53 protein-coding genes (2 of these 53 cut by a window edge) are annotated in these 55,438 nt (G+C 68.5%); 29 read left to right on the top strand and 24 right to left on the bottom strand.

Annotated features, from left to right (window positions below; all coding sequences use genetic code 11):
- A protein-coding gene (locus ACK41C_RS19760; RefSeq protein WP_409658127.1) for an HdeD family acid-resistance protein crosses the window boundary here: on the top strand, positions 1-113 show its 3' end. It extends 475 nt beyond the left edge of the window; only the last 113 of its 588 coding nucleotides appear in the window; the start codon falls outside the window, past its left edge; it ends in the stop codon at positions 111-113.
- Between the two features lie 3 nt (positions 114-116).
- Here the strand turns inward: ACK41C_RS19760 and ACK41C_RS19765 are convergent, their stop codons facing one another.
- The gene (locus tag ACK41C_RS19765) at positions 117-1,469 is read right to left on the bottom strand and encodes a lyase family protein (RefSeq protein ID WP_409658130.1); all 1,353 of its coding nucleotides are present in this window, start codon (positions 1,467-1,469) and stop codon (positions 117-119) included.
- A 160-nt stretch (positions 1,470-1,629) separates the two neighbouring features.
- On the opposite strand from ACK41C_RS19765, the gene ACK41C_RS19770 reads away from it, so the two are divergent.
- From ACK41C_RS19770 to ACK41C_RS19785, 4 genes are all read left to right on the top strand, one after another.
- On the top strand, positions 1,630-1,980 hold the full coding sequence (locus ACK41C_RS19770; RefSeq protein WP_409658133.1) for a DUF5335 domain-containing protein: 351 nt from the start codon (positions 1,630-1,632) through the stop codon (positions 1,978-1,980).
- A complete protein-coding gene (locus ACK41C_RS19775; RefSeq protein ID WP_409658136.1) occupies positions 1,977-2,624 on the top strand; it encodes an RNA polymerase sigma factor in 648 nt (215 codons plus the stop codon). Before ACK41C_RS19770 ends, ACK41C_RS19775 begins: the two co-directional genes overlap by 4 nt.
- Before the next feature lie 145 nt (positions 2,625-2,769).
- Positions 2,770-3,426 carry a hypothetical protein gene (locus ACK41C_RS19780; protein ID WP_409658139.1) on the top strand — a complete coding sequence of 219 codons (657 nt, stop codon included), beginning with the start codon at positions 2,770-2,772 and terminating at the stop codon, positions 3,424-3,426.
- Positions 3,427-3,436: 10 nt separating this feature from the next.
- Complete coding sequence (locus ACK41C_RS19785; protein WP_409658142.1) at positions 3,437-4,117, top strand: PIN domain-containing protein; 681 nt, start codon at positions 3,437-3,439, stop codon at positions 4,115-4,117.
- Here ACK41C_RS19785 and ACK41C_RS19790 read toward each other — a convergent pair.
- The 4 genes from ACK41C_RS19790 to ACK41C_RS19805 form a co-directional block, all read right to left on the bottom strand.
- Entirely contained in the window at positions 4,114-5,445 is a 1,332-nt protein-coding gene (locus ACK41C_RS19790) for an acetate/propionate family kinase (protein WP_409658146.1), read from the bottom strand. The genes ACK41C_RS19785 and ACK41C_RS19790 overlap by 4 nt on opposite strands.
- Positions 5,442-6,713: a bifunctional enoyl-CoA hydratase/phosphate acetyltransferase gene (locus ACK41C_RS19795; protein WP_409658148.1), complete on the bottom strand. Its 1,272-nt coding sequence runs from the start codon at positions 6,711-6,713 to the stop codon at positions 5,442-5,444. Before ACK41C_RS19795 ends, ACK41C_RS19790 begins: the two co-directional genes overlap by 4 nt.
- On the bottom strand, positions 6,710-6,979 hold the full coding sequence (locus ACK41C_RS19800) for a hypothetical protein (RefSeq protein ID WP_409658151.1): 270 nt from the start codon (positions 6,977-6,979) through the stop codon (positions 6,710-6,712). Before ACK41C_RS19800 ends, ACK41C_RS19795 begins: the two co-directional genes overlap by 4 nt.
- A gap of 74 nt (positions 6,980-7,053) precedes the next feature.
- Positions 7,054-7,593 carry an Hsp20 family protein gene (locus ACK41C_RS19805; RefSeq protein WP_409658154.1) on the bottom strand — a complete coding sequence of 180 codons (540 nt, stop codon included), beginning with the start codon at positions 7,591-7,593 and terminating at the stop codon, positions 7,054-7,056.
- Positions 7,594-7,907: 314 nt separating this feature from the next.
- On the opposite strand from ACK41C_RS19805, the gene ACK41C_RS19810 reads away from it, so the two are divergent.
- Positions 7,908-8,606 carry an HAD family hydrolase gene (locus ACK41C_RS19810; protein ID WP_409658156.1) on the top strand — a complete coding sequence of 233 codons (699 nt, stop codon included), beginning with the start codon at positions 7,908-7,910 and terminating at the stop codon, positions 8,604-8,606.
- 97 nt (positions 8,607-8,703) lie between these two features.
- Here ACK41C_RS19810 and ACK41C_RS19815 read toward each other — a convergent pair whose 3' ends face one another.
- Positions 8,704-9,156: a host attachment protein gene (locus tag ACK41C_RS19815; protein WP_409658159.1), complete on the bottom strand. Its 453-nt coding sequence runs from the start codon at positions 9,154-9,156 to the stop codon at positions 8,704-8,706.
- 58 nt (positions 9,157-9,214) lie between these two features.
- Positions 9,215-9,562, bottom strand: a complete 348-nt coding sequence (locus tag ACK41C_RS19820) for an RcnB family protein (RefSeq protein ID WP_409658163.1) — start codon at positions 9,560-9,562, stop codon at positions 9,215-9,217.
- 146 nt (positions 9,563-9,708) lie between these two features.
- Here ACK41C_RS19820 and ACK41C_RS19825 point away from each other — a divergent pair, with 146 nt between their 5' ends.
- From ACK41C_RS19825 to ftsH, 4 genes are all read left to right on the top strand, one after another.
- Positions 9,709-10,395, top strand: a complete 687-nt coding sequence (locus ACK41C_RS19825) for a 2-dehydro-3-deoxygalactonokinase (RefSeq protein ID WP_409658166.1) — start codon at positions 9,709-9,711, stop codon at positions 10,393-10,395.
- Between the two features lie 80 nt (positions 10,396-10,475).
- Positions 10,476-11,102 (top strand): hypothetical protein, encoded by a 627-nt coding sequence (locus ACK41C_RS19830; protein ID WP_409658169.1) that lies wholly within the window; start codon positions 10,476-10,478, stop codon positions 11,100-11,102.
- Positions 11,103-11,188: 86 nt separating this feature from the next.
- Entirely contained in the window at positions 11,189-11,575 is a 387-nt protein-coding gene (locus ACK41C_RS19835) for a DUF6491 family protein (RefSeq protein WP_409658172.1), read from the top strand.
- Positions 11,576-11,618: 43 nt separating this feature from the next.
- A complete protein-coding gene (gene ftsH / locus ACK41C_RS19840; RefSeq protein ID WP_409658175.1) occupies positions 11,619-13,460 on the top strand; it encodes an ATP-dependent zinc metalloprotease FtsH in 1,842 nt (613 codons plus the stop codon).
- 31 nt (positions 13,461-13,491) lie between these two features.
- On the opposite strand, the gene ACK41C_RS19845 is transcribed toward ftsH, so the two are convergent.
- A complete protein-coding gene (locus tag ACK41C_RS19845) occupies positions 13,492-13,701 on the bottom strand; it encodes a hypothetical protein (RefSeq protein WP_409658178.1) in 210 nt (69 codons plus the stop codon).
- 359 nt (positions 13,702-14,060) lie between these two features.
- Here ACK41C_RS19845 and ACK41C_RS19850 point away from each other — a divergent pair, with 359 nt between their 5' ends.
- The 8 genes from ACK41C_RS19850 to ACK41C_RS19885 all read left to right on the top strand — a co-directional run bounded on the left by ACK41C_RS19850 (position 14,061) and on the right by ACK41C_RS19885 (position 19,570).
- Positions 14,061-14,729: a Crp/Fnr family transcriptional regulator gene (locus ACK41C_RS19850; RefSeq protein ID WP_409658181.1), complete on the top strand. Its 669-nt coding sequence runs from the start codon at positions 14,061-14,063 to the stop codon at positions 14,727-14,729.
- Between the two features lie 109 nt (positions 14,730-14,838).
- Complete coding sequence (locus ACK41C_RS19855; protein WP_409658184.1) at positions 14,839-15,327, top strand: SRPBCC family protein; 489 nt, start codon at positions 14,839-14,841, stop codon at positions 15,325-15,327.
- Positions 15,328-15,431: 104 nt separating this feature from the next.
- Positions 15,432-15,653, top strand: coding sequence for a helix-turn-helix domain-containing protein (locus ACK41C_RS19860; RefSeq protein WP_293461970.1), 222 nt, complete (start codon positions 15,432-15,434; stop codon positions 15,651-15,653).
- A 207-nt stretch (positions 15,654-15,860) separates the two neighbouring features.
- Positions 15,861-16,349 carry an Hsp20 family protein gene (locus ACK41C_RS19865; protein ID WP_409658188.1) on the top strand — a complete coding sequence of 163 codons (489 nt, stop codon included), beginning with the start codon at positions 15,861-15,863 and terminating at the stop codon, positions 16,347-16,349.
- A gap of 78 nt (positions 16,350-16,427) precedes the next feature.
- A complete protein-coding gene (locus ACK41C_RS19870) occupies positions 16,428-16,946 on the top strand; it encodes an Hsp20/alpha crystallin family protein (protein WP_409658190.1) in 519 nt (172 codons plus the stop codon).
- A 61-nt stretch (positions 16,947-17,007) separates the two neighbouring features.
- The gene (locus tag ACK41C_RS19875) at positions 17,008-17,340 is read left to right on the top strand and encodes a hypothetical protein (RefSeq protein ID WP_409658193.1); all 333 of its coding nucleotides are present in this window, start codon (positions 17,008-17,010) and stop codon (positions 17,338-17,340) included.
- 13 nt (positions 17,341-17,353) lie between these two features.
- A complete protein-coding gene (locus ACK41C_RS19880) occupies positions 17,354-18,043 on the top strand; it encodes an NADH dehydrogenase ubiquinone Fe-S protein 4 (protein WP_409658197.1) in 690 nt (229 codons plus the stop codon).
- A 66-nt stretch (positions 18,044-18,109) separates the two neighbouring features.
- Positions 18,110-19,570 carry a Do family serine endopeptidase gene (locus ACK41C_RS19885; protein WP_409658200.1) on the top strand — a complete coding sequence of 487 codons (1,461 nt, stop codon included), beginning with the start codon at positions 18,110-18,112 and terminating at the stop codon, positions 19,568-19,570.
- A gap of 22 nt (positions 19,571-19,592) precedes the next feature.
- On the opposite strand, the gene ACK41C_RS19890 is transcribed toward ACK41C_RS19885, so the two are convergent.
- The 3 genes from ACK41C_RS19890 to ACK41C_RS19900 all read right to left on the bottom strand — a co-directional run bounded on the left by ACK41C_RS19890 (position 19,593) and on the right by ACK41C_RS19900 (position 23,386).
- A complete protein-coding gene (locus tag ACK41C_RS19890) occupies positions 19,593-21,344 on the bottom strand; it encodes a cation:proton antiporter (protein ID WP_409658203.1) in 1,752 nt (583 codons plus the stop codon).
- A 110-nt stretch (positions 21,345-21,454) separates the two neighbouring features.
- Positions 21,455-23,074 (bottom strand): chaperonin GroEL, encoded by a 1,620-nt coding sequence (groL, locus tag ACK41C_RS19895; protein WP_409658206.1) that lies wholly within the window; start codon positions 23,072-23,074, stop codon positions 21,455-21,457.
- Positions 23,075-23,092: 18 nt separating this feature from the next.
- Entirely contained in the window at positions 23,093-23,386 is a 294-nt protein-coding gene (locus tag ACK41C_RS19900; protein WP_409658209.1) for a co-chaperone GroES, read from the bottom strand.
- Positions 23,387-23,684: 298 nt separating this feature from the next.
- Here ACK41C_RS19900 and ACK41C_RS19905 point away from each other — a divergent pair, with 298 nt between their 5' ends.
- The gene (locus tag ACK41C_RS19905) at positions 23,685-24,539 is read left to right on the top strand and encodes an SDR family oxidoreductase (RefSeq protein WP_409658212.1); all 855 of its coding nucleotides are present in this window, start codon (positions 23,685-23,687) and stop codon (positions 24,537-24,539) included.
- Here the strand turns inward: ACK41C_RS19905 and ACK41C_RS19910 are convergent.
- Positions 24,514-25,896 carry a family 1 glycosylhydrolase gene (locus ACK41C_RS19910; protein WP_409658215.1) on the bottom strand — a complete coding sequence of 461 codons (1,383 nt, stop codon included), beginning with the start codon at positions 25,894-25,896 and terminating at the stop codon, positions 24,514-24,516. The genes ACK41C_RS19905 and ACK41C_RS19910 overlap by 26 nt on opposite strands.
- 80 nt (positions 25,897-25,976) lie before the next feature.
- On the opposite strand from ACK41C_RS19910, the gene ppc reads away from it, so the two are divergent.
- Positions 25,977-28,643, top strand: coding sequence for a phosphoenolpyruvate carboxylase (gene ppc, locus ACK41C_RS19915; RefSeq protein ID WP_409658218.1), 2,667 nt, complete (start codon positions 25,977-25,979; stop codon positions 28,641-28,643).
- A 46-nt stretch (positions 28,644-28,689) separates the two neighbouring features.
- Here ppc and ACK41C_RS19920 read toward each other — a convergent pair whose 3' ends face one another.
- The 4 genes from ACK41C_RS19920 to ACK41C_RS19935 all read right to left on the bottom strand — a co-directional run bounded on the left by ACK41C_RS19920 (position 28,690) and on the right by ACK41C_RS19935 (position 32,033).
- On the bottom strand, positions 28,690-28,896 hold the full coding sequence (locus tag ACK41C_RS19920) for a hypothetical protein (RefSeq protein WP_409658221.1): 207 nt from the start codon (positions 28,894-28,896) through the stop codon (positions 28,690-28,692).
- A 125-nt stretch (positions 28,897-29,021) separates the two neighbouring features.
- On the bottom strand, positions 29,022-29,522 hold the full coding sequence (locus tag ACK41C_RS19925) for a Dps family protein (RefSeq protein ID WP_082769784.1): 501 nt from the start codon (positions 29,520-29,522) through the stop codon (positions 29,022-29,024).
- A gap of 215 nt (positions 29,523-29,737) precedes the next feature.
- A complete protein-coding gene (locus tag ACK41C_RS19930; protein ID WP_082769783.1) occupies positions 29,738-30,790 on the bottom strand; it encodes a TerC/Alx family metal homeostasis membrane protein in 1,053 nt (350 codons plus the stop codon).
- Positions 30,791-31,067: 277 nt separating this feature from the next.
- Positions 31,068-32,033 carry a S1C family serine protease gene (locus ACK41C_RS19935; RefSeq protein WP_409658226.1) on the bottom strand — a complete coding sequence of 322 codons (966 nt, stop codon included), beginning with the start codon at positions 32,031-32,033 and terminating at the stop codon, positions 31,068-31,070.
- A gap of 982 nt (positions 32,034-33,015) precedes the next feature.
- On the opposite strand from ACK41C_RS19935, the gene ACK41C_RS19940 reads away from it, so the two are divergent.
- From ACK41C_RS19940 to ACK41C_RS19950, 3 genes are read left to right on the top strand one after another with little or no spacing between them, the layout of a single operon-like run.
- The gene (locus ACK41C_RS19940; protein ID WP_291844210.1) at positions 33,016-33,402 is read left to right on the top strand and encodes an Hsp20/alpha crystallin family protein; all 387 of its coding nucleotides are present in this window, start codon (positions 33,016-33,018) and stop codon (positions 33,400-33,402) included.
- Positions 33,399-35,777 (top strand): endopeptidase La, encoded by a 2,379-nt coding sequence (gene lon / locus ACK41C_RS19945; protein WP_409658230.1) that lies wholly within the window; start codon positions 33,399-33,401, stop codon positions 35,775-35,777. Before ACK41C_RS19940 ends, lon begins: the two co-directional genes overlap by 4 nt.
- Before the next feature lie 11 nt (positions 35,778-35,788).
- On the top strand, positions 35,789-36,082 hold the full coding sequence (locus tag ACK41C_RS19950) for a hypothetical protein (RefSeq protein ID WP_409658115.1): 294 nt from the start codon (positions 35,789-35,791) through the stop codon (positions 36,080-36,082).
- 18 nt (positions 36,083-36,100) lie between these two features.
- On the opposite strand, the gene trxC is transcribed toward ACK41C_RS19950, so the two are convergent.
- The gene (gene trxC / locus ACK41C_RS19955) at positions 36,101-36,538 is read right to left on the bottom strand and encodes a thioredoxin TrxC (RefSeq protein WP_409658233.1); all 438 of its coding nucleotides are present in this window, start codon (positions 36,536-36,538) and stop codon (positions 36,101-36,103) included.
- Positions 36,539-36,714: 176 nt separating this feature from the next.
- Between trxC and ACK41C_RS19960 the strand changes: the two genes are divergently transcribed.
- The 4 genes from ACK41C_RS19960 (at position 36,715) to ACK41C_RS19975 (ending at position 38,968) form a co-directional block, all read left to right on the top strand.
- Positions 36,715-37,392 carry a BON domain-containing protein gene (locus ACK41C_RS19960; protein ID WP_409658236.1) on the top strand — a complete coding sequence of 226 codons (678 nt, stop codon included), beginning with the start codon at positions 36,715-36,717 and terminating at the stop codon, positions 37,390-37,392.
- A 94-nt stretch (positions 37,393-37,486) separates the two neighbouring features.
- Positions 37,487-37,858, top strand: a complete 372-nt coding sequence (locus ACK41C_RS19965; protein ID WP_231732259.1) for a DUF5335 domain-containing protein — start codon at positions 37,487-37,489, stop codon at positions 37,856-37,858.
- A complete protein-coding gene (locus tag ACK41C_RS19970; protein WP_409658239.1) occupies positions 37,855-38,583 on the top strand; it encodes an RNA polymerase subunit sigma-70 in 729 nt (242 codons plus the stop codon). The genes ACK41C_RS19965 and ACK41C_RS19970 overlap by 4 nt, the downstream gene beginning before the upstream one ends.
- Before the next feature lie 4 nt (positions 38,584-38,587).
- On the top strand, positions 38,588-38,968 hold the full coding sequence (locus tag ACK41C_RS19975) for a DUF6491 family protein (RefSeq protein ID WP_066680660.1): 381 nt from the start codon (positions 38,588-38,590) through the stop codon (positions 38,966-38,968).
- Here ACK41C_RS19975 and ACK41C_RS19980 read toward each other — a convergent pair.
- The 5 genes from ACK41C_RS19980 to ACK41C_RS20000 all read right to left on the bottom strand — a co-directional run bounded on the left by ACK41C_RS19980 (position 38,965) and on the right by ACK41C_RS20000 (position 52,629).
- Positions 38,965-40,320 carry an acetate/propionate family kinase gene (locus ACK41C_RS19980; RefSeq protein ID WP_299004530.1) on the bottom strand — a complete coding sequence of 452 codons (1,356 nt, stop codon included), beginning with the start codon at positions 40,318-40,320 and terminating at the stop codon, positions 38,965-38,967. The two genes, ACK41C_RS19975 and ACK41C_RS19980, sit on opposite strands and share 4 nt — an antisense overlap.
- The gene (locus ACK41C_RS19985) at positions 40,320-41,591 is read right to left on the bottom strand and encodes a bifunctional enoyl-CoA hydratase/phosphate acetyltransferase (RefSeq protein WP_409658244.1); all 1,272 of its coding nucleotides are present in this window, start codon (positions 41,589-41,591) and stop codon (positions 40,320-40,322) included. Before ACK41C_RS19985 ends, ACK41C_RS19980 begins: the two co-directional genes overlap by 1 nt.
- A 442-nt stretch (positions 41,592-42,033) precedes the next feature.
- Positions 42,034-42,486: a host attachment protein gene (locus ACK41C_RS19990; RefSeq protein WP_299004536.1), complete on the bottom strand. Its 453-nt coding sequence runs from the start codon at positions 42,484-42,486 to the stop codon at positions 42,034-42,036.
- Positions 42,487-42,688: 202 nt separating this feature from the next.
- A complete protein-coding gene (locus tag ACK41C_RS19995; protein WP_409658249.1) occupies positions 42,689-43,690 on the bottom strand; it encodes a 2-hydroxyacid dehydrogenase in 1,002 nt (333 codons plus the stop codon).
- Between the two features lie 353 nt (positions 43,691-44,043).
- Positions 44,044-52,629, bottom strand: coding sequence for a GH36-type glycosyl hydrolase domain-containing protein (locus tag ACK41C_RS20000; RefSeq protein ID WP_409658252.1), 8,586 nt, complete (start codon positions 52,627-52,629; stop codon positions 44,044-44,046).
- A gap of 241 nt (positions 52,630-52,870) precedes the next feature.
- Here ACK41C_RS20000 and ACK41C_RS20005 point away from each other — a divergent pair, with 241 nt between their 5' ends.
- On the top strand, positions 52,871-53,179 hold the full coding sequence (locus ACK41C_RS20005; protein WP_299004546.1) for a hypothetical protein: 309 nt from the start codon (positions 52,871-52,873) through the stop codon (positions 53,177-53,179).
- A 9-nt stretch (positions 53,180-53,188) separates the two neighbouring features.
- On the opposite strand, the gene ACK41C_RS20010 is transcribed toward ACK41C_RS20005, so the two are convergent.
- A complete protein-coding gene (locus ACK41C_RS20010) occupies positions 53,189-53,650 on the bottom strand; it encodes a low affinity iron permease family protein (RefSeq protein ID WP_409658255.1) in 462 nt (153 codons plus the stop codon).
- Between the two features lie 610 nt (positions 53,651-54,260).
- Between ACK41C_RS20010 and ACK41C_RS20015 the strand changes: the two genes are divergently transcribed.
- Positions 54,261-54,560, top strand: coding sequence for a hypothetical protein (locus ACK41C_RS20015; RefSeq protein ID WP_409658258.1), 300 nt, complete (start codon positions 54,261-54,263; stop codon positions 54,558-54,560).
- A 26-nt stretch (positions 54,561-54,586) separates the two neighbouring features.
- Here the strand turns inward: ACK41C_RS20015 and ACK41C_RS20020 are convergent, their stop codons facing one another.
- On the bottom strand, positions 54,587-55,438 hold the final stretch of the coding sequence (locus ACK41C_RS20020) for a cation-translocating P-type ATPase (RefSeq protein ID WP_409658261.1). The gene runs 1,698 nt beyond the window's last position; 852 of the gene's 2,550 nt are visible here — the last part of the coding sequence; the start codon falls outside the window, past its right edge — the gene reads right to left on this strand; the stop codon is at positions 54,587-54,589.

Here is a 55,438-nt window from a genome sequence, read left to right on the forward strand (position 1 = left end):
CGCCGGTCGCCGCGCCCCTTTTCATTGGCTACCTCGTGGGCATCGACCTGATGTTCTCCGGTCTGGCGCTGTTGGCCTTCGCCGCCAGCCGCCGCCGCGAGGCGTGGCTCTAGGAATTAGCTCCCCTCCGGTCCGAGCATCCGCTCGGGCCGGACCAGGCGGTCGAACGTGGCGGCGTCCACCAAGCCGGAAGCCAGCGCCGCCTCCCGCAAGCTGAGATTCCGACGATAGGCGTTGCGTGCGATCCTGGCCGCGGAATCATAGCCGATGTGCGGCGCCAGCGCCGTCACTAGCATCACCGAATGGGCGACGTTCCGCGCCAGGACATCGGTCCGCGGCTCAAGGCCCGCCAGGCCCATTCGCGTGAACACCCGCACCGCGTCCGCCAACAGCCTCGTCGATCGCAGCACATTGAAGGCCAACAACGGCAGGAAGGCGTTGCGCTCGAAGTGGCCTTGGGAGGCGGCCACGGCGACGGCGCTGTCGGCGCCCATCACCAGCACGCAGACCTGCGCCAAGGCTTCCGCCGCATCGGGATTGCTCTTCCCTGGCTGGCTGGCGCACACGAGGCCGGACTCCGCCCCGCGAAGCTCGTTGAAACCGGCCCTCGGCCCGCTCGCAAGCAAGGAGACGTCGCTGGAGATCTTGAAGAGCGCCGCCGCCAGGGCGGCCAGCGCCGCGTGCATGAAGGCGAGCGCGCCAGGCCCGGCGAGGTCCGCAAGGGCGAGCGGAGCCGGTTTGAGCCGAAGCCCGGTGAGGTCGCAAAGCCGCGCCACGGCGCGGTCGGAGAAGCCCGCCGGAACCCCCGACCCCGTGCCGAGGCAGCCTTGCCCCAAGGGCGCATGACGCAGGGCCTCTGCCGCGGCGCGGAGGCGGGCGTGACCGTTGCGCGCCTGCTGGAGATAGCCGGACATCTCCTGCCCCAAGGTGAGCGGAGCCGCATCCTGCAGGTGCGTGCGGCCGATTTTGATCACACCCGACCAGGCGGACGCCTTGGTCTCGAGCACGCACGACAGCTCGTCGACGGCGGGGAGGAGATCCCTTTCGCAGGTCAGCAGGGCGGCGGCGTGAGCGGCGGTCAGAAAGGCGTCGGCGCATTGGTGTCGCCGCACATCCATCGCCGAGATCTCCGCCCGGCGACGCGCCGCTTGGGCGATGGCGATATCGACGGGATAGGCCAGCCCGGCGCCGGCGCCGTCCTGCCAGACCGAGCGTCGCCACTGGTCGGAAAGCGTGAACGAGACCTCCAGGGCGGCCTCTTCGATGGCGGAAGCCGCCTGCGCACTGAGCGCGCCGCAGGCCCCGTTGGCGTGGGCCGCCGCGCCTCGGACGAGGGCCAAAGACGAGAGCAGTGTGGCCGGCGGCGCCTCCCACCCGATGTGCAGCGGTCGCGCGCCCGCGGCCGAGCCGCAGTAAACGCAGGGGCCGATCTCCATCCCGTGACTGTATTGAGGAGGTGCAGAGGTCATCGCCTACTTGATAGCGCGATCAGAACGTGAATTTGAGTGCACGTCCGAAACTGTCGCGCCGAGCAGAGCGTTTTCCCAAAGACCGGGCGTCCGCTCGCATCGAGTCGGCGGCCCGATCCCAAAACCTCAGGATCTCAAACGCGTTTGACGAGGACGAAGCATGTCAGACGAAGTCATCGACAAGAGCCAATGGGAGTTCTTCTGCAACCGGCTCTCACGGCAGCTGCAGGGCGCGCAGGCCGAGATCGAAGTGGCCAGCCTGAACATCGGCGATCAGATCCAGGCTGAGTGGGTCCCGCTGCTCGGCGTCACCTATGATCCGAAGGATGATGTGGTCGAGATTGCGGTGGAAGGCCTGGACCACATCGTTCGTGAGCCGCGTTCGCTCATCGTGCAGCGCGACGGCGCCATGGTCGAAAGCCTTGCCGTCGAGACGACGGCCGGGGAGCGGCATATCGTGCGCTTCCGCCAACCCCTCAGCCTACCCGCGCCGGAGGCGGTGCGCTCATGACCGCGGTCGCCGTGCAAGACCTGGGGCCGGCGGTCGACGAGACCTGGCGCAAGGTTCTCGCCGGCGACAAGGACGGCTACCGCCATCTCGTGGAGCCGCACCTGCCTGAACTGATGGCCGCCGCCGCCCGCGAACTCCGCTACCGGCGCGCTGTCGGCGACCTTCGGCCCGCGGACCTCTCGGCCGACGAACTCGTCGGCGAGACCCTGGCGCGGGGCTGGCGCGATCGAGCGCGAAAGCCGGCCAGCCTGGATGTCCGGCCGTGGCTGCTCGGCCTGGAGTTCAAGGTGCTGGAGTCGATCGTCCGCAGCGAGCGGCGTGCGCGCCGGCTCGCCGGCGTCTCACTTGACGCGCCCGTGGAAGATCCGGCCGAAGCGGCCGACGCCACGGACGAGGCGTTCTGGGAGTGGTACCAGCCCGATGACGTCACGCTTTGGGAGGACATCCTCCCCGCCGAGGACGTCCGGGCCGAAGACCTCAGCGATGAGCGGACATATCGGCTGACCCAAGAGGAACGACAGGCGCTCGTGCTCAGCGTCGAGCATCGCCTCAGCGTCGTCGAGATCGCCTCGGTCATGAACCTTCCGCCTGAGCGGACCGTGCGGCTCATCGATGAAGCCGGGCGCCAACTAGGCAGCGCCTGAAGCGCGCGCCCTGCTTGTGGCGCGCCGCCATCTTCGACCCGTCGCCTTGCCCGTCGGCTATTGCGTCGGCGGAGGCGCCGCCGGCACAGATGGTTTACGAGCGCGCGACAGCGGCCCGAGCGCGATCTGGAGCAAAGGACGGAAGATGTCGGACCTCGTCGAGGTGTTCAGCGATCTGACCCTGCGCGGACCCGCCGAGAAGAAGGGTGCGTTACGGGACGCTTTGATCGCAGCGGCTGCCGGCGCATGGCGCTTCGACTCTGCGCGGTCGGAGGAAATCCGCCGCAATTCGGTGTCGCGCGACGAGGTCCTGGCGTTTCGTCACGACGAGGCAGGGTCCCTGCCGGCGGCCGGCCTGACGCTCTGGGAGCGGCCGGACGGTTACACCGTCCCCAACATCGTCCCCGTGGAGGTCGGCGAGCTGACCCGCGCTCAATACAACGCCCTGCTGCAGGACTTTGCTGAGAAAGTCGTCCGCGTCCCTGCGGCCGCGCACGGCTTCGACCTGGAGCTGACCTCCGGGCGACAGGGGATGGACGACTGGACCTCGGCCGAGGTCGTAACAGCCCTCCGCCGCTTCTCAGGCGCGGCGAACAAGTCCACGGGCGCCAGTCACCCGATGGATCAACAACGCTGGTTTGCCTTCCTGCTGGCCGCCCATCGCGCGGAAGCGAAGCCAGATCCGGACCGGCTGGCGCGCTGGCTCCACGAGGTGGAAGGCTGGGACGAGGAGTCCGCGCACGAGCTCGCGGGCGACTACGAACGCGCGCTTGCGCTTCTCACCTACGCCGACAGCCACTGAAGCGCGTCGCATGGATGTTGCCGATCTCCGATCGCGCGCGCCGGTGCTTTGCCTCGACACCTGCTCGCTGCTCGACGTCATGCGCGATCCCACACGTGAGAACGCTCAGCCCCACGATCGCCAGGCCGCGCTTGACCTCGTCCAAGCGGCGGAAGCTGGTCGGCTGACCTGCCTCGTGGCCGACCAGGTCGCTCTAGAATTCGCCGAGCACGATCTGGGCGTCCAGGACGAAGCGCGCCAGAACCTCATGAAGCTGAGGCGGCAGATCGAGCGGGTGGACAAGGTGGCGGCCGTCTATGGAGCGACCGGTTCCGTGCGGCTCGATCACCTCGACGACCACGTGGCGCGAGCCCGCGCGCTCGTGGGCCGCTGGCTTACCCAGCTTGTGCAGGTCACGCCGACCGACGCCGTGCCCGGGAGGGCGTTCGCGCGGATCAACGCTGCGCGGGCCCCTGCCGCCAAGGGAAAGGACTCGTCGAAGGACTGCCTCGTGTACGAGACCTATCTCGAAGCGGTCGCGACGCTCAGGGCCGGCGGCTGCCAAGCGCCCATCGTCTTCCTATCTTCGAACACACGCGAGTATGTGAGCCAGGGCGGCGTGCTGAAGCCGGAGGTGGCGGTCGAGTTCGGACGGCTCCAGCTCAGCTTGGCGACGGGCTGGGGGCACGCCAAGCACGCGCTGGGCCTCTAGCCGGGCTCGAGGTCGTCCGGGTCGTGCGGCCGCACGAGGGAAGGGGGATCGCTTGCGGGGAAGGTCTCCTCGAGCGCTTCGTCCAAGAGGTCGTCCACGTGCGCCTTAGGCGGCTCCCTAGCCGGCGGAACCGTACTTTCCGTCTGCGGCCAAAGAAGTCCGATTGTCTCGCGTGCCATCTGCGCTTCTTCGTCGGCGGGGATCACCCAGACTGAGACGCAGCTGGTGGGCGCATCGATCCGGCGCTCGCCGGCGGCGGCGTTGGCCTGCGGGTCGATGTCGACGCCGAGCCAGTCCAGCCGGCGGCAGATCCGGGCACGGATCTCGGCGTTGTGCTCGCCCACCCCGCCGGTGAAAACCAGGCCGTCCAGCCCGCCGAGGGTGGCGGCCATGGCGCCGATCCCCTGGACCGCGCGATAAACGAAAAGATCGACGGCTGACTGGGCCTCTTCGGTGCCTGCCGAGAGCAGCTCCCGCAGGTCGCCGCTCTGGCCCGAGACCCCCAGCAGCCCGGACCGCCGATAGAGCAGGTCCTCGATCGCGTCGGGGCTCATCTTTTCGGTCTTCAGCAGATGCAGGATCACCCCCGGGTCCAGGTCCCCGCACCGGGTCGCCATCACCAGGCCATCCAGCGCGCTGAAGCCCATGGTGGTGTCGCGGCTCGCCTCCTGCTCGATCGCGCAGAGGCTCGCGCCGGCGCCGAGGTGAGCGGCGACGAGCCGACAGGCCGCCAGGTCGGGGTCCACAGCCCGTAGCCGTTGAAGCGTATGGGCGTAGGAAAGTCCGTGGAACCCGTAGCGCCGAATGCCGCGAGCGGTGAGGTCTCGGGGCAGGGCGAAGCGCCGCGCGGAATCTGGCATGCGGCTGTGGAAGGCGGTGTCGAAGCAGGCCACGTGCCGGGCTGCGGGGAGTCGGGCTCGCGCCTGGCGGTAGAGCGCGATAGCGACCGGCTGATGCAGCGGCGCGAGCGGGCTCAAGCGCTCGAGCTCGTCCTCGAGCGAGGGGGTCAGGAGGGCTGGGCCCGCGTGCGCTCCGCCGTGGACAATCCGGTGGGCGACCACGCCGATCGGCTCGTCGCGGGTCTGGCCCACGATCCAGGCGAGGGTCCGCTCGAGGGCCAAGGCGTGGTCCGCCCCACGGCCCGTGACCGTCCAGGCTTCCCGGTGCAACGTCTCGCCCGTGGGGCCCCAGACGATCAGCCGCGCCGAGCCGTCCAAGCCCTCCGCGAGCCCGCGCAGCATCTCCTCAGGTTCGCCCGCGCCGGGCCGGTAGAGCCCGAACTTCAGGCTGGAGGAGCCGGCGTTGAGGCTGAGGATCAGGTCGGTCACGGCTGGGCTCCCTGGCTCGCCATCAGCGCCGCCACGGCGCAGGACGCCACGCGCGTGCGCTCGGCGTCGGCGCGGCTGGTCAGGATGATCGGGACGCGGGCGCCCAGCGCCACCCCGGCCGCCTCGGCGCCGCCCATGAAGGTGAGCTGCTTGGCCAGGATGTTGCCGGAGACCAGGTCGGGGGTTACGAGGATGTCGGCCCGGCCGGCGACAGGCGAGCGGATGCCCTTGCTTTCAGCAGCTTGCGGGCTGACCGCGTTGTCGAAGGCGAGCGGGCCGTCGATCAGGGCGCCGGTGATCTGGCCGCGGTCGGCCATCTTGCAAAGGGCGGCGGCGTCGATCGTCGACTGCAGCTTGGCGCTCACGGTTTCGACCGCCGACAGCACCGCCACCCTCGGGGTGTGGATCCCCATGGCGTGGGCGAGGTCGATGGCGTTCTGCACGATGTCGCGCTTCTCCTCCAAGGTGGGGCTGATGTTGATCGCCGCGTCGGTGATGAGCAGGGGGCGCGGGTAGGCCGGCGCCTCGACGATGTACACGTGGCTCACCCGTCTTTCCGTGCGCAGGCCGCAGCTTCGGTCGAGCACCGCGTGCATCAACTCGTCGGTGTGGAGCGAACCCTTCATGAGGAGCTGGGCTTGGCCGGCGCGCACGAGCGCGACGGCCTGGGCGGCCGCCGCATGACTGTGAGGCTCGGGGATGAGCTGGACGCCGTGGAGATCGACCCCGGCCGCCTCGGCGGCGGCGCGGATCTTGTGCTCAGGCCCGACCAGCAAGGGACGGATCAGCCCGCGCTCGGCCGCTTCCATGGCCGCGCCGAGCGAGGCGGCGTCGCAAGGGTGGGCGACAGCGGTCGCGACCGCTGGGCGGCCCGCGCAGCGTTCCAGGAGCGCATCGAGCCACTGGCGCTCGGCGGCGGGCGAGGCGTCCCCCTCGCGGAGATCAGCCTCGTAGAGGTTCTCAGCCTCGCAAGGGTGAACGGACGGCAAGGCCAGCGCCGGCCAATGGCCGTGCTCCGGCGGCGTGAAGGTCACATAGAGGGTGTCGACCGCTTGGGCGGCCGCCAGACCCTGGCTGAAGAGGTGGGCCGCCTCGTAGGTGGCGAAGCCAAGGCCGCCGATCGGCAGTGGTCGCGGCAGGCGGGCTTCCAGGCTGGGCGAGGCGGTCACGTAATAGTCGTAGCCGTCTCGGCGGCGATAGCGCTGGATCATCAGCCAGGGCTTGCCGCTTTCGGGTTGCTCGTCGGCGGCGATCTCGACGGGTTTCATCGGCAGGCCGCTCCCGCATGAGGCGCGGCGTTGTCGTTGGCCTGGCGCGCGTGGGCCTCGGCGTCGAGCGCCTCGGCCTCGGCGTTGCGCTCCGCCGCCTCCCGCTCGAACAGGGCCTCCAGGTTCTGGCGTTCGTTCAGACCATTGAAGTTCATCATCTGGCGCGCATGGCGCTGGCGCCAGAGGCCGTGCCGCTGTTCGGCGGTGAGAGAGGCGATCGCCGCCTCATGCTCACGGCGGATGTCGTCAGGGGTGACGGGTCGCATGGCGAGGACGCGTGGAAGGTGACGCCGGGAAGCGGGCCGGTCAGCGGCCCGCTCCCCGGCAGGTTCAAGGTTGATCAGGCCGCCTTGCGCCGGGCGCGCCTGGGCTTCTCCTGAGCCGCGTCGTTGGCGGCCGGGGCGTTGGCCTCGGCCGGCGGCGCGTCGTCGGAGAGCTGCTGGGGCGCGGATGCGACCTGCGGGGTCCGGATGCCGATCCGCCGCGGCTTCATGGCCTCCGGCATTTCGCGCTGCAGCTCGATGATGAGCATGCCGTTGTCGTAGGTCGCGTTGCGAACCACCACATAGTCCGCGAGCTCGAAGCGCCGGTCGAACGCTCGCGTGGCGATGCCGCGGTGCAGATAGTTGCGGGCAGCCTCGCCGGCGGCCTTGCGGCCGCTGACCGTGAGCTGATTGGGTTCGGCGACGATCTCCAGCTCGTCCGGCCGGAATCCGGCCACGGCGAAAGAAATCCGGTACTCGTCCTGGCTCAGCTTCTCGATGTCGTAGGGCGGATAGCTGCTGTCGTCGGGCGTGCGCATGGCGCTCTCCAGCGCGTCAGCCAGCCGCTCGGCCCCAACCATCGAGCCGTAAAGCGGGGAAAGATTGAGGGCTCTCATAGCCAGTCCTCCAAGAAGCAACGTGGATATGACGCCAATCTGGCGGCGGACCGCAGCCCATCCGGCGCTGCGGCCTCGGGAGGGATTTAGGTCGCCGTGACAGCCGCACAATCCCAGGCCTTTGGAGCGCAGGAAGGGTCCGGGAGCCGTCAAGTCGGAGCGCAGGCCCCAAGCTCTGGAGCCCCGAGGCGGCGCGCCCAAGGCCCCGGAACGCTCTCGCGCCCGTGTCGTTGAAGCGCCGCGCGCGGCAAGCTGCGGCCCAACCTTAACCCGGCCCCGCGGCGATCATCCCCCCCAACCCCTCCGGTGAGCGCATGAGCACCTTGCGAGACCGTCCGACCGCCTTCCTGTTCGACCTCGACGGCACCCTGGTCGACAGCGTCTACCAGCACGTCCTGGCCTGGCACGAGGCGCTCGATCAGGAGCAGCTGCCCTTGTCGGTTTGGAAGATCCATCGCCGGATCGGCATGTCGGGCGGGCTGTTCGCCAACGCCCTGCTGCGCGAGCTTGGCCGGGAGATCACGCCCGAACTGACCGACCGCTTGCGGCGGCGGCATGCCGAAGCGTTCCTGAGGCGGGTCGGCGAAGTGCGCCCCCTGCCGGGCGCGCCGGCGCTGCTGAAGGCGTTGACCGACCTCGGCGCGCCGTGGGCGATCGCCACCAGCGGCCGCTTCGAAACCGCCGCGCCCTTGATCGCAAGCCTCGGCGTCGATCCGGAGCGCTCGACGGTCATCACTCGCGACCAGGTGCGGCACGCCAAGCCCGACCCCGACCTCTTCATCACCGCCGCCGAGCGGCTCGGCGTGGACATCCTCGATTCCGTCGTCGTCGGCGACAGCGTCTGGGATCTCCTGGCGGCGCGTCGAGCGAGGGCGCTCGGGGTGGGTCTGCTCTCGGGCGGCTACGGTCAGGACGAGCTCGAGCGGGCGGGAGCCTATCGCGTCTACGAGGATCCGGCGCATCTCCTGCGCCACCTGGACGAAGTCGGCGTCCGCCAAGCCGAGCTGGCCTGAGGCGCCTCGGCGCCATGGCCGGCGGGCAGCGGCTGCATGCCCGCCGACGTGGGAATTGCCGGGCGCCTTTGAGCGAGGAGAAGCGTCGCCGCGCGCCTCACCGATCCGGAATGCGCAGGTCCCGCAGGATCACGCGCACCTGGTCGGCCGTCGCCTTGATCCGTTCGTGGTCGTCGGTCACCTCGATCCGGCGAACGACGGTAGGCTTCAGCGCCTGGCGCAGGACTCCCAGGGCGCGTGGCGGCGCCATCAGCACGAGGCGCTCGAACTCGCCGGCGGCCGCGCTGCGATTGATCCGCTCGGCGACCTCCTCCAGAAAGCGCTTCTCGGCCGCTTCGGCGGGCGGGGCTTCCAGCACATTGTCGCGCCCGTAACCGACGCGATCGGTGATGGTCCCGCCATGGGTCCGCGCCAGGTGGCGATCAGCTTCGTCGGCCTTGAGGCTCCATGACGCAAGCTCGGCCAGCGGGCCGTGGCGCCGGCGTTCGGCCAATCCGCGGGCCTGAAGACCGTCGGCCAGGATGACGAGGGTTTCGAGTCTTTCAGTCATCGCATCACTCCACGAAACGGCTTCCGGAAGGCCGCCTCCGCAGCCTTCCGGCAGAGGACTAGCGGGCGTAGACGTCGCGGATCACTTCGGTGATCAGGCCGGTGGCGATCGCGGCCAGCACCACGTCGTCTCCGACCCGGACCCAGTGGTGGCCACGCGGCGGTTTGCGCAGGTGTCGCGCGCGCCAGTCGACGATCACATAGGGTGGAGCATAGTAGGGCGGCGGCAGCCGCTCGCCCACGACCCAACGCCGCTCGATCCAGCCGGGCGGCGGGGCATAGACCTCGCGATAAACCGGCCAATGGCGGCCATGATAGACCCAGTAGCCCTCCCGGTGCGGGTGCGCCGACGCCACGGAGGCGCCGAACGTCAGCACCGCGGCGAGAGCCGCAGCCAGACGTTTCATCGTCTCACCTCTTGGTTTGTCCAGGAGCCGCGAGAGCGCGGCCGAAAGGCGAGGTATCGCGCATCGCGTGGCCTTCAAGAGCCGCCCGCCCGTTGCGGGCGCGCCGCCGCGCCCTAGTTCGCCCCAGACAGGATTTCGGAGGCGTGATGCGCGATCTGCTGTTGGCCTGCGATTGGGGCACGACGCGTCTGAGAGCGTGGGTGCTGTCGGGCGACGGGTCTGTCGCGCGCGCGGCGAGCTTCGATCTCGGCGTCGGCCGTTTGAAGCCGGGGGAGGCGGCAGAGCGGTTCGAACGGGAGATCCGTCCCCGCCTGCAGGCGACGGGCCTGCCTGCGATCCTCTGCGGCATGGTGGGCTCCGAGCTCGGCTGGAGCCCCACGCCGCACCTCGCCTGTCCGGCGACGCTCGATGACACGAGGGCGGCGGTGCGGGAGGTCTCGCCCGGCGTCCGTATCGTGCCCGGCCTCAGGTGCGCCGGTCTTGCGGGCACGCCCGACGTGATGCGCGGTGAGGAGACGCAAGTCTTCGGATGGCTGGAGCAGACGCCCGAGCGCAAGCGCGGCCGCCATCTGATCTGCCATCCCGGCACCCACAGCAAGTGGATCCTGGTGGAGGATGGCGCCGTCGTGCGGTTCGCCACGGCGATGACCGGCGAGCTGTTCGACCTGCTTCGCCGCCACTCGGTGCTCCGCACGGACGCGGAGCCGACCGACGGGGCGGCCTTCGCCGAGGGCTTAGAGGTGGGCCGCTCGGGCCTCTTGTTGAGCGCCGCCCCTCACCGGTCCCTACGCTCAGGCGATGCAGGCCCTCGGGCGCGAGGTCGAGATGCATGACGGAGAAGCGGCGGCCAGGGCCGGGCTGCTCGCGCTCGCGTCCACGCCCGGGCCACGCCAATTTCGAAAGGAGGATTGAAGTGATCGCGTTCACACGTCCGAGCGCCGCAAGCGTCGGCGCGGTCTGCGCCGCCCGTTGGAACCTTCCGTCGGAGCCGGAGCGCGCCGCCCTGGCCCGCGAGCTCGCCGCCGCCGAGCCCGCGCTCGAGCTCTTCGACGATGCTGAGGCGCCGCAGCTGCTTGCCACGGCCTGGGCAGAGGCCGGCGCGCCGCTACCCGCGCTGCCGCCGCTCGGGACTCAGCCCGCGTGGACGGCTGTCGCCGACCGGGTGGCGAACTGGCGGGCCGAGGGTTCTGAAACGCCGGAGTGTCTGGTGGTGGTGCGCCAGCCGCTCAGGGCGCCGGACCCCGATGGCCAGCGCGACTGGGTCGCCGCCGTGCTGCGCGCCCTCGATGCGGACGAGCACCCGCCTGAGGGACTGATCGCGGCGACCTTCTTCGCCAGCCGCGACGGCGCTGTGGTCTACAACTTCGCCGAATGGACCAGCCCGGAGGCGCATCGCGCGGCGCTGCGGCGCGGCAGCTACGGCCAGCACGGCAGCATCGGCGCTTCGCCCCTCTGGCGCGCGACGCGGGAGCATCCGGCGATCACGCCCGAGCACGAAGTGCGCCGCTACCAACTCCATCGTCCGGCCGCGCCCGCCTGAGGGGGTCGATGCGACGCCTTCCGCGCAGAAGGCTCCGCTCTATATCGCCCGCGTCGGGGGATCCTTTGGATGGAGGATCTTGCACCATGAGGACGAAGGTCTTGGCCGCCGCGGCGGCGGCATTGATCGGAGCGGTCGCCGCACCCGCCGCCGCGGCCGACAAGCCGAGCCCGCCACGGCAATGCTTCTGGAACCACCAGGTGAACAGCTTCGCCGCTCAAGGCGACCGGACCGTGAACCTGCGGGTGGGGGTGAAGGACTACTACCAGCTTGAGCTCTTCTCTCCGTGCCCCGACGTGGAATGGACCCAGAAGATCGCCCTGATCTCGCGAGGGACCTCGACCATCTGCTCAGGCCTGGACGCTGAGGTGGTCACCCCATCTCCGATCGGGCCCCAGAAGTGCCTGGTCCGCAACGTGCGCAAGCTGACGCCGGCGGAGGTGGCGGCCCTGCCCAAGGGCGCGAAGCCCTGATGCGCGCGGCGCCAGCCCCAAGCCGTGAGGTCGCGAGGCTTCGATGAACAAGCAGACCCGCTTCCATATCCTCTACTGGATCATCGCCTTCTTCGGGGTAATCGCGATCCAGCATTACATCGGGACCGCCACGCAGGTGGCGCAGATCCCCTACAGCCAGTTCCAGCAGCTGCTGCGGGACGGCAAGGTGGCCGAGATCGGCGTCTCCGACCGGTTCGTGCAGGGACGTCTGAAGGCGCCGGTCGAGGGCAAGACGGCGTTCGTCACCACCCGGGTCGAGCCGGAACTGGCGCGCGAGCTCCAGCAGTATGGGGTGACCTACACCGGGCAGATCGAGGACACCTTCCTGCGTGATCTCCTGTCCTGGGTGATCCCGGTGCTCCTCTTTTTCGGCCTGTGGATGTACCTCGGCCAGAAGGCGGCAGGCGCCGGCGGGTTGATGCAGGTCGGCCGGAGCCGCGCGAAGATCTATGTTGAAGCCAATACCGGGGTGACGTTCAACGACGTGGCCGGGGTGGACGAAGCCAAGGAAGAACTGCGGGAGATCATCGACTTCCTGAAGAACCCTCAGGAGTACAGCCGCCTCGGCGGGCGGATGCCCAAGGGCGTGCTGCTGGTGGGCCCGCCGGGCACCGGCAAGACGCTGCTCGCCAAGGCCGTGGCGGGCGAAGCCAAGGTTCCCTTCTTCTCGATATCCGGTTCGGAGTTTGTGGAGATGTTCGTGGGCGTCGGCGCCGCCCGTGTCCGCGACCTCTTCGAGCAGGCGCGGCAAAAGGCCCCCGCGATCATCTTTATCGACGAGTTGGACGCGCTTGGTCGGGCGCGCGGCCTCTACGCCTACGGCGGCCATGACGAGAAGGAGCAGACGCTGAACCAGCTCCTGGTCGAGATGGACGGCTTCGATTCGAGCACCGGCCTCGTCCTGCTGGCGGCGACGAACCGGCCCGAGATCCTCGATCCGGCGCTCCTGCGCGCCGGCCGCTTCGATCGCCAGGTGCTGGTGGACCGGCCGGACAAGAAGGGACGGGTCGAAGTCCTGAGGGTCCACACTAGAAAGGTGAAGCTCGCATCGGAGGTCGACCTCGAGAAGGTCGCGGCGCTCACGCCCGGCTTCACCGGCGCGGACCTGGCCAACCTGGTGAACGAGGCGGCCCTGCTGGCCACTCGACGGCGGGCTCCGTCGATCACCATGAGCGACTTCAACGAAGCCGTGGAGCGGATCGTCGCCGGGCTCGAGAAGCGCAATCGGATCCTCAATCCCAAGGAGCGGGAGGTGGTGGCCCACCACGAGATGGGACATGCCCTGATCGGGCTGGCGCTGCCCGGGGTGGAGCAGGTGCACAAGGTCTCCATCATCCCGCGGGGCGTGGGCGCGCTGGGCTACACCATCCAGCGGCCGACCGAGGACCGGTTCCTGATGACCCGCGAGGAGCTGGAGAACAAGATGTGTGCGCTGCTCGGCGGGCGGGCCGCCGAGTGGCTCATCTACCGTCATCTCTCCACGGGCGCGGCGGACGATCTGCGCAAGGTCACGGACATCGCCCGCAGCATGGTCACCCGTTACGGCATGTCCCAGCGGCTGGGTCCGGTGTCCTACGACCGTGAGCCGCGCTCCTTCCTCAGCACCGGCGATGCGCCCGCGCCGTTCCTGCGCGAGAAGGATTTCGGGGACGCAACCTCGGACGCGATCGACGAAGAAGTGCGGACCATCGTTGAGGCCGCCTTCAAGCGGACGGTCGAAATCCTCGAGAGCCGTCGCTCAGCCTTGGAGCGTGGCGCGCGGCTGCTGCTCGAGAAGGAGACGCTGGAGGAGCGCGAGCTTCTAGAGCTCATCCAACCGGGCGGGGCGGATTCGCACGGGCCTCCGCAATCGTCAGCGGCTTGAGGCGCAGCGGACCTGTTGGGCTCTGCGCCGCTCAGGCCGGCGGCCTGGCTTCCAGCTGCGCCGCCCGGCTTTGGACGAGGACGCGAACGTCGACGCCGGCCTCCGTGAGGCACCTGGCCAGCAGCCGAGCCCGGTCCTCCGCTTCCTCGGAGGAGGCGAACTGCAAGGGCTCCAGCCCGTCGAGACACTCGACGACCCAAAAGTCGCCGTCGCAACGCACGTTCAACAAGATATCAGTCACGCCTCTACACACGTCCCTCGCCGTTCCGCATCCGCTGACTTGGAGGCTCCGGGTCGTCGGGCCGGCTCCAGACCAGGGAAGAGGAGCGTTCCCGCTCCCGCTGCGGCCGCACTAACCGATGTTAGCGATGCGGCGCCTCCCGCGGCGTCGCGAACAGCCTTGTTCGCCGAGCGCACGCGCTTGTGATGCGCGGCCAGCGCCGCTAGCCTGTCTCATCGTCCGCCATGATCCGGATACGGGCGGCTGAGAGACCAGCGCGCTCCCCCGGCTCGCGAGCGCCAATGGACAACCCCTTCATCGTCAAGCTTCGAAAGTCCAACGCTCTCCGGGAGGAGGACTTGGCGACGATTGAGCGATGTATGGGGCCGCCTCGCCGCCTCGCTGCGCGCACGGACATCGTCTCAGAGGGGGACCGGCCTGGAACCTGCCTTGTGCTGATCGAGGGGCTGGTCGGTCGCTACAAGCAACTGAAAAATGGCCGGCGCCAGATCTTGTCCTTTCAGGTCCCGGGCGATTTCGTGGACCTGCACAGCTTCGTGCTTGGCCGGCTCGACCATTCGATGGCGGCCCTTTGCGCCTGCCGCATCGCCCCGATCAGCCATTCGGCGATGCAGGAGATCCTCAACGAGCATCCGAGGATCTCACTGGCCTTTCTGCGCGAGAGCATGATCGATGCCGCTGTGTTCCGCGACTGGGTCGTGAACCTCGGTCAGCGGCCGGGCTATGGGCGGTTGGCCCATGCCTTCTGCGAGCTGGTCTGCCGCCTGAGGGCGGTTGGCCAGATGAAGGGCGACAGCTTCCACTTCCCGGTCACGCAGGAGGAGCTCGGCCAAGCCGTGGGCCTCTCCGCGGTGCACGTGAACCGGGTCATGCAGCGGCTGAAGGCGAATGGCCTCGTCACGCATCAGGCGGGCCAGCTGATCATCGAGGACTGGGAAGGGCTGCAGCGGGCGGGGGACTTCGAGCCCTCGTACCTGTTTCTCGGCGGCGACGGGGGGCCGGCGGGCGAGGGGGCGTCCCCGACCTAACGTTGCGGGAAAGATCCCCGCCCGCGCATGCGGACGAAACCCGAAGCCGCCTTACCGCGTTCAGCGCTCGCCGGGCGCTGGGGCGCTGCGGCCTCACGGAGAATGTGCGATGGAGCAGGATCCTGTGAAAACGGGCGTCACCCTGAGCGCGCCCGTAGAGTATGCGTTTCAGGTGTTCGTGGAACGCATCGGCGATTGGTGGCCCAGGGCCTACACCTTCTCCCAGGACGATCTCGCTCAGATCGGAATCGACCGCCAGGCGGGCGGCCGCTGGTATGAGGTCGACCGGCGCGGCCGGCGGCTGGATTGGGGCGAGGTGCGCGTCTTCGAGCCGCAGAGGCGGCTCGTTCTCAGCTGGGCGATCTCCGCCAGTCGCGGGCAGGAGCCGTTCGACCGCGCCAGCGAGGTCGAGGTCCGCTTCAAGAGCCTCGGGCCAAAGCAAACCCGCGTCGACCTGGAGCATCGCGACTTTGCGCGGCACGGGCCCGGGGCGGAGACCATTCGTCGAGGCATGGCCTCGGCCGAAGGTTGGCCATACATCCTGCGCGAATATGCCGAGGCGGCGAGCCCAACGGCCCGCGCGGCGTTGAGCGCCTGAAGTGCGCAGCAACCAGCCTTGTTTCTGAACCGGGTGGGAACCGCTTCGTCAGCGTGCAATTGCGTGCGTAGCACCAAAATCCCCGTTCATGTTGGTAGGTCGGCATGGACGTTCGCACAATCGTAGGAACCAACGTCAGGCGGTACCGCGGCGAGGCAGGCCTTTCGCAAGAGGCGCTCGCCGAGCTGATGGGCGTTGACCGGGCCTATGTCAGCGGACTGGAGCTGGGCCGCCGCAACCCGACCATCCTGACCATCTGGCACACCGCCATGGCGTTGAAGATCCGGCCTTCGAAGCTCCTCGAGTTCGAAGGGCCTCTCTTCTGAAGACGCGGCGCGGCCGCTGACGGGGCGCTTGCGGCGCGCGCCGTCGCGCCCGGCCGCGCCACTGAATTCCCAAGACAAATTGTGTCTTGAAGGGCGTCGCGAGCGCCCTACGTCAGGTCTTGCCGGACGCTGATCAAGGTCCGGCGGCGGGCGCCGGCGGTGTCCGGCGTTCCTCCAACCCATGTTGCTCAACGGAGGATATGGACCATGAGGATGAACACCATGACGCCGATGTCTTCCTATCGGCCGATGCCGAGCGTCGACCCGGCGCTCAGCCTGATGGACCGTGCGATGAGCGGCGCGGTCCCCGGCCTCAACTGGCCGCCGTACAACGTCGTCTCTGTCGACGACGACCACTACCGCATCATCCTGGCCGTGCCCGGCTTCCGGGACGGCGACCTGGAGATTGTCTCCGAGCCAAACCGGCTGACGGTGAGCGGCCGCCCGCAAGAGGTGCAGGAGGGCGGCGACGTCGTCTACCGCGGGATCGCGCAACAGCCGTTCAAGCGGACCTACGAGCTCGCCGACCATGTGCACGTCGACAACGCGCGGCTGGAGAACGGCCTCCTGACCATCGAGCTGGTGCGTGAGATTCCCGAGGCCCTGAAGCCGAAGCGCATCCAGATCGCCGGGTCCGGCCAAGCCGCCGTCGGGCAGTCCGGTACGGCCGAAGGCCAGGACCAGAAGACCCACTAAGCGATCAGCGCGGCAGGCGGGGCGTCGCGGCCAGGTCGGGACGCCGCCGCCAGCCAAAGCATTCCAGGAGAGCTGACCATGCAACTTCGTGATCTGATCCCGTGGGGACGGCATGAGCATGATCATCGTCCGCACGAGGGCGCGCTCACCACGACGAGCGCCCGCCGCGACGAGGAAACCCATCCGTTCCTGACCCTCCATCGGGAAGTGAATCGCCTGTTCGACGATGTCTTCCGCGACTTCGGCGGCTCGGTGTTCGGCCGCGCCGCCAGTTGGCCGAGCGTTGAAGTCTCGGAGGACGCCAAGGCCATCCGTGTCTCGGCCGAGCTGCCGGGCATGGACGACAATGACGTCGATGTCGTGTTCGAAGACGGCGTCCTGGTCCTGCGGGGCGAGAAGCGCTCCGACGTGGAGGACAAGGACCGTCACTACAGCGAGCACTACTACGGCCGCTTCGAGCGGGTGATCCCGGTGCCCGTCGCGATCGACGAGGACGCCATCAAGGCCAACTTCAAGAAGGGGGTGCTGACCGTCACCCTGCCGAAGTCAAAGGCCCAGCAGGACGGCGTCCGCCGCATCCCGATCGCCAAGGGATAGGCCGACGCTCACGCCTCGGCGCCAAGCGCGCCGGGGCGCCGGCCAGGTTCGGAGCCATGTGATGAAGAGCCATAGTCAAGGCGCGCCCGCGCCGTCCGCGATCGCGATGGTGGGCCGCCCCTTCGTCGAAGCGCTGCTGGATCCGCGTTCCGCCTTCGCCGCGCCTGACGTGGTGGCGAACCACGCCTGGCTGTCGCGCGAGGAGAAGCGCCTGATCCTCTGGAGCTGGGCCCGCGACCTCCTGCGCGAGGTTCGCGACGGCGCGGCCGAACCCGCGGCGTGCGAGCCCGTGCTGAGCGTGCTGGCCCGGTACGATCCGGCGGCCGCGGACGAGTTCGAGGGGGCTTTCGCCGCTCTCGTCTCCGATCGGGAGGGCGGGCGCGCCCAGCATTGATCGGAGGACAACCATGTTCGACGCGACAGACCTCAAGGAAAGCGCTTCGACCCTGTCCGTCGCCGCGCGCCGGCACGCGTCCGCCCTGCCGGACGATGCGGTGGCGCTGATCCGACCCAATGGGCCATCGGTGACGAGCGCCGGCCGCGCGACGGCCAAGGGGTGGACACTGAGCTTCAGGCCGCGCCGGGCGCCGCGTATCGAGCCGCTGATGGGGTGGACGGAGACGACGGACACGCTCCAGCAGGTCCAGATGACCTTCCCCACCGCGGAGGCGGCGATCCGCTACTGCCAGCGCCAGGGCTTGGTGTTCGAGGTGCAGGGCGGCGCCGGCGAGGCGTCTTACGGTGAAGGCAAGGGTGCGGCGCGGCCGTTGCGCGCCGACAATGAGAACGGGCTGCAGCGGCCGCCGGGCCAGCTTACGGCGGCGGAAGCCGACCGGCTCTATCTGAGCCCAGAAGCCGTCTACCGGACCCCAGAGGCGGTCTTGGCCGACGCGGCGCTCACCCCGGAGCAGAAGCGATCCATCCTGCGATCCTGGGAGTGGGACGAGTACCTGCTCGAGGTCGAGGCGGGGGAAGCGCCCGTGCGCGAGCACGTCTCGCGGCTCGCCGAGGTGCGCTCCGCCCTGGCGCAGCTCGACGCCCGCGAAGCGGCGCAGGAGCCTGATTGCTACCGCTGGGAGCCGCCCCGCGCAGCATGATCAATCCGGGACCGGCCGCGTGGTGACCGCGGCCGGCCCTTTTTTCAGTCCGAGGAGAGGAGAAAGATGTCAAAGCGCCAACCGCGCCTGTTTTGTACCGTCGCCCTCGCCGCCGCGCTCGCCGCCGGCGGCGCGGGACCGCTGACGGCGCCGCCTGCCTCCGCGCAGCCCTTACGCGCCCTGCCCAACGGCGCGCCCTCGAGCTTCGCCGACATCGTCCAACGGGTGGCGCCCGCCGTCGTCTCCATCGACGTCACGCGCAGCGCACCGGCCCGACCCAACATGCCGCAGCTTTTCCCCGGCTTCCCCTTCTTCTTCGGCTTCCCCGGGACGCCGGACGGCAACAACGGAGCGCCGAACCTGCCCAATGCGCGGGTCTCCGGCTCGGGCTTCTTCATCACGCCGACGGGGTACATCGTCACCAACAACCACGTGGTGGAGAACGCCACCAAGGTCATGATCCGCACCAACGAGGGTCGTGAGCTTGAGGCGCGGATCATCGGCCGCGACCCGCTGACGGACCTCGCCGTCCTCAAGGTGGAGGGCTCGGACTTCCCCTATGTGACCTTCGAAGCCTCGGCCAAGCCGCGCGTCGGCGACTGGGTGATCGCCATGGGTAACCCGTTCGGCCTCGGCGGCACGGCCACGGCCGGCATCGTCTCGGCCTACGGCCGCGACATCGGCGAGGCCTATGTCGACTATCTGCAGATCGACGCCCCCATCAACCGCGGCAACTCCGGCGGGCCCACCTTCGACGTCTACGGCCGGGTGATCGGCGTCAACACCGCCATCTTCTCCCCGTCGGGCGGCTCCGTCGGGATCGGCTTCGCCATTCCCGCCGACATTGCCGACCGGATCACCAAGCAGCTGATTTCCGGCGGCTCGATCGTGCGCGGCTACATCGGCGCCATGGTGCAGAACCTGACGCCGGAGATCGCCGAAAGCCTTGGCATCCCGGGCCGCAAGGGCGCCTTGGTCGCCGAAGTCACACCTGGAGGACCCGGCGACGCCGCGGGCCTGCGCGCCGGGGATGCGATCCTCAGCCTGAACGGGCAGGAGCTCACCTCGTCGTCCGACCTGACGCGGCGTGTCGGGGTCGCGCGCGAGGGCGATCGCCTGCGGCTCGAGGTTTGGCGCGACGGACGTCGGCAGACCATCGAGATCCGGGCGGGTCGGCGGCCCGCGGAGGATGCGCCGGGGGCGGTCAATCCCGCCGAGGCGGCGAGCCTTGGCCTTACCTTGCGGCCGCTCGACCAGGCCGCCCGCACTCAATACCGCCTGCCAGCCACAGCGCGCGGCGTCGTCATCGACGCGGTGTCTCCCGGCTCGGACGCGGCGGAGAAGGGCCTGCGGGCGGGCGATGTGATCGAGCGGGTGGGCGATCGCAGCGTGGTCGCGCCTGCGGACGTGCGCGAGGCCATCGACGCGGCCCGGCGCCAGGGGCGACCCTCGGTCCTAGTCCGCGTGTGGCGAGAGGGCCGCAGCCTGTTCGTGCCCTTGAAGCTGCCTGACGCCGCCGCACGCTAGGCGCCGGACCTGGGTGCAAGCCTTAGCGCCTCGCCTCGCCCGGAGGCGGGGCGCTTATGCTGTCACGGAAGGCGCGGCGCCGATTGCGGATCAGTTCGCCGACGGCGGCGGACGGTTCGCCGAGGTCGAGCAGCAGGGCTTCGGAGAGCTGCAGGCTGGCCTCGAAGGCCTCGGGGACCGCGCTCGTGGCCCCCAGCCGATAGAGCCGGGCCGCGTGCCGGTCGTCCCGCGCCCGCGCCACGATGACAAGGTCGGGGTGGTGATGGCGCGCCGTGCCGACCACGGCCTCCACGCCGTCTGGCGCGTCCATGGTCACCACCAGCGCAGGCGCCTCGGCGAGCCCGATGCGGTCGAGCAGCTCGATCCGCGAACCGTCGCCGAAGTGGATGAAGCGGCCGCGTCGTCGCTCCGCGCTCACGGCGCGTGGATCGCGGTCGACGGCGGTCCAGGCCACGCCGCGCTCGTCGAGGATATCGGCCACCAGGCGGCCGACGCGGCCCATGCCGACGATGATGACGCGGCCGCGCCGCTCCGCCGGCGGCGCGGCCGCGTCGCGGCGCAGGTCTCCCGCGCTGACCCGCCGCTCCAGATAGCCGCCTAAGGCGACCAGACCCGGCGTGGCGAACATGCTGAGGGTGACCGCAACGAGCAGCGGGCGCATGAGCGCCGCGGGAACGATCTCCGCGCCGCTGGCGTGACCCAGGATCACAAAGGCGAACTCCCCGCCGCCGGCCAGGGCCAGGGCGGCTTCCAAGCTGGCGCCCGGGCTCAGGCCGAAGAGCCGACAGGCGACCAGGTTCACCATCGCCTTCAGGGCGAGCAGGCCCAGGGTGAGGCCCGCGACAAGGCTGGTGCTCTGCCAGAGCGCCGGGAGGTCCAGCCGAACGCCGACGCTCAGGAAGAAGAGGCCGAGCAGGAGCCCCGCGAACGGCTCGATGGTCACCTCGACCTCATGGCGGTATTCGGTCTCGGCGAGCAACACCCCGGCCACGAACGCCCCGAGCGCCATGGAAAGGCCGGCCAGGGACGTGGCCACCCCCGACCCGATCACCACCAGCAGGGCGGCGGCCATGAAGAGCTCCTGGCTCTTGGCCCGGGCGACCAGCTTCATCAGCGGGCGCAACAGCAGTCGCCCGCCGAGGATCAGCACCGCCAGGATCAGGGCGGCCGGGGCGAGGGCGTAGAGCGTCTCCAGCCCGACGCCGGCCTGGCGCGTCGCGAACAGACCGATCGCAGCCAACAGGGGCGCGACCGCCAGATCCTGGAAGAGGAGGACGGCGAAGGCGGCCCGCCCGGCAGGGGCGTGCAGGCGATGGCGCCGCGATAGCGCCGGCACCGCCATGGCGGTCGAGGAGAGCGCCAGGGCTGCTCCCGTCACGAAGGCTGCTTCCGGATCGCGCACGACGAGCAGCAATCCGGCGCCGAGGGCGAGCGTGGCGACGGCCAGCTGCACGGTTCCGAGACCAAACACCAGCCGCCGCATGAGGCGAAGTCGCTCCCAGGACAGCTCCAGGCCGATGCTGAACAACAGGAAGGCGACGCCGAGCTCGGCGAGCTGCTCGAACTCCTCAGGGCGAGCGATGGTGAGCGCCTCGAGCCACGGCGCTTCATCGGTCAGGGCGCCGAGACCGAAGGGTCCGAGCGCAACGCCGGCGGTCAGAAAGCCCAGGGTCGCGCCAACCCGAAGGCGCGTGAACAGCGGCACGACCACGCCCGCCGTGGCGAGGAACAGCAGCAGATCCTTGAAGGGTGGCGAGAGGGCGGGGTCGACCATCGTATCGCAAAAAGCCGGACGGCCGCTGGCGGGCTCCAGCGGCCGTGGCCAAGCGACACATTATAATAGAGTGTCAGCGGGCCGAGGCGTCGGCCCGCTGACCTCGGGCGTCAGGCCGCCATCGCGGAATTGGCCCCCGCCTCGGGCTTCTTCGGCGCTTCGGCGATCGCGGCTTCCGTCGTGATCAGCAGGCCTGCCACGGAGGCGGCGTCCTGCAAGGCGGTGCGGACCACCTTAGCCGGGTCGATGACGCCCGCCTGAACCAAGTCGACATACTCCTCGGTCTGGGCGTTGAAGCCGAACGTTGGGGAGGCGTTCTCCAGGATCTTGCCGACGACGATCGAGCCCTCGACCCCGGCGTTCTCGGCGATTTGCCGGATCGGCGCCTGGAGGGCTCGACGAACGATGGCGATCCCGGCGTTCTGGTCGTCGTTGGCGCCGTTCAGGCCTTCCAGGACCTTGCTGGCCCGCAGCAGCGCCACGCCGCCGCCCGGGACGATGCCTTCTTCCACCGCCGCGCGGGTGGCGTGCATGGCGTCGTCGACGCGGTCCTTCTTCTCCTTCACCTCGACTTCGGTCGCGCCGCCGACCCGGATCACCGCGACGCCGCCGGCGAGCTTGGCCAACCGCTCCTGCAGCTTCTCCTTGTCGTAGTCGGAGGTGGTGTCCTCGATCTGGCGGCGAATCTGGGCGATGCGGCCCTGGATGTCCGCCTTCTCGCCCGCCCCCTCGACGAGGGTGGTGTCGTCCTTGGTGATGATCACCTTCTTGGCGCGGCCGAGCTGGTCGAGGGTCACGTTCTCCAGCTTCACCCCGAGATCCTCGCTGATGAACTGGCCGCCGGTGAGGATTGCGATGTCCTCCAGCATGGCCTTGCGGCGGTCGCCGAAGCCCGGAGCCTTGACCGCCGCCACGCGGAGGCCGCCGCGTAGCTTGTTCACCACCAGCGTGGCCAGCACCTCGCCCTCGATGTCCTCGGCGATGACCAGAAGCGGCTTGCCGGATTGCACCACTTGCTCGAGCAGCGGGATGAGCGCCTGCAGGGTGGTCAGCTTCTTCTCGAAGATGAGCACCAGGGCGTCTTCGAGCACCGTCTCCATGCGATCGGGGTTGGTGACGAAGTACGGCGAGACGTAGCCGCGGTCGAACTGCATGCCTTCGACCACCTCGAGCTCCATCTCGAGCCCCTTGGCCTCCTCGACCGTGATCACGCCCTCATTGCCGACGCGCTCCATGGCCTGGGCGATCATCGCGCCGATCTCGCGCTCGCCATTGGCCGAGATGGTGCCGATCTGGGCGATCTCCTCGTTGGAGGAGACCTTCTTGGAGGTGGATCGGATTTCCTCCACAACGGCGGCGACGGCCTTGTCCACGCCGCGCTTCAGGTCCATCGGGTTCATGCCGGCGGCCACCGACTTCAAGCCCTCCTGGACGATGGCTTGCGCAAGCACGGTCGCCGTCGTCGTGCCGTCGCCGGCCTGGTCGTTGGTCTTCGAGGCGACTTCGCGCAGCAGCTGGGCGCCGAGGTTTTCGAACTTGTCCTCGAGCTCGATCTCCTTGGCGACGCTGACGCCGTCCTTGGTCGTGCGCGGCGCGCCAAACGACTTTTCGATGACCACGTTGCGGCCTTTCGGGCCGAGGGTCACCCGCACGGCGTTCGCCAGGATGTTAACGCCGCGCAGCATCCGATCGCGGGCGTCGGTTGAGAAATGGATCTCTTTTGCAGCCATGATCAGCTCCCTCCTGCATCAGGCGGCGTCGAGGACGCCGAGCACGTCGCCTTCCTTCATGATCAGGAGGTCCTCGCCGTCGATGCGGACCTCCGATCCGGACCACTTGCCGAACAGCACCTTCTGGCCGGTCGTGAGCTCCGGTTCGATCCGGCGGCCGTCCTTGTCACGGGCGCCGGGCCCGACGGCCAGCACTTCGCCCTGCTGCGGCTTCTCCTTGGCGGTGTCGGGGATGATGATCCCGCCCGGCGTCTTGGCGTCCTCCTCGACGCGGCGGACCAGGATGCGGTCCCCGAGGGGTCGAAACGTCATACCAGCCTCCACAGCTGCGCGGCGCCTGGCGGCGCGGCGCAACGATGATCCTCGATTTTCAGCCAGTGGGAGCGGGCGCAGCCGAACCCGTCGGCCGGCCTGCCCCACGCGCGCGTAACGTGGGGGAGCCGGCAAAGTTCCTGCGGTTTGGAGTACTCCCGGCGCGCCGTTACTTGCCGGCGGTCGAAGCGTGCATCTCAGTGCAACACCTCGACAATCTCGCCAAGTGATGGGCGACCGAAACCGAGGACGACGGCCCCACGTTGTTCGCCCGATCCCGACGTCCTGGAGGCGCAACATGACCGAGGCCCGTCCGCCGTTTCCCGACCAGACCCAAGCGCCGCCCGGCCACACGGCCGAGATGCAGCCGCCGCCCGACCACGGCGAGGCCTCCTACAAGGGCTCGGGTCGCCTGACCGGCAAGGTGGCGCTGATCACCGGCGCAGACAGCGGCATCGGCCGAGCGGTGGCGATCGCATTCGCGCGCGAAGGCGCCGACGTCGCCATCAGCTACCTCAATGAACACGATGACGCCGAGGAGACCCAGCGCTGGGTGGAGGAGGCCGGGCGCCGCGCCGTGCTGCTCCCGGGAGATCTCGCCGAACCCGCCCATTGCCGCGCTCTGGTCCAGAAGACCGTCGAGGCGCTCGGCCGGCTCGACGTTCTGGTGAACAACGCCGCCGAGCAGGCGACCTACACGAGCCTGCAGGAGATCACCGACGAGGCTTGGGCGCGCACCTTCCAGGTCAACATCCACGCCATGTTCCACTTGGCCAAGGCGGCGCTGCCGCATCTGCAGGCGGGCGCGTCCATCATCAACACGACCTCCATCAACGCCGACGATCCCAACCCGTCGCTGCTGCCCTACGCCGCCACCAAGGGCGCCATCCAGAACTTCACCGCCGGCCTCGCGCAGATGCTCGCCGAGCGCGGCGTGCGCGTGAACTGCGTTGCGCCCGGACCGATCTGGACGCCCCTGATCCCGGCCACCATGCCCCCGGAGAAGGTGAAGCAGTTCGGGGCCAACACGCCCATGAAGCGGCCCGGCCAGCCAAAGGAGGTGGCGCCGGCCCATGTGCTGCTGGCGTCCGATGAGGCGAGCTATGTCTCGGGGGCGACGATCGCCGTCACCGGCGGCCGCCCGATGCTGTGACGAGGCGCCCTGCATGAACGGCGCGCAGGCGGGCGCTGCGTCGGTCGCTTCGGCCGGTCCCCTGCAGGGCGCCGTTGCGGCCCTGGGCGCGCCGTCGTTCGCGCGCCTGCGCCATGCGCCTTTGGACGAAGCCTTCCTCGAACTCGCTGGGCAGGGTGACGGGAACCTGCAGGCAGATGCTCTGGGTGGGGAGGACGTCGCGCCAGGCGGCGATCAACTCCTTGTAGGCCTGGCCGACGGGCCGGATCCGGCGGTCAAGATCATAGAGGCCCAGGGCGTTCACCCGGCCGTTCTTCTCCCGAAGCGCGGTGTCCCAATCGACCTGGTCCGTGAGCGAGTACCAGGTGAAGCCCACGATCGGCACGCCATCGTTGCGGATGCGCAGCACGTTGGCCCACTCCTTCCAGAGCCAAAGGACGGCTTCGTCCCCCCGCTCGCCCTGCAGGTAGTTGGTCTCGGTGTGCATCACCGGCAGATGGTAGCGGGCGTAGTACTGCCGCGTGATCTCGTCGTAGCCGAAGACTTCGCCGGCGGCGCGCGTGTGGCCGTCAGGCCAGACCCGATGCTCGTTGGTGACGTAATAGTCGTTGCCGAGGATGCAGTGGGACTTCAGGCGCGCGTGCATGAAGAAGTCGTACTCGGCCGGGGTCATGCCGTTGTCCATCAGGTACCGGTACATCTCGGAATTGACCCGGATCCCGTAGTTGAGATCGAGGGCGAGGAACCGGACCGCGTTCATGAACTCGGCGGGGCCGATCGCTGCGGGACTGTCGGCGTGGAAGTATTCCGAGGACTCGCTCTGCACGAACAGCGCGTCGGGGCGAACGTCGAGGATCTCCTGCATGGCGAGCACATTGGCCCGCGCGATGTGCTTCAAGGCCGTGACGAAGCCGCGGTCGGTCGTCATCTGCTCGTTCCACCAGCCGTACTTGGCCGAGAAGGTGGCGCAGATGAACATCTCGTTGATCGGCGTGTAGAGCTGCACCCAGGGGAATCTGCGGGCGAAGTCGCCGGCGTAGCGAGCGAAGAGCGCCGGGAAGTCCGGGTTCTGGAAGTTGCCGATCCAGTCCGGCACGCCGAAGTGGCAGAGGTCGGCGATGGGAACGATGTCGCGCCGCTTGAGCTCGGCGAACGCCTGGTCGGTGAACTCCCAGTCGTAGCGGCCGTCTCCGAGCCACACCCGGTGGAGCGGCGGCCCGTAGCGCAGAAAATGCACCCCGAGCTCCTGCACGAGGGCGAAGTCTTCCTGCCAGCGAGCGTAGTGCCGGCAAGACTCCATCTCATCCACGCGGGTCCGGCCCTGATCGATGGTCGGGTAGGAGTTCTCGATCCCCGTGGCGAACATGAACAGCGTCATGGGTCGGTCCTGGAAGCCTCCGCGCCAGGAAACACGGCCTCGCGGCGAAGGTTCTCGCCGCTGGTCCAGACAGGTGGTTCATGACCGCGCCCGCGACCGATCACGTGCGCGCCGCGACCCAGGAAGTCGGCGCGCTTCTCGGCCAGATCATCCGTGAGGATGACCCCGCCGCCTTCGAGCGTATCGAGACGGTGCGGCGGCTCGCCGTCGCCCGCCATTTCCAGGGCGCCACGGGCGAGTTGCCGGCGCTCCTTGAGGGGCTGTCGGCGGACGCGGCGTTCAAGGTCGTGCACGGCTTCGCCTGCTTCCTGCAGGCCGCCAACGCGGCTGAGGACGCCATGCAGGCGCGGCGCGCCAGCCTCAGCGAGGACGCCATCCGGCTCGACGACGTCCTGGATGCGCTCGCCAAAGAAGGCGTCGCCGAAGACGAGGTGCGGGCGCTGCTCGGCGAGGGTCTGATCGTCCCGGTGTTCACCGCCCACCCGAGCGAAGTGCGGCGCAGAAGCGTGCTGGAGCACGCCCAGGCCATGCGGGAGACCCTCGGCGCCTTGGCGCATCCGGACTGCGGCCCGGACGCCGAGACGCTGTCGGAGACCCTCCTGCGCGAAACGGCCCTGCTCTGGGGCACGCGCCTCTTGCGCACCGTCAAGCCGACGCCCGACGACGAGGTCGACAATGCGGTGGCGGTGATGCGCGCGAGCCTGCTGTCGGCCATTCCCGCCCTCTACGAGGCCTGGGAGCGACGGCTAGGCCCCGAGCTGCCCAGCTTCCTGCGTCTCGGCAGCTGGGTGGGCGGCGACCGCGACGGCAATCCCTTCGTCACCGGCGAGGTTCTGCGCCGTGCGCTTGCTCGCCAGGCCGAGGCGGTGCTCGGCCACTATCTCGAAGAGGTGCATCGCCTCGGCGTCAGCCTGTCGCTCGCCGAGGACCTGGCCCCGCCGACCCCTGAGTTGAAGGCGTTCGCCGACAGCCTTGCCGACCCGCCGGCGCACCAGGCCCGGGAGCCCTACCGCCGGGCCCTGACCCTCATCTCCGCGCGGTTGGCGGCGACCTACCAGGCCTTGGTCGGGCGGCCGGCCCCCCGCCTGGCCGCCGCGCGTGCGGACCCCTATTCGGCACCCGACGCGCTGGTCGCGGACCTGGAGCGCCTGCTGTCCTCGCTGCGGCGGACGAACGCACGGGCGTTCGCCCGCGGGCCTCTGCCGAAGCTCCTCCGCGCCGTGCGTGTGTTTGGCTTCCATCTCGCCAGCCTGGACCTTCGGCAGAACGCGGCGGTGCATGAACGCGTGGTGGCCGAGCTCCTGGCGAAGGCCGGCGCCTGTGACGACTACCTCGCCTTGGACGAGGCGGGTCGGCGACGAATCCTGTTGGCCGAGTTGGCGCACCGTCGCCCGCTCGTGTCGCCGCTTGTCTGCTATTCCGAGGAGACCGCGCGCGAATTGGGCGTGTTCCGGGCCGCAGCCGAGGCGCGCGCCCGGTTCGGGCCCGCGGCGCTCGGCGCCTACATCGTCTCGAACGCCGGCGCAGTCTCGGACCTGCTGGAGCCCTATGTGCTGATGAAGGAGGCGGGGCTGTTCGATCCCGTCGAACCCTCGGCGCCGCTGCCGGTGGAGCCGTTGTTTGAAACGATCGCCGACCTGCGCGCCGCGCCCGAGGTGCTCGCCGCCTATCTGGAGACGCCGCTGGTGGCGGGGCTGATGCGCGGCGCGAACGCCCGCCAGGAGGTGATGATCGGCTATTCGGATTCCAGCAAGGACGGCAGCTATCTGACCTCCAGCTGGCAGTTGCATCGGACGTCCGCGGCGCTTGCGGCGCTCGCGGACGCCAAGGGCGTGCGCCTGCAGCTGTTCCACGGCCGGGGCGGGGCGGTCGGCCGCGGCGGCGGCTCCAGCTTCGAAGCCATCGTCGCGCAGCCGCCGGGCGTGCTGCGGGGCCGTATGCGGCTGACGGAGCAGGGCGAGGTGATCGCCAACAAGTACGCCGACGCTCCGCTCGCCCGTCGCAGCCTGGAGACCTTGGCCTGCGGCGTGATCGCGGCCTCACTGCGTCCTGCCTCTGCGGACATGTCGGCGGCGGACGTCGAGGCGATGGATGCGATCGCAGAAGCCTCTCGCACGGCCTATCGCGGGCTCGTCTACGAAACGCCGGGATTCGCCGACTTCTTCTTCTCGTCGACGCCGATCGCCGAGCTCAGCGAACTCAACATCGCCAGCCGCCCGGTCGCCCGTCAGGCGGCGCGGACGATAGAGAGTCTCCGCGCCATACCGTGGGTGTTCTCCTGGTCGCAGGCGAGGGTGATGCTGCCGGGCTGGTACGGCTTCGGCGCGGCCACGCAGGACGCGGACCTCGAGCGACTGAAGGCCTGGTGGCGAGGCTGGCCGTTTTTCCGCGCGACGCTCCGGAACATGGAGATGGTGCTCGCCAAGGCTGACCTCGCGATTGGCGCCCGCTATGCGGAGCTGGTGGCCGACGTGGATCTCCGGGGCGCCATCTTCGGCCGTATCCGGGCCGAATGGGACCGGACGGTCGACCGACTGCTGGCGATCACCGGACAGACGCAGCTGTTGGAACATGAGCCGCGGCTGGCCGAGGCCATCAAGGGCCGGGCGCCCTACATCGAGCCCCTCAACCACCTGCAGGTCGAGCTGCTCCGCCGCCGCCGGGCCGGGGAGGACGATCTGAAGCTGCACGAGGCGCTGCTGATGACCCTGAACGGCATCGCGTCTGGACTGCGCAACAGCGGCTAGCGCACGAACAGCCGCGGCCCCTCGAGGGCGCGCGGCTGCCTTTGCGCTACTTCAGATTGGGAGCGACCAGCATTGCAGCGGCGGCGACCAAGCCCAGCGTGAGCAGGCCGATCATCCCGACCCGGTCGAGCGTCCGCTCCATCTTTGGGAAAGCGGCCGTCTCCAGCGCGCGGATCGCCTCAGCTTCCCGTCGGCGCAGGTCCGACCCTTCGGCCGAGAGCCAGCGCCGCAGTCCACGGATTGCGTTTCTCATGACCACATCCTCCAAGAAGCAATATGGTGCGAGAGGATCCCGCAGGCATCGTTCGCTAGGCCCTTAGACGGCGCCCAGCGTCAATGTAAATAGGGCGCTGCCCGTGACGCGCAAGGTCCTTTTCTTCAGTTCGTGGCCAGCGTGGCGCGCAGCATCCAGGCGTGCTTCTCGTGGGCCGAAAGCCGATCGTTCAGCAGGTCTACCGTGGCCGCATCGCTCGCGCCTTCGGCGGTCTGGATGGCGGCCTTGATGGCGCCGCAGGTCTGCTCGTGATCCTTGAGAAGATCGCGCAGCATCTCCTGGGCGCTCCATTGCGGATCGCCGTCCTTTACGCCTGTGAGGTTCGCCATGGAGGTGTGACCTTGCGGCGCCAGGGCGCCGAGGGCGCGGATCCGTTCGGCCAGCGCGTCCAGCGAGCCCCAAAGCTCCTTGTACTGCTGCTCGAACAGCTGATGCAGCGCGGGGAACTGCGGGCCGCGGACGTTCCAATGGAAGCCGTGCGTCTTCAGATAGAGCGCGTGCGTGTCGGCCAGCAGCTTGCCTAGCGCCAGGGCGACCTCGCTGGGGCCAGCCGTAGATGCGTCGGCGTGCTGCGTCGCGGTCTTGGACATCTCTTCAGTCAGCATGTTCATCCTCTGAAGGTGCGGCCGCGACGGCGCAGGGTCGGCGCCGCAGCGGCCTTGGTGTTGGAATACGGAACCCTCCGCCCGCCGAGCCGGCGCACATCGCTCGGTCGCAGCGGCGCCAGCCATCGGGGACGCAAAGGTTCAGCTTCATCCTCTGCCAGGCAGATGGGTTTCACCCGCCCGTTGGGGCGCAGCGTCATCTGTCGTGCGAGGTTCTATCTAGGGCGCGCGGCGGCCTCTTCAATCGTCTCCGGCCCGTCGGAGCGCGCGCTCTGGGTATGCTGCGCCGCTCGGTCGGTCGTGCCGAGTGCTGGCTCCGGCCTGGCGACGCTGCGGGTCCGCCAGACGGAATAGCCCATCCCGCCGAATAGCACGATCAGGGTGACAGCGAGCGAGACCAATGGGTCGATCTTCCCGACGAGGGCGTTGTAGAAGATTTTCCCGCCGGCCAGCGCGAGCAGTAAGCCCATCGCGGTTCTCAGGTGCTCCAGCCGGTTGATGACGTCCGCAAGCGCGAAGTAGAGGGCGCGAAGGCCGAGCACGGCGAAGATGTTCGACGTGTAGACCAAGTAGGGGTCCGTGGTGACCGCGAAGATCGCCGGCACGCTGTCGACGGCGAACATGACATCGCTGAGCTCGATGAGCAAAAGCGCCAGGAACAGGGGAGTGGCGGTCCAGCGGCCCGTGGCGCCGCGCACGAAGAACCGATTTCCCTGCAGGTCCGCCGTTACCGGCAGCCGGCGGACCAGGATCCGGTATAAGGGGGTGGGGGTCAGCGCCTCGGACGTATGGCTACGCGGGCGGCTGAGCCGCCAGCCTGCATAGAGTAGGAAGGCGCCGAACAACGGCAGCACCCAGGCGAACTCGTGCACGAGCGCAGCGCCCAGGCCGATCAACAGCGCTCGCAGGGCCAGCACGCTCAGTATGCCCCAGAAGAGCACGCGATGCTGCAGTTCCCGCGGCACCATCAGCGTGCCGAAGATGGCCGAGATGATAAAGAGGTTGTCGAGAGATAGGCTCTTCTCAAGCAGATAACCGCTGAAGAAGGCCGCGCCGGCGTCTGAGCCGAGCGTCGCCCAGGTCCACACCCCGAAAGCGATCGCCACCAGGATGTAGGCCGCGCTCAAGAAGAGGCTTTCTTTGAGCGGGATCTCGCGGCTTCTGCGATGCAGAACGCCCAGGTCGAAGGCGAGGAGGCAGACCACAACGGTCAAAAAGATGGCCCACAGCCACAACGGCTTATCGAGAAATTCAGCGGTCCAGGTCATGTCATCGTTCGCTTCCGCTGCGCGCGCTCGATGCGCGCGCTCTTATGAGCCTTGCGGGAGTCGGCTTCCGCGCTGCGATTGATCGGGTCAAGCGTTTGCTGCGCATCGAGTTCGCGCGCCCGGCGCAAAGTCGTGAGCTCGCGCGCATCCGGCCTTGCCGCTCCGGCTAGGGGAGAGTGTCAAATGCGCCCTGGCTCTCGAGTTGAGCGCGCCGCCGCGCAATATGTTGTCTCGTCGCGCTTCCCTTCCCGCTGAGCAGTGACGAGCCGGGCGGGCGTCACTCGGTGAGCCGCTGCAGCAGGTCCTCAGGCGGTCGCGCGACCAGGATGAGCTCAAGGTTCAAGCGCCGGCCGCGGCGGAAGAACTCAAGGGTTATCGTATCGCCTGGACGCTTGCGCGTGACGGCGCGCGTGACGGCCTCGGCGTTCTCGGCGTCGCGACCGTCCACCTTGAGGATGGCGTCACCGGGCTTGAGTCCCGCCACCGCCGCCGGCCCGCCGGGGGTGACGCTGGCCACCAACGCGCCCCGGGCCTCTGGCAGTCCAAGGGCGGCGGCCGCGTCGGCGCTGATGTCCTGTAGGGCGGCGCCCATGTAGCCGCGCTCGATCGGCCGCCGCGCTATCAGCCGTCCGGACACCGACCGCGCGGTCTCAGCCGGGATGGCGAATCCGATCCCCACATTGCCCCCGGACGGCGAGAGGATGGCTGTGTTGACGCCAACGAGCCGCCCTTGCGTGTCGAAGCTGGGTCCGCCCGAGTTGCCGCGGTTGATCGGCGCGTCGATCTGCACGTAGTCGACGAACGCCGAGCCCAGATCGCGGCCGTAAGCCGAAACAATCCCGGCGGTCGCCGTAGCGCCCAAACCGAAGGGGTTGCCGATGGCGATGACCCAGTCGCCGACCTTCGGCGCGCCGGCGCGCTGCAAGTCCACATAGCTGAAGCGTCCGCCAGAAACCTTCAGCACGGCTAGGTCCGTGGCCGGGTCGCTGCCGATGAGCCGCGCCTTGAGGCGACGTTCGTTGTGCAGCACGACTTCGACGCGCTCGGCGCCTTCGACCACATGGTGATTGGTCAAGACATAGCCGTCGGCGCTGATGAAGAAGCCGGAACCGGACGACATGCGCCGGGTGGGCGGTATGAACTCGGGCTGGAAGAACGGCAGGTCGGGAACGACCAGGATCGGCGGGGACGGCGCACCCTCGGCATAGATCGACACCACGGCGGGGGCGACGCGCTCGATCACCGGAGCAAAAGTGTCTGGGGCGCTGGTGCGCGTCGTCGGCCCAGCGGCGGGGCCCATTTGGCCTACGACCGACCGGTGAGTCGTGATCAAAGCCCCAAAGAGCGCCGCGGCCAATAGGGCGAGCGCGAGGGCGAGGACCTTCCAAATTCTTGGCGTCACGGCGCGAGATCCAGTCGTCAAGATCGTCGGGCTTGGGTTAGCAGCTTGGGGGGAGCGTCGCAAAGGGCCGTGATGCGCGGCGCCTCAGCCAAGCCGATCGACAGCCTTTTATCCCGACGCGTAGCATCTCCCCGTGGTCGCTTTGGAGCGGCTTCAGCATCGATACTTCCCAAGACGCGCCGGCCTGCAGGCATGCCTGATTTTCGGCCGCACCGGCGGACAAACCGGTGTGGTGGAGATAACAACAAGGTCCGCGCTACTCGCTCGACCACGCTCGTATCGGGATCGAGCGGGCAAGTTAAGTCCCGTGCGCTGTTACTTGTTTGGCCGGCTGGTCGACCTAGTTCGTTATCTGCAGCGTTCCAAGCGGCAAGGGAATTTGAATGCCGTCGTCCGCGCCGGCGTTGGCGCTGCGGCGCGTCCGGGCGCCCGTGGGACGCGCCTGAGGTCGTCGAGTCCCCTCAGTGCAGGCCGCGCTGTCACGTCGGGGGACTCGACCGACCGATATCCCGACCGCGATGGGGCATGCGATGGATCAGCTCTCGGCGGCACGAACGATCAAGGTATTGTCCCTCAACCGCCGCAGGGCTGGCTCGCTTCGACCTTCGGTGGGCTCGCGCCGCTTGTGGGCCTCAAGACCAGATGAACGCGCTCTGTGGCTAGATTTTACGGGAACCCTGCAGCCAGGTGCTGTGAGACGCGGAGGTCATTCCTCCACCAGTCGCTACCGCGTTTCGTCGTTTCCGTCAGTAGAGCGGCGGAGTTAGGCTTGTCGTCGTACGGGAGAGCTGGAGCCATGGGGAACCGAAGCGCGAGCGATTGGATGTGGTCGGAAGCCATTCAGATGTTGGCTCGCGCCGACCGGCTGCACCGAGAGGCGTTTCGTCCCGTCACAAGTCCGCGCACCGCCTACTGGGAACCGCCGATCGACCTCTTGGAGACGGCCAGCGACGTGCAGATCGTCGCGGCCCTTCCCGGAGTCGATCCTAGCGGCGTGCAAGTCTTCATCGACGGCGACGCTCTGATGATCACTGGGCGCCGCGATCCGTCGCCGGGCATGCGCCGCGGGGTGATCCATCACATGGAGCTGCCGCAAGGCCAGTTCGCCCGCCGGGTGCCGCTCCCCGCCGGACACTACGGCCGGATCGACTGGCAGGCGGAGAATGGGTGTCTGACAGTCACATTGCGCAAAGCAGGGCAGAACCGATGAACGGCGAGCAGTCCATCAACGGCGCGCGAAACCTGCCGGACGACACGGTCGTCGTCGTTCCAGTGTCCAACGTCATCTTCCCGGGCGTCGTGTTCCCGATCGTGCTCGACCGCCCGAGCGCGGTCGCGGCCGCCCAGCAGGCGCTGCGCGAACAGCATCCCCTCGTGCTCGTCCTCCAGCAGGACGTCCAGGCGCCCGATCCAGGGCCACAGTCGCTGCATCGCATGGGGACCTTGGCGAACGTCCTGCGCTACGTCACAGGACCCGACGGGGCGCCGCACGTGGCCTGCCAGGGCGTCGAGCGTTTCGAGATCGACGAATGGGTGGAGGGCTTCCCCTTCCTCGTCGCCCGCGGCCGCCGCATTCCTGAACCGGAGGCCGAGGGCGCGGCGATCGAAGCGCGCTTCCTGCATCTGCGAAGCCAGGCGCTGGAGGCGCTGCAGCTGCTTCCGCAGTCCCCGCCCGGTGAGCTGGTGGCGGCGGTGGAAGGCGCCAGCTCGCCGGCGGCGCTTGCAGACCTCGTCGCCGCCTACCTCGACCTGCAGCCGCCGGAAAAGCAGCAGATCCTCGAGACGATCGATCTTGAGGCGCGGCTCGACAAAGTCTCGGCCTTCCTCGCGCAACGGCTCGAGGTCCTGCGGCTGACCAGCGAGATCGCCCAACGCACGCGCCAGTCCCTCGGGGAGCGCCAGCGCGAGACGCTGCTGCGCGAGCAGATGGCCGCGATCCAGCGCGAGCTGGGCGAAGGCGAACGCGAGGAGCTGTTCGAGCTCGAAGCGGCGATCGAGAACGCCGATATGCCGGAGGAGGTGGTGCAGCAGGCGCGCAAGGAGCTGCGCCGGCTGGCCCGGACCCAGGAAGCCGCGGCCGAGTACGGGATGGTGCGCACCTATCTCGAATGGCTGGTGGAGCTGCCCTGGGGCGTTCCTGAGGCCGCGCCCATCGACTTAGCCGAAGCTCGCCTCATCCTGGACGAGGACCACTTCGGGCTGGAGAAGATCAAGCAGCGGATCATCGAGCACTTGGCGGTCCGGCGACTGGCGCCGGAAGGCAAGGCGCCGATCCTGTGCTTTGTCGGCCCGCCCGGCGTCGGCAAGACCTCCCTCGGGCAATCCATCGCGCGGGCCATGCATCGGCCGTTCGTGCGGGTCAGTCTTGGCGGGGTGCACGACGAGTCCGAGATCCGCGGCCATCGGCGCACCTACGTCGGCGCCCTGCCGGGCAACATCATCCAGGCGATCCGCAAGGCCGGCCGGCGCGACTGCGTCATGATGCTGGACGAGATCGACAAGATGAGCGCCGGCATCCACGGTGATCCGTCGGCGGCCCTGCTCGAGGTGCTCGATCCGGAGCAGAACGTCGCCTTTCGCGACAACTACCTGGCCGTTCCGTTCGACCTCAGCCGCGTCGTCTTCATCGCCACGGCCAACATGCTGGACACCATCCCCGGTCCGCTCCGCGACCGCATGGAGGTCATCCAGCTCTCGGGCTACACGGCCGGTGAGAAGCGGCAGATCGCCGAGCGCTACCTCGTCCGCCGTCAGCTGGAGGCCAACGGCCTGACCGCCGAACAGGTCCAGATCGAGCCCGCGGCGCTGGAGACCCTGATCGCGCGCTATACGCGCGAGGCCGGCGTGCGGTCCCTGGAGCGGGAGATCGGGCGGCTGTTGCGCCACGTGGCGGTTCGATTCGCGGAAGGCCACACCGAGCCGGTCCGCATCGGCCCGACCAACCTCGAACCGATCCTGGGCCCGCCGCGGGTGGAGAACGAGGTGGCGATGCGCACCAGCGTGCCCGGCGTCGCCACGGGCCTCGCCTGGACCCCGGTGGGCGGCGAGATCCTGTTCATCGAGGCCACCCGCACCCCGGGCGACGGTCGCCTGATCCTGACCGGCCAGCTCGGCGAGGTCATGCGCGAGAGCGCCCAGACCGCGCTCAGCCTGGTGAAAAGCCGGGCTGAAGCGCTCGGCGTCACGCCGTCGCTCTTCAAGGAGAGCGACATCCACATCCATGTGCCGGCGGGCGCCACGCCCAAGGATGGGCCGAGCGCCGGCGTCGCCATGACCATGGCGCTGATCTCGCTGCTGACCGAGCGGACCGTGCGCAGCGACACGGCGATGACCGGCGAGATCAGCCTGCGGGGCCTGGTGCTGCCCGTCGGCGGCATCAAGGAGAAGGTCGTGGCCGCTGCGACGGCAGGCGTTCGGCGGGTGCTGCTGCCGGCGCGCAACCGGGCCGACGAGCGCGACATTCCGGAGGAGACGCGCCAAACGCTCGAACTGATCTGGCTGGAGCGGATCGAGGATGCGATCGAAGCGGGGTTGGATCCGCGGCGTGGGGACGTGCGCCAGACGCAGGTCCGGGCGGCGAGCTAGGAGGAAGGACGATGGCCGAGGTCGTCAAACTGAAAGCGGGCGACGCCTTGCCCCAGGCGGGCGAGTTTCTGGTGGTGACCCGGCTCAGTCGTCCGCGCGTTTTCGAGTATTTCATCGACGTCAGCCCATCGCTCGAGCCGAAGGTGGGCCGGCGCCTGCCCCCGGGCGGACCTGGGTACGCCAGCCTAGAGACGGCGCTGCACGCAGCGCAGGAGCTGGCCGAACAGCATCATGTGCCGACCATCTATGTGCAGCATGAATCGATCCTGGTGCGGCCCTTCTATCCCGGGATCAACCTTCCGTAGGAGGCCGCCAGCGACCCATCAGGCCGCCAGGCGCTCCACCCATCCGCGAAGGACGCCCAGGTCGGCCACGCCGGACTGGCGCGCCGCCACCTGACCCTTCTGGAAAGCGAACAGCGCGGGAATGCCCTGGACGCCGTACTGCGCGGCGAGCTCCGGGTTCTCGTCGACATTGATCTTCACGAACCGGGCCCGGGGCTCGAGCGCCTGGGCGGCCCGCTCGAAGATCGGCGCCATGGCCCGGCAGGGCCCGCACCAGGGCGCCCAGAAGTCCACGATCACCGGGACATCGGAGTTTTGAAGGTGTTTGCGCGCCCGATCGCCGCTCAGTTCGATGGGGGCGTGCGGGAAGAGCTTGGCGTGACAGCGCCCGCACTTGGCCGCGTCGGCCGGCCGGTCGGCAGGCACGCTATTGGTGCTGTCGCAGTTGGGACAGACAACACGGCGTCTCTCGGCCATCTCATCCTCCCGTGTCTTGGCTGCATCACACCTTAGTTCGGTCCGCCAAGCCGCGCCAGCCACGCCGCGCGTGCGGCTGTCTTGTCCAGACGCGCGGCCGCTCTAGTTTTCAGGGAAGGGGCGGCGAGAGCGAACGCCGGCCTGCAGCGACATGTGTGGCTAAGGAGTACAGGGCAATGCGTGGAGATTCGGAGGTCCGACGCGATGTCGAGGCCCAGTTGGCGTGGGAGCCGGGTCTCGTCGATGACGATATCGCAGTGAGCGTCAAGGATGGTGTCGTCACCCTGGCGGGGTTCGTCAATAGCTACGCCGACTATCATGCGGCTGAGGCTGCAGCCAAGCGTATCAAAGGCGTGCAGGCGATCGCCAATGAGATCGCCGTTCGGCTGCCGGATGTCGATCAACGACCTGACCCCGAAATCGCCCGGGACGCCGTCGCAGCGTTGAAGCGAAGTTTGCCGACCATCGCCGAGCGGATCAAGGTTGTGGTCAAGAACGGCGACATCAGCCTGCAGGGCGATGTGGAGTGGAAGTTCCTCAAGGATTGGGCTGAGCGCGCAGTGCGCGACATCAAAGGGGTTCGCGCGGTCGCCAATGCAATCCTTGTCAAGCCCAAGGTTCAGCCCATCGACCTGAAAAAAAAGATCCAGGAAGCCTTCTTGCGGAGCGCCGAGGTCGACGCCCAGCATGTGATCGTCGAGGCCGATGGGAGCCAGGTCACTCTCAAGGGTCATGTCCGCTCTTGGGCGGAGCGGCAGGAGGCGGAACGCCAAGCCTGGTCGGCGCCCGGTGTCACGGAGGTCCGCAATGAACTGACGATCGATCCTTGGCCGTTCGCAGCCCAGGCGCTCTAGCCTGCGCGCGGACATCGCCAAACATGGTCGCGCGGGCGATCAGGCGTGGAAGGCAAGGAACTGAAAAGGATGAGCTTTGGAGACGCGCACAGCCATGGAGGTGCCGAACATGAACTGGTCTGACCATACCATCGCCAGGAGCCAATGGCAGGCGTTCTGCGATCAACTCACCCGCCAACTTGAAGGCGCTCAAGCCGAGATCGAGGTGGCCAGCCTGGGGCTCGGCGACCAGATTCAGGCGCAATGGGTGTCGCTGGTCGGCGTGGCTTACGATCCGAAAGACGACATCCTGGAGGTCGCCGTCGAAGGTCTCGACCATATCATCCGGGCGCCGACCGCACTGACCGCGCAGCGGGAAGGGGCCATGGTGGAGAGCCTGGCTGTCGACACGCGTACAGGCGAGCGGCATATCGTCAAATTCAGACGCCCGCTCAGCCTTCCCCCGCCGGAAGGGAGCGCTGCATGACGGACGCCGATACGGGTTCGGGCGCGTTGCTGGCGGGGCCATGGCGCGGGGTGTTGGCCGGCGACAAGGACGCCTACCGGCGCGCTGTCGAGCCGCACCTGCCCGAGCTCCTGGCCGCCGCGGCTCGCGAACTGCGCTACCGCCGCGCGGTGGGCGATCTGCGACCCCAGGACCTGACAGCTGACGAGCTGGTGGGCGAGACCCTGGCGCGAGGCTGGCGTGATCGCGCGCGCAAACCCGCTGGGCTAGAGGTGCGAGCTTGGCTGTTGGGCCTGGAGTTCAAGGTGCTTGAGTCGATCGTCCGCTCCGAACGACGGGCCCGGAAGCTGGCTGGCGTTTCGCTCGAGGCTGCAGTCGAGGAGGAGGCGCAGGCGCTGGACGCCTCGCGTTGGGAGGACACGATCCCGGCGCATGACGTCACGCCCGCGGACCTGGACGCAGCAGACGCCTATGCCTTGAGCCGGCAGGAACGCGAAGCCCTGGTCTTGGTCGTCGAGCATCAGTTCAGTCTAAAGGCGGTATCCATGGTGATGAATCTTCCACCCGACCAGGCGCTGCGCTTGCTTCAGGGCGCTGAGCGTCGGGTGGCCGCAGGCCGGCTGGCGGCAGAAGGCGCCAAGCGCCCGGTGACCATGGAACCGTCGCCACCGGTGCGCGTCAAAGGTTCCACTCGGCATCGACCTCGCTCCATCTCCCCATCGGATTGTCTCAGCCGCAAGGACTAAGCTAATGGTCGTAAGAACGTTTGCCGTTGCTGTTGTCGGGGGCGTGGCAGCGGTCACATCGGCGGCCGCCCAGCAGCCGATCTCGGCTCGCCAGTGTTTCTGGAGCCACCAGGTCAATAGTTTCGCCGCGCAGGGCGACCGGCTTGTGAACCTGCGCGTGGGGGTTAAGGACTATTTTCAACTGGAGCTCATGGGACCGTGCCCGGATGTGGACTGGACTCAGAAGATCGCTCTCGTGTCGCGCGGCGGCTCCACGATCTGCTCGGGTCTGGACGCGGAGATCGTGACGCCGTCGCCCATTGGGCCGCAGAAATGCCCGGTGAAGAGCGTTCGGAAATTGACGCCAACCGAGGTGGCGGCGCTCCCGAAGGGGGCCAAGCCCTAGCCGGTGTCTGCTGGACCTTGATCGCGGCTGGGCGGCTCGAGGCCGTCCGGATCGTGCGGCTGGACGAGGGTTGGCGGGTCGCTGGCCGGGAATGTCTCGTCCAGCGCTTCATCCAGCAATCTGTCGATCCGCTCCGCGGCCGCAGGTGCTTGGGGCTCGCCTGACAGGGGTGGCCAGAGCAGGTCGGCGGCTTGGCGCGCCATTTCGGCCTCCTCATTGGTAGGGATCACCCAGATCGCCACGCTGCTCGCGCGCGAATCAATGCGCCGTTCACCCTCCGCAGCATTCAGCTGCGGGTCGAGATCGACGCCGAGCCAGGCAAGGCGGCGGCAAATGCGCGCCCTCACCTCCGAGTTGTGCTCGCCGACGCCGCCGGTGAACACCAGCCCGTCCAAACCCCCGAGCGTGGCCGCCATGCTCCCGATCGCCTGGACGGCGCGATAGACGAAGAGTTCCACCGCAAGTGCAGCCGCTTCCGCATCGCTGTGCACGAGTTCTCGAAGATCGCCCGAGACGCCCGAGACGCCAAGCAGGCCTGAGCGGCGGTAAAGTAGCGCCTCGACGCCCTCCGGCGTCAGACCCCCGTGGCTGAGCAGATGCAGGATGACGCCAGGGTCGAGGCTCCCGCACCGCGTCGCCATCACCAGGCCATCCAGCGGGCTGAAGCCCATGGTGGTGTCGATGCCTTTTCCGCCCGCCACGGCGCACAGGCTCGCACCAGCTCCGAGGTGGGCGGCGACGATGCGCGCCGGCGCGAGCGCGGCGTCGATCTGACGCAGGCGTCGGACGAGGTGAGCGTAGGAAACGCCATGGAATCCGTAGCGTCTCACACCCTTGGCGCTGATCTCGCGGGGGATGGCGAAAATGCGCGCGCACTCGGGCATGGTGGCGTGGAAGCTGGTGTCGAAGCAGGCCACCGGCGTGGCCTGGGGCAGGCGGCTGCGCGCCAGGCGAAGCAATTCGAGGCCCGCCGGTTGATGCAGCGGCGCGCGCGGCGCCAGCGCCTCAAGCTCGGTCTCGATCCCAGGCGTGACGACCGTCGGCCCTGATCGTTCGCCGCCATGGACGATCCGGTGCGCCACGACCGATGGCCGTTCCTTCGCGGGCCGCCGCCCCACCCAGGCCAACACCCGTTCGAGCGCGCCCGCATGGTCGGGCGCCTCCGGGCCAGGGGTCCAGGCGGCGCTGATCAGCGTTTCGCCGCTGCTGTCGCGCCCGACCAGGTGCGCCTGGGTCGAGAGGTTCTCGGCCGCGCCCCGCACGGTCTCGACCAGGCGGCGCCCGCGGCGTCGGTAAAGGCCGAACTTCAGGCTGGAGGATCCGGCGTTGAGGCTCAGGATGGAACCGGTCATCACTCGCCTTCCGCACTCGCCATCACCGCCGCCACAGCGCAGGACGCAACTCGGGTGCGTTCGGCGTCTGCGCGGCTGGTCAGAATGATGGGAACGCGGGCGCCCAATGCAATGCCGGCGGCGGCGGCCTTGCCGAGGAAGATCAGCTGCTTGGCGAGCAGATTCCCGGACACCAGATCCGGCGCCACGAGGATGTCGGCCCGGCCCGCAACCGGCGAGCGGATCGCCTTGGCCTCGGCGGCCTGAGGACTGATGGCGTTGTCGAACGCCAAAGGGCCATCGATCAAGGCGCCCGTGATCTGGCCGCGCTCCGCCATCTTGCAGAGCGCGGCCGCGTCCAGCGTTGAGCGTAGCTGCGACTTGACGGTTTCGACCGCAGAGAGCACGGCCACACGCGGGGTGCGCAAGCCCAGGGCATGCGCCAAGTCGATCGCATTCAGGACGATGTCGCGCTTGTCATCCAGATCCGGATCGATGTTGATCGCGGTGTCGGTGACCAGGAGCGGCCGCGGAAAAGTCGGCGCCTCGACGATGTAGATGTGGCTCACCCGGCGCTCGGTGCGCAGGCCGCGCACCTCGTCCAGCACGGCGTGCATGAGCTCATCCGTCGGCAACGAGCCTTTCATGAGCAGGCGCGCCTGGCCGGCGCGCACCAGGGCGACGGCTTGCGCCGCTGCGGCGTGGCTGTGAGGTTCGGGAATGATCTGTACCCCCGGGAGGTCGACGCCCGCCGCGTCCGCCGCGCGGCGGATCTTGACCTCGGGCCCGACCAGGAGCGGCTCGATCAGGCCGCGCGCCGCCGCTTCCATGGCTGCACCGAGGGCGGCGCCGTCGCATGGGTGGGCGACAGCCGTCGGCACTGCGGGCTTTCCGGCGCATCGGGCGAGGAGGTCGTCCAGCCATTGGCCCGGCGCCGGGGTGCGGGGGTCGGCGTCCACCCCGATGTCTTCCGGCTGGTCTTCCGCATCGCAAGGGTGGATCGTCGGCAGTGCAAGCGCCGGCCAATGGCCGGGATGCTCCGGCGGCGTGAACGTCACATAAAGAGTATCCACCACCTGGGCGGCGGCGAGACCCTGGCTGAACAGATGCGCCGCCTCATAGGTGGCGAAGCCCAGGCCACCGCTTGGCAGCGGCTGCGGCAGCCGCGCTTCCAGGGACCGGGACGCGGTCACATAGTAGTCGTAGCCTGGGTGGCGGCGATACCGTCGGATCATCAGCCAGGATCCGGAGTCGTCTGGCGGCCCGTCGCCGCCGATTTCAATCCGCATCATAGCGCAGCTCCTTTCGCCGCAGCCGCTTCGAGCGCAACCTGTCTGCGGACGAACCAAGACCCGCATGGGCGAGATCTCGAGCGACGCCTCGGCGCCTGAGCGCCCGTTTCGAAGATCCGCGGCTGGGCCGAGTCGCTGTTTGGGCGAAGAGCAGGCGGTCGCCGCCCTGGGCGACGCCGCGGCGGCGTCCGCGAGCTGATCGATGCACGGGGCTCGCGCGGCATGTCATGGGGCCTGAGCGGTCTCATGGGGGAACTCGCGTCAAGAGGATTGAAGGGGAGACGCCAGAGGAGGCGGGGGGGCGCCAAGCCGTGTCCTTCCAGCCGAACTTGCGGTCAGACCTAGGTCGGAGCGCGGCATGGACAACCCTCCATATTCGAGTCGAAGCGCTCACGACTGTGTGGACGGAAGGCGCGGCCCCCCGCCGACCAGCCGTGGCGCGTCAGCGGTCGGGAACCCTGAGATCGCGCAGGAGGAGGCGGATCTCCTGGGCGCTGGCGCCGATGCGCTCGTGATCATCCGTCACCTCAATGCGTCGGGCGACGGCTGGCTTGAGCGCGTGCCGAAGGACCCCCAACGCTCGAGGCGGGGCGATGAGAACCAGGCGTTCGAACGCGCCGGCGGCGGCGCCGGCGTTGATGCGCTCGGCGACGCCCTCCAGAAAGCGTCGTTCGGCGGCGTCCGCGGGCGGGGCGTCGTGGATATTGTCCCGCCCGTAACCGAACCGGTCGAACACGGCACCGCCGGGAGTGCGGGCCCGATGTCGATCGTTCTCGTCGGCGAAAAGCGTCCAGGCATCAAGCTCAGTGAGCCGGCCGTAACGCCGGCGTTCGGCTAGACCGCGCGCCCGCGCGCCGTCGGCGAGGATGATGAGGGTCTCGGTGGAGTGTGTCACGAACTCTGCTCCCTGCTCGGCCTCGTCGCCGCCGATCGGAGAGGGTCCGGGGAGGCGTTTCCGAACCGATCCATGTCCCGGTCGATGCTTCCGCGGACGGCCCGACGACCGCGGCCCAATTTAAACCCTCGCCCCAAGTACGGATGTATCGCGCGCCTTGAGCACTTCAAGACGCCGTAGACCCTTCCCGTCCGCCGCTGCCCTAACTTCGACGATGCGGGACTTCATGGAGCGCATGACCGTTGCGTTCGAAAGCGGTGACGTTGCCGATCGTCGCCTCGGCGATCGCCGTTAGCGCTTCCGCTGTAAAGAAGCCCTGATGCCCCGTCACCAGCACATTCGGGAAGGTCAGCAGGCGCGCAAATACATCGTCGGCGATCACTTGGTCGGAGCGGTCGTCGAAGAAGAGGCCCTCCTCTTCTTCATACACATCGATGCCGAGGCTGCCGATGACGCCGGCCTTCAGTGCGCGGATCACCGCCCGAGTGTCGATGACCGCGCCGCGGCTCGTATTGATGAGCATCACGCCCCGCGTCATGCGGGTGATGGCGCTTGTGTCGATGAGGCGCCGGGTCCCCGCGGTGAGCGGGCAATGCAGGGAGATCAGGTCAGCCTTGGCCAGCAGATCGTCGAACGCCACGAACTCCACCCCTGCTCTCGCGAGCGCAGCGTCGGGGACCGGGTCGCTCGCAAGCACGTGGCAGCCGAAGCCCTTCAGCAGGCGGGCCATCACGCCGCCGATCGCGCCCGCACCGACCACGCCCGCGGTCTTGCCGTGCAGGTCAAATCCCATCAGTCCGTCCAAGGCGAAATTGCCCTCGCGGACGCGGTTGTAGGCGCGATGTGTTTTACGATTGAGCGTCAGCATCAACGCCAGGGCATGCTCGGCGACCGCGTGCGGCGAATAGGTAGGCGCCCGGGCCACGTGAACCCCCGCGTCCCGGGCCGCCTCCAGATCCACGTTGTTGAACCCTGCCGCGCGAAGAACCACGAGGCGAACGCCTTGGGCTGCGGCATGGCGGAGCACCTTGGCGTCGATGACGTCGTTCACAAACACACACGCCGCCTCGAAGCCGGCCAACAGCCCCTGGGTGTGCGGCGTCAAGGGGCTCTCGAAGAAGGTCAGCTGGTGCTTCGCGGCTCGGTTAGCCTTGCCAAGGAAAACCTCGTCGTACCGCCGCGCGCTGAACACTGCGACCCGCAATAGCGGCTCCTTCCAACCTCGCGAGCCCCGCAAGCGAGGGCTCAGCTCCAAAAGCTGGGAAATCGGCTACGCCCGGGCCACGAAGGCCGATCTGCACAGAACGCTCGTTCTTCGAGCACGACCTCGGCGTGCTCGCCGCGCCGCCGCAGCGCCTCTGCGACACCGTTTGCATGGTCCAACGCAGAGTCACGCGAGCCGAAGGGCGTCATCATACCCTCTCCGAGCCGTACAGCCCAACCGTAGGGTTCCTTGACCACCCGGAAACAGATTGTCTCGACCATGGCGACCGCGCTCTGAACTGTATTGGCCCGTCGATAGGATGCCCCTTCGGGGCCAAGCCGAATTGACGCACGTCAAGACGGATTTCCGCCGGCCGTCAGAGGGCGAGTCGCGTCCATGCCCAGGCGAAGCGTCAGGGTGTGATCGCGTTCGTCATCGCGCAGGGCGATGCGGGCCGGCCGCCCGGCGACCGCCACGCCGTCGAGGGTTGCGGTGACGACCCCCCGGCACACCCCGGCCGGATTCTCGACGACGATGCGATACCGGCTGCGGCCCGTCCGAACGGTCGCTTCGAAGCCTGGCCAGCGCCTGGGTATGCAAGGATCGACGATAAGGTCCTGGCCTTCGCGGCGCAGGCCGAGAAGGCTCTCCAGGCCGGCGCGATGCAGCCAGGCGGCTGAGCCGGTGTACCAGGTCCAGCCGCCGCGGCCGATATGTCCCGGTGCGGCGTAGACATCAGCAGCCGCAACATAGGGCTCGACCCGGTAGCGCTGCGCGGCTTGGCGGGTCAGCGCGTGATTGACCGGATTGAGCAGCCCCAGAAGCCGCTCGGCGGCATCGCCATCGCCGAGCGCGGCGAACGCCATCACCGACCAGGCCGCCGCGTGCGTATATTGGCCGCCGTTCTCTCGCACACCCGGCGGATACGCCTTGATGTAGCCGGGATCGCGCAACGTCCGGTCGAAGGGCGGCGTGAAGAGAAGGGCGAGTTGTTCGTCCTCAAGGATCAGGTGTCGCACGACGGACGCCATGGCCTGCGCCGCGCGCGCAGGCGAGCCTGCGGCCGAGATCACGGCCCAGGATTGGGCGATAGCGTCGATGCGACACTCGTCGCTCGCGACCGATCCGAGCGGCGCGCCGTCGTCGAACCATCCGCGCCGGTACCATTCACCGTCCCAGGCGTGCCGCTCCAGCGACGCCTGTAGGGCGGTGAGGTGCGTCTCCCAAGTGCGACACCGGGCTCGGTCGCCGCGCGCTCGCGCGAGGGGCAGGAAGGCCGAGAGCGTGGCGTGCAGCATCCAACCCAACCACACGCTCTCGCCGAGTCCCCGCTCGCCCACGCGATTCATGCCATCGTTCCAGTCGCCGCTCCCGAAGAGCGGCAGCCCATGACCGCCGAACGCCAGGCTGACATCCAGGGCGCGCGCGCAATGCTCGTAGAGGGTGGCGGGCTCGTCGCCTGTTTCGGGCTGGAAGAAGCGTTCCGTCTCGTCCGGCTGAAGCGGCGCGCCGTTCAGAAACGGCGCGCTCGCGTCGAGCACCTCCGCATCCCCGGCGGTCTTCACATAGTGGGCCGTGGCGTAGGGAAGCCAAAGCCGGTCGTCGGAGATCCTTGTGCGCACCCCTTGCCCTGAATGGGGCAGCCACCAGTGCAGCACGTCGCCTTCCGAGAACTGCTGTCCGGCGGCGCGCAACAGGTGCTCCCGCGTCAGCTGCGGCTCCAGCGCGGCGAAGGCCAGGCCGTCCTGGAGTTGATCGCGGAACCCATAGGCTCCGCTGGCCTGGTAGAACCCTGATCGCGCCCAGAGGCGGCAGGACAGAGCCTGATAGAGCAGCCAGCCGTTGAGCATTACATCGAGCGCGCGATCCGGCGTCTTGACCTGGACCTGCTGCAAGAGGCCGTCCCATCGCTGCTTGACCGCCGCGAGGACGGCGTCCAGATCGGCGGCGCGATACTTGGCTACGAGCGCGCGCGCGGCCTCGGCGCTGTCCGCTTCGCCGAGGAGGAAGAGGATCTCATGAGCTTCGGACGGGGCGACCTCGACGGTGGTCTTCAATGCAGCACAGGGATCCAGCCCGGCGCCGGTTTCGCCCGACAGGGCCCCGGAGCGCCGCAGCGCGGCCGGCGCCCGGAGCGAACCGTTGCGGCCGATGAACTCACATCGGTCGGCCGTCCAGCTCTCCTGTCGCCCCCCCAGATCGGCGAACGCGACGGCTGATCCGAAGGCTGGGTTCCAAGCGTTGCGGGCAAAGAGCGCCCCCGTCGCGTCATCCCGGCGGGTGGTCGTGAACGGCGCCATGCCAGACCGTGACGGGCCCAGCGCCCATTCGGCGTAGGCGGCGACGGCGATGCGACGGCTGCGCGATGAGGCGTTGCGGATCCGCAGCCGCATGATCTTGATCGGCGAATCGAGCGGCACGAACTGAAGCAGCTCGGTTTCGAGGCCATGGGCCCAAGCCTCGAAGCGGCTGTAGCCGTGACCGTGCCGGGCGAGATAGGTCGCGTCCTCGAGGCGAATCGGGGCCGCGGTCGGCGACCAGAGCGCGCCGGTCTCCTCGTCGCGCAGATAGAGAGCCTCGCCTGTAGGATCGCAGACGGGATCGTTGGACCAGGGCGTGAGCTGGTGCTCGCGGCTGTTGCGTCGCCAGGTGTAGCCGGCGCCGTCGGCCGAGACCTGGAAGCCGAATTCCGGGTTCGCGACGACATTGATCCAGGGCGCTGGCGTCGTTTGCCCGGCCTCCAGCAGTACGCAGTATTCGCGGCCGTCCTGGTCGAATCCCCCCAGTCCGTTGAAGAATTCGAGTTTCGGCGGCGGAGGGGCGGGGGGGTGCGCCGCTGTAGGTTGGCTCGGGGCGGTCGCCGGGCGGGGGCCTTCGGCTTTGGGCACTCGCTCCAGCTGCTCGGCGAGCGTTCCTTCCTGGGCCGACAGCACCACGCGCGCCACCGAGAGCAGTAAAGTTCGCGTTTCGTCCGCCACGAGATCGGCTCGCAGCACTACGGTGCGTCCGGCGGGCGCCTGGCCGCCCAGCCCCCCGCGCGCCTGCGCCGTGCGCACCAGGGATTCCAGGGCGACCTGAAGGTCCTGGACATAGGAAGCCGCGCGTTCGTTCAGGAGCACGAGATCGAAGGCGAGCTGCTTCGTGCGCCAATATTCCCCCGCCTTCACAAGTTGGCGGGCCACGCCGAGGTCGTGCAGCCCCGCCACCCGAAGGACAATGATAGGGAGGTCTCCGGAGATGCCGACGCGCCAGAGACCCGGCTGATCGCCCAAACCGCGTGCGAGGATATCTGCTGGTGCGCGCAGGTCCGCGGACGGGTAAATCATGCGGGAAGCCAGGTCCTGGAAGAGGGCGGCTTCGGTCCGGGTCACCCCAAGGTGATGCAGCTGAACGAGTGCCTGTGTCCAGGCGAGGTCGGCGGCGCGCTCGAACGCCGCCGGTTCGTGGTGCTTGTCGATCAGGTCGAGAATGCCGTTGCGAGAGGAGGCCGCCAAGGTCCAGAAGGCGATCCGCGCGGTGCCCCCCGGCGGGACCCTGATCCGGCGGCGCAGGGCGAACGCGGGATCGAGTACGGGGCCGGTTGCGCCGCCAAGAGGCCCGCCGTTGCGAAGGTGCGGACTCGTGCTCGCATCGAAGCCGCGACCGAGGATTTGAGCGCGGTCGGTGTCGAACTCTGGCCGCCCCGCCGGCTCACCCTCGACGATTGCAAAATGCGCGACCCAGATTTCGGGCTCGGAAGGGGACCGTCGCCGGCGGGTCGCCAGAAGGGCGCCGGCGGCCGGCAGGTGCTCGGTCTCCACAAACAGCTTCGAGAACGCCGGATGGGCGGCGTCGGCGGCCTGGGGGGCGAGCGCCAGTTCCGCAAAGGACGTCAGCTCGAACTCGCGTGTGGCGAGGCCCGCGTTGGTGATCGAGACGCGCCTGACCTCGCCCTCGTCTTCTGCGGAAACCAGTACGTCCAGTCTCGTGGTGATAGTCCCGTCGCGGCGAGAGATCTCCACATGGTCCTCGCTGAAGGCCGCCTGATAGCTATCCGCCTCTGCGCCGATCGGCTGATGGCCTGCCGACCACGCTGCACCGCTGTGGACATCACGTACGATGACATAGGCCCCGTATGCGTCTTGGGTGGCGTCCTCCCGCCAGCGCGTGATGGCTATGTCGCCCCAACGGCTGTAACCGCCCCCAGCGGCGCTGATCATGACCGAGTAGCGGCCGTTGGAGAGCACGTGCGTGGCCGGCGCCGGGGTGTAGGGCGAGGCGACGCGTCGCAGACCGGTTGCGTCGAACTCTGGCGCAGGCCCCGTCGCGCTATGCCGGGTGACGGGCGGCGGGCTGACCACCACCTCGCGCGGCATACGCTCCTCGAGCAGGAGCTCCGTCGCCCGCACGACGGGCTCGGCATGGAAGCGGGTCTGCATGCGGCCATTCGCCAGCGTGTTGGCGATCGCGACGATGGTCATGCCCTGGTGATGCGCCATATAGGCGCGCACGATCGTGTGCTTCTGACCTTCGGGCACCCTTGTCGGCGTGTAATCGATCGCCTCGTAGAAGCCGTGGGCTCCGAGACCGCCAAGGCTCTGCAAGGTCGCGAAGTTCTTCAGAGCCGCCCTCGGTTCGACCATGGCGGCCAAAGCGGTGGCGTAGGGCGCCACCACCACATGCTCATCGAGGCCGCGCTTAAGGCCGAGGCCAGGGACGCCGAAGCTCATATACTGATAGTTCAGATGAAGGTCGCGGGTGTTGTAGGCCGCCTCCGACATACCCCACGGGACGCCCAGCTCTGCGGCGTAGGCCTGCTGCTGCCGCACGACGAGCCGGTTCGTTGTCTCCAGCAAGCTGCCCGGCGGCTCGCGCATCACCAGCGAAGGCATGAGGTACTCGAACATGGAGCCCGACCAAGAAACCAGCGCGACGCCGTGCGCCACGGGGGTCACCGCGTGACTGAGCCGGAACCAATGGCGGGGTGGGGCGTCGCCCTTGGCGATGGCGAGAAAGCTAGCCAGCCGAGCTTCGGAACCGAGCAGATCGTAGCAGCTCGGGTCGAGTTCGCCGTCTGCGGCCCGATAACCGATGGAGAGCAACATCCGCTCCGGGTTGAGCAGGAATGTGAAGTCCATGTCGCGCGCCAGACGTCGCGCCCTTTGGGCGATGCTGTTCAATCGCGACGGCAGCAGCGACCCGCTCTCAGCCTGATCGCGACCATGGCTGGCGAGGGTCGCCGAGATGGCGCTGACCCAGAAGGCCAGAGGATCGTGCCGCCGGGCGTCGACTTCGGTCGCGAGGGCGTCCGAGGCCCGCTGAGCCGCCGACGCCGGCGCCGACAGGCCGCCCAGGGCCTCCATGATCGGCTCTTCGACTGCGCCGAGGGCGCTGGCTTGTTGGCGCAGGCGGTCGAGCGCGGCCCGCAGCCGCTTGCGCGCCGCTGCGCTCCCACTGTCGCTGGCCGCCGCCGCTTCCTCGAGGGCGACCTCGATCACGTCGGAGACGCCCGTCAGGCGCGCGCTCGCGGCGGGCGGGCGGGACGACCAATCGTCCATCGCATTGGCGAGCGCCACCAAGTGGCCGGCGAGGTTGCCGCTATCCACCGAGGAGACGTAGTGCGGCTCCAGCGGCTCCAGCGTACGCGTGTCATACCAGTTGAAGAAATGCCCGCGGAAACGGGCCATCTTGTCGAGTGCGCCGAAGGCCGCCTCCAGGCGCGCGAGAGCGTCCGCCAGTCCTAGCCAGCCATGATCCGCCGCGGCTATGACGGAGAGCAGGTAAAGCCCGATGTTGGTCGGCGATGTGCGATGGGCTAGCGCTTCGGGATCCTCCTGAAAATTGTCCGGCGGCAGCATGTTGTCGGCTGGCGTCACGTAGGTCTCGAAGAAGCGCCATGTGCGCCGGCCGATGCGCCGCAGCTGCGCGATCTCCTGGTCCGACAGCGCGGCTTTGGCGTGCGGTATGGGTGGGCGGCTGATCCAGAACGCCACCGCTGGCGAGGTCGCCCACATGAGTCCGAACGCGCCTGCAAGGGCCCAGGCTGACCCGCCTCCAGCGGCGGCCCAGGCGAGCGCCCCGAGACCTGCGAGGGCGGCTGGGGCCATCCGGCGGTAGAAGGCTTCAAGACTGAATGGAAGGGTTGCTGCAGCCTGGGCTGCGGGCGTCCATTCGAGAAGATGGCGGCGTGAGACCAGGACCCGCCACAGCGTGCGCGCGATCGCATCGCCCATGAGCCAAGCCTGATCGGCCAGGAAGATGGTCAAAAGCGCTGTTTGCAGGCCCGCGAGACGCAGATCGGTCCCTAGGACAGCGAAGCGCGCCCGCAGAGGCACGCCCGGCCGGCGACGGCCGATGGCGGCCAAGGGTGGAATGAACGGTGGAATGGCGAAGACGGCCACGATGAAGGCGGTCCACGCGGCTGCGGCGGGGGGCGTCGCCATCCATCCGAGCCAGAGACTGGTGAGCGCTGCGCCGGGCGACAGGGTTCGCCGCAAGTTGTCGACCATCTTCCAGCGTCCGAGCGCCGGCACGCCGGTCCTTCTCTTTGGCCCGTCGGGCGCCGGAGGCAGGCCCAGGATCCAGGGCAGAAGTTGCCAGTCCCCGCGCGCCCACCGATGATGGCGGACGGCGGCGACGTCGTAGCGATCCGGAAAATCCTCCACGACCTCGACGTCGGAGGCGAGCCCCGCCCGTGCAAAAACGCCCTCGAACAAATCGTGGCTGAGGAGAGTGGCCTCGGGAACTCTCCCCTCCAGGGCGCCTTCGAATGCGTCGATCTCATAGATGCCCTTGCCGGTGAAGGAGCCCTCGCCGAAGAGATCCTGATAGACGTCCGAGACGGCGGCTGCGTAGGGGTCGATGCCGCCGGGGCTGGCGAAGACCCGCCGGAACAGCGAGGCTTCGCGGCTCTGGGGCAAGGCGGGCGTGACGCGTGGCTGAAGGATCGCGTACCCCTCGGTCACCCGGCGTCGTACCGGATCAAGATGGGGGCGATTGAGGGGGTGGGCGAGCTTGCCGATCAGCCGGCGCACCGTGTCACGCGGGAGGCGCGTGTCGGAATCGAGGGTGACGACGTAGCGTACGCCTTGCGGGACGATCTGGTCCCGGACGGGAAGAAATGTGGTGTCGCTTGCGCCCCTCAAGAGCCGGTTCAGCTCGTGAAGCTTGCCGCGCTTACGCTCCCACCCCATCCACCGGCCTTCGCTGTCGCTCCAGACACGCCGCCGGTGGAGGAGCAGGAAGCGATCGCCCCCGGGCGCCGGTCCATAGGTCTGGTTGAGGCGCCGGACACCTGTTGCGGCGGCGTTGAAGATTTCATCGTCGCCAGGAGCGGTCGGGCCGTCGGCGTCGGGCCAATCCGAGAGCAGGGCGAAGTGCAGATGGCCCTCCGGGCACGACAGGTAGTGAATTTCCAGCCGTTCAATCAGCTCGTCGACCTGCGCCAGGTCGCCGAGCAGCACGGGTGTGGCGACAACGGTCCGCAGCCGCTGCGGCACGCCGCCCTTAAGTTCCAGCCCCGGCAGGGGCGTCGCGCGAAGGCCGCCGGTGAGGCCGCGATTCACAAGGGCGATGGCGGCGTCGAGCGCGGGGAAACTGCCCAGCACGCCCAGAGCGACCAAGAGGGCGCCGCTCGCGCCCAGGTGTTGCAGGATTGCGAGCGCTGGCGCGAGGAGGAGCAGAGCCACGGCGACGAACGCCGCGACATAGATGCTGAGCCCGAGCCGATGCATGATCCGGCCGGGCCAGGCTCGAAGCGGCGGCCGAAAGTCGATCGTCGATTCGAACGCCGTTCGGCCGGGGCCGACGAGATGATAGCCGGGATCGCAGCGCCGCCCTTCCCCCGTGAGATCGTTCGCCCGCCCCGCGGCGGCCACTGCCTGCCGGGCGATGTCCAGCTCGCTGCGCCCCGATCCCCGCGCCAGCTGTTCGATCGCCGTGCGGTAGAGGTTGCGCGTCGCGAAATCCATGTCGCCAAAGGCGCTGCCCGCCCTGAGCACCCCATCGACGAGGCTGATCCGCTCCACCAGGTCGGCCCAGTCCACGTCGGAAATCAGCCGCAGGCTGGTCACGATGTTGCGCACCGTTGCGCTCGCAGCGACTTGGCGCTGCTGCTCGTCATGGATCACCTGATCGGCCGTGGCGCCCCGTCGCGCGAGCTGATCGTCGAGCCAGCTCAGGGCCGGAGCCGCCAGCGCGTCCTGGTCCCGAAGGCGATGATAGACCTGCACTGCGAAGGCGTCGCTCAATCGGGGCACGGTTTGAGGCCGCAACACCTTGTCCGCCGCTTCCGGCCCCCCTCCTGTCAGCCCGAGTATCCGATCGCAGCATGCGTCCGCCGCCGCTCGCCCTGCGCGGCTGGCCATCACGCGTTCAGCGATCCGGCGCAGGTTCTCAACCAGCGTGATCCGCAGCGTGATCGCCAGGGCCCAGAGTTCCCCTATCGTTAGCGGCGCGACATCCTGGTAGGCCTGCAGGAAGCGGCAAAACTGATCGGTGTCGAAGCGGCTGTCCGTGTGGGCGACAAACGCCCAGGCGATCCCGAACACCCGCGGATAGCCTGCCAGATGGCCGCTCGCGATCTTCGGTAGTTGCCGGTAGTAGCTCGGCGGCAGGTCCAGTCGGATCTCGCGGATCTGCTTCTCGATCAGGTGGAAGTTGTCGATCAGCCATTCGGCGGCGGGCGTGATGGCCGCGCCCTCCTCGAGCGCTCCCAAGGTGTCCCGATAGGCCTCGATCAGCAGCCGCTGGTTTTGCGCGAGGCGGCGGGACAGCGCGTGTCCGCGACCGGGGCGGCCCGCGCCCTGGGCCTCGGCCAAACTACGCGCATGGGCTTCCAGGCGTTCGGGGCTGAAGAGCTCGGCGCGAATAGGCGCCGAGCTCGCCCAGACGGCGCGACGGTTTCCCACCTGGAGCCCGTGCATGAGATTAGAGATGTCGAACACGCGCAGGCCTTTCACGTCGAGCGAGTTCGCCCACGCGAAGGAAATCCGAGCGTGACCTTGGTCATCTTGATCGGCATCAACTTGCGCGCCGCTGGCCGCCTCACTTGGGCGCTCTCGAGCTGTCGCTGTCGCGCCACGCGTGCCTCTATCGCCCGGCAGGAAACTCGCTCGGCGCCTCGCAGTTGACGCCGATCAAGTCGTGCGGCTCGCAGCGGCCCGAGGTTGCGCGAGAGATACACCGGCCAGGAGATGAGCCATGTCGAAGTCGCTTACCCGCAAGGCGAAGCAGGAGTTGGAAGATTCCCTGAAGGACGTGTCGAAGGCGCTGCGGGCCGCGGCGGACGACCTCAGCGACGATGCCGAGACGGCCGTCGCTCAGGCCGCTCAGGCGCTTCGCAAGGCGGCCCAGGCGCTGGCGGAGAAAGCGCCCCGGGAGGTCGAAGAGATGGCAGGGAAGGCCGCGGCTGAGGCCAGGGCGCATCCGATCGCCACGGCGGCGGCTGCGCTGTCGGCGGCGACCGCGCTGATCACGTTGCTGGGCGTCGCGCGCCGCAAGCGAGCCTAGCTCGTCGAACTAGGGGCGCTGTGGCGGCGTCAACGGGTTCAGGGCGCGTGCTCCTCGCCTTGAACCTGTCGATGGCTGGACATCTCCTCCCGGGCGCGCAGCGCCAACTTCTCGTTCAAGGCCGCGGCCCGTGCGCAGCGGGCGTGCAGTTGCTCGAGTTCGCGATCCGTCAGGCGCTCGATACCGAATGAACTCGTTCTCCGCCTCGGAGGTGAGAATAAGCTCGTCGAGCTTGGTCTGCAGGGCAAGATTGTCGCGGTTCTGAGTGTTCTGAATCAGAAACACCATCAGAAAGGTCACAATCGTGGTGCCCGTGTTGATGACCAGCTGCCACGATTCGGAGAAGTCGAAGAGCGGACCGGTCGCCGGCCAAGCCACGACGACGAGCACACAGGCGGCGAAGGCTGGCGCACTGCCGGCCAGCCGGGCAATCCGGCTGGCGAAGTTCGAGAAGGCGCGGTCCAAGTCCATTGGGCAGCTAACGAACCCGTCTCAGCGCCGCTTGGAGCTCAATCGCCGGGTCGGTCGGCAGTGGCAGCGGGCGCGTCGCCGCGCCCGCACATCGATATGCTCGAGGCGACCCATCGGAGGGGCGATCGCTGAGGGTTGATGGGGTGATCGGATCGCGAGGCATCGGCGCTTCCTTTGGATACTTGCGGCCGGGAACATTTCTACTTCAGGGCTTAGCGTGCGCCGATGGCGCGAACGTTTTTTGAGATACATCAAGTCAACGGCACAATGCGTTGGCGGTCAGGCGAACCTGAGCGCCATGACGCTGTCCCGAGTCATTTTCCGGCGCATCACCGAGGCGCCGGCCTCGTTAAGGCCGGCCATGCTTCAGTTGTTCTTGCCGAGATGGATCCCCAGCATGGCGATCGGCGTCTTGCAGGGGTCTTCTCTCATCCAGCGCCGCATGCGGGCGGAAGGTGAGGGGCGGGCGCTCCCCGTAAGAGCCCCGCTCGTCTTCTCATCGCCTCCCGAGAACGATTGGCTCGTCGATGAGCATAGGTGGGTTTGGCCGGTTCGGGTGATGTGCGCGGTCCGGGTCTTGCGGCCTTACCCCGGTACAGACGCATGACCGATGGCGCCACCACGGCCATCCGATCGTGCCTACCGCCTCGGCTGCAATTTCACCGCCCAAATGGCCAACCAGGCTTGCCTTATCGAACTCGCCAGCATGCCCACCAGCGAGGGTTGGCTGTACTTGGCCACCGTGATTGACCTCTTCACCCGCAAACTGTCGGCCGGGGCGTTCGATGGTGTCGGGTTCAGAAGGATACGGTCACCGATGATCCGCGGCATACAGGGGCGGCCCCGCAGCCATGCCGTCGAGCCCCGTGTCGGCGTCGGGCACATCGGCTCGACCAGCAAGGCGAGCTGACGCGAAGGCATGTTGTGCCGCTGATCTCAAGGCGCTCCGTTTGCCAGGGGGCGGCTCGGCGGAGCCTTTGCCGAGGCATTTTTCCCCCGGGCGTGGGTCAGTCGGCCAAGTCCTGTCCAACCGCCCGCGAGGACGCCCGCCGCCATGGCAAGGGCGAGGTGGGTCGCTGTCGGCCGCGAGATCGCGAAGATCGCGGTGAGATCGGGAACAAGCAGGATTGCCGCGAGCACCGCGAGCACCGCCCCGGCTATGCCCCAGAAGACCCTTCGGTGCGGAGCGAAGAGGCGCCCGATTCGCGCGGAGTCGGCGAGCGCGAGCGCCAGGACACCTATGACCAGGGCGACGTAGCCTGCGCCGCGAGCCTCAAACTCGGTCGCGCCGGGCCGGACGAGCGACCACCCATAGACACCCAGCGCACCGATCAGGACGCCTGCGCCTTGCACCAGCGCGATCACCATTTGCCAAGGGCCGAACAGCAGTTCGTCGGGTCTGCGGGGCGGCCGCTGCATCGCGCTAGGATCCTCGGGCTCGGCCTCGAACACGAGCGAACAGGTCGGGTCGATCACCAGTTCGAGAAGCACGATGTGCATCGGCAGCAGCATCGGCGGCCAGCCGAGTAGCAGCGGCGCCAGCGCGAGGCCGGCGATGGGCAGGTGGATCGCAGTGATGTAGATCAGCGCCCGCCGTAGGTTGGCGAAAATCCGTCGTCCAAGCCTGACGCCGCCGACGATCGACGCGAAACTGTCGTCGAGGAGCACCAGGTCGGCGGCCTCGCGCGCCACATCCGTACCCCTCCGACCCATGGCGATGCCGATATGGGCGGCCTCGAGGGCGGGGGCGTCATTGACCCCGTCGCCGGTCATCGCCACCACCTCCCC

Source organism: Phenylobacterium sp., assembly GCF_046290725.1.
GTDB lineage: Bacteria > Pseudomonadota > Alphaproteobacteria > Caulobacterales > Caulobacteraceae > Phenylobacterium.

Bases quoted from the DNA above. Each gene is read 5' to 3' on its own strand.
- ACK41C_RS19775 (WP_409658136.1), top strand. From the start codon at position 1,977: ATGACCGCGGTCGCCGTGCAAGACCTGGGGCCGGCGGTCGACGAGACC.
- ACK41C_RS19800 (WP_409658151.1), bottom strand. From the start codon at position 6,979: ATGCGACCCGTCACCCCTGACGACATCCGCCGTGAGCATGAGGCGGCG.
- ACK41C_RS19805 (WP_409658154.1), bottom strand. From the start codon at position 7,593: ATGAGAGCCCTCAATCTTTCCCCGCTTTACGGCTCGATGGTTGGGGCC.
- ACK41C_RS19975 (WP_066680660.1), top strand. From the start codon at position 38,588: ATGGTCGTAAGAACGTTTGCCGTTGCTGTTGTCGGGGGCGTGGCAGCG.
- ACK41C_RS19890 (WP_409658203.1), bottom strand. From the start codon at position 21,344: ATGGTCGACCCCGCCCTCTCGCCACCCTTCAAGGATCTGCTGCTGTTC.
- groL (WP_409658206.1), bottom strand. From the start codon at position 23,074: ATGGCTGCAAAAGAGATCCATTTCTCAACCGACGCCCGCGATCGGATG.
- ACK41C_RS19885 (WP_409658200.1), top strand. From the start codon at position 18,110: ATGTCAAAGCGCCAACCGCGCCTGTTTTGTACCGTCGCCCTCGCCGCC.
- ACK41C_RS19905 (WP_409658212.1), top strand. From the start codon at position 23,685: ATGACCGAGGCCCGTCCGCCGTTTCCCGACCAGACCCAAGCGCCGCCC.
- lon (WP_409658230.1), top strand. From the start codon at position 33,399: ATGAACGGCGAGCAGTCCATCAACGGCGCGCGAAACCTGCCGGACGAC.
- ACK41C_RS19835 (WP_409658172.1), top strand. From the start codon at position 11,189: ATGAGGACGAAGGTCTTGGCCGCCGCGGCGGCGGCATTGATCGGAGCG.
- ACK41C_RS19780 (WP_409658139.1), top strand. From the start codon at position 2,770: ATGTCGGACCTCGTCGAGGTGTTCAGCGATCTGACCCTGCGCGGACCC.
- ACK41C_RS19815 (WP_409658159.1), bottom strand. From the start codon at position 9,156: ATGACTGAAAGACTCGAAACCCTCGTCATCCTGGCCGACGGTCTTCAG.
- ACK41C_RS19825 (WP_409658166.1), top strand. From the start codon at position 9,709: ATGCGCGATCTGCTGTTGGCCTGCGATTGGGGCACGACGCGTCTGAGA.
- ACK41C_RS19910 (WP_409658215.1), bottom strand. From the start codon at position 25,896: ATGACGCTGTTCATGTTCGCCACGGGGATCGAGAACTCCTACCCGACC.
- ACK41C_RS19810 (WP_409658156.1), top strand. From the start codon at position 7,908: ATGAGCACCTTGCGAGACCGTCCGACCGCCTTCCTGTTCGACCTCGAC.
- ACK41C_RS19940 (WP_291844210.1), top strand. From the start codon at position 33,016: ATGTGGTCGGAAGCCATTCAGATGTTGGCTCGCGCCGACCGGCTGCAC.
- ACK41C_RS19960 (WP_409658236.1), top strand. From the start codon at position 36,715: ATGCGTGGAGATTCGGAGGTCCGACGCGATGTCGAGGCCCAGTTGGCG.
- ACK41C_RS19985 (WP_409658244.1), bottom strand. From the start codon at position 41,591: ATGATGCGGATTGAAATCGGCGGCGACGGGCCGCCAGACGACTCCGGA.
- ACK41C_RS19785 (WP_409658142.1), top strand. From the start codon at position 3,437: ATGGATGTTGCCGATCTCCGATCGCGCGCGCCGGTGCTTTGCCTCGAC.
- ACK41C_RS19880 (WP_409658197.1), top strand. From the start codon at position 17,354: ATGTTCGACGCGACAGACCTCAAGGAAAGCGCTTCGACCCTGTCCGTC.
- ACK41C_RS19860 (WP_293461970.1), top strand. From the start codon at position 15,432: ATGGACGTTCGCACAATCGTAGGAACCAACGTCAGGCGGTACCGCGGC.
- ACK41C_RS19950 (WP_409658115.1), top strand. From the start codon at position 35,789: ATGGCCGAGGTCGTCAAACTGAAAGCGGGCGACGCCTTGCCCCAGGCG.
- ACK41C_RS19930 (WP_082769783.1), bottom strand. From the start codon at position 30,790: ATGACCTGGACCGCTGAATTTCTCGATAAGCCGTTGTGGCTGTGGGCC.
- ACK41C_RS19765 (WP_409658130.1), bottom strand. From the start codon at position 1,469: ATGACCTCTGCACCTCCTCAATACAGTCACGGGATGGAGATCGGCCCC.
- ACK41C_RS19965 (WP_231732259.1), top strand. From the start codon at position 37,487: ATGGAGGTGCCGAACATGAACTGGTCTGACCATACCATCGCCAGGAGC.
- ACK41C_RS19850 (WP_409658181.1), top strand. From the start codon at position 14,061: ATGGGGCCGCCTCGCCGCCTCGCTGCGCGCACGGACATCGTCTCAGAG.
- ACK41C_RS19870 (WP_409658190.1), top strand. From the start codon at position 16,428: ATGCAACTTCGTGATCTGATCCCGTGGGGACGGCATGAGCATGATCAT.
- ACK41C_RS19865 (WP_409658188.1), top strand. From the start codon at position 15,861: ATGAGGATGAACACCATGACGCCGATGTCTTCCTATCGGCCGATGCCG.
- ACK41C_RS19875 (WP_409658193.1), top strand. From the start codon at position 17,008: ATGAAGAGCCATAGTCAAGGCGCGCCCGCGCCGTCCGCGATCGCGATG.
- ACK41C_RS20005 (WP_299004546.1), top strand. From the start codon at position 52,871: ATGTCGAAGTCGCTTACCCGCAAGGCGAAGCAGGAGTTGGAAGATTCC.
- ACK41C_RS19900 (WP_409658209.1), bottom strand. From the start codon at position 23,386: ATGACGTTTCGACCCCTCGGGGACCGCATCCTGGTCCGCCGCGTCGAG.
- ACK41C_RS20015 (WP_409658258.1), top strand. From the start codon at position 54,261: ATGGCGCCACCACGGCCATCCGATCGTGCCTACCGCCTCGGCTGCAAT.
- ACK41C_RS19920 (WP_409658221.1), bottom strand. From the start codon at position 28,896: ATGAGAAACGCAATCCGTGGACTGCGGCGCTGGCTCTCGGCCGAAGGG.
- ppc (WP_409658218.1), top strand. From the start codon at position 25,977: ATGACCGCGCCCGCGACCGATCACGTGCGCGCCGCGACCCAGGAAGTC.
- ACK41C_RS20010 (WP_409658255.1), bottom strand. From the start codon at position 53,650: ATGGACTTGGACCGCGCCTTCTCGAACTTCGCCAGCCGGATTGCCCGG.
- ACK41C_RS19925 (WP_082769784.1), bottom strand. From the start codon at position 29,522: ATGCTGACTGAAGAGATGTCCAAGACCGCGACGCAGCACGCCGACGCA.
- ACK41C_RS19820 (WP_409658163.1), bottom strand. From the start codon at position 9,562: ATGAAACGTCTGGCTGCGGCTCTCGCCGCGGTGCTGACGTTCGGCGCC.
- ACK41C_RS19855 (WP_409658184.1), top strand. From the start codon at position 14,839: ATGGAGCAGGATCCTGTGAAAACGGGCGTCACCCTGAGCGCGCCCGTA.
- trxC (WP_409658233.1), bottom strand. From the start codon at position 36,538: ATGGCCGAGAGACGCCGTGTTGTCTGTCCCAACTGCGACAGCACCAAT.
- ACK41C_RS19770 (WP_409658133.1), top strand. From the start codon at position 1,630: ATGTCAGACGAAGTCATCGACAAGAGCCAATGGGAGTTCTTCTGCAAC.
- ACK41C_RS19980 (WP_299004530.1), bottom strand. From the start codon at position 40,320: ATGACCGGTTCCATCCTGAGCCTCAACGCCGGATCCTCCAGCCTGAAG.
- ACK41C_RS19970 (WP_409658239.1), top strand. From the start codon at position 37,855: ATGACGGACGCCGATACGGGTTCGGGCGCGTTGCTGGCGGGGCCATGG.
- ftsH (WP_409658175.1), top strand. From the start codon at position 11,619: ATGAACAAGCAGACCCGCTTCCATATCCTCTACTGGATCATCGCCTTC.
- ACK41C_RS19795 (WP_409658148.1), bottom strand. From the start codon at position 6,713: ATGAAACCCGTCGAGATCGCCGCCGACGAGCAACCCGAAAGCGGCAAG.